This window comes from Azospirillum sp. HJ39 (genome assembly GCF_041507355.1).
GTDB lineage: Bacteria > Pseudomonadota > Alphaproteobacteria > Azospirillales > Azospirillaceae > Azospirillum > Azospirillum thiophilum.
The window spans coordinates 519,045-575,348 of record NZ_CP167905.1 but is presented as its reverse complement, the minus strand read 5'-3'; the positions used below and the strand labels follow the sequence as shown (position 1 = coordinate 575,348).

53 protein-coding genes (1 of these 53 cut by a window edge) are annotated in these 56,304 nt (G+C 69.5%); 30 read left to right on the top strand and 23 right to left on the bottom strand.

Annotated features, from left to right (window positions below):
* Positions 1-24: 24 nt before the first annotated feature.
* Entirely contained in the window at positions 25-162 is a 138-nt protein-coding gene (locus ABMY26_RS03230; RefSeq protein WP_372395028.1) for a hypothetical protein, read from the bottom strand.
* A gap of 550 nt (positions 163-712) precedes the next feature.
* On the opposite strand from ABMY26_RS03230, the gene ABMY26_RS03225 reads away from it, so the two are divergent.
* The 4 genes from ABMY26_RS03225 to ABMY26_RS03210 are packed head-to-tail and all read left to right on the top strand — an operon-like array spanning position 713 to position 4,433.
* Positions 713-1,669 (top strand): siderophore ABC transporter substrate-binding protein, encoded by a 957-nt coding sequence (locus ABMY26_RS03225; protein WP_372395027.1) that lies wholly within the window; start codon positions 713-715, stop codon positions 1,667-1,669.
* Positions 1,670-1,727: 58 nt separating this feature from the next.
* On the top strand, positions 1,728-2,705 hold the full coding sequence (locus tag ABMY26_RS03220; protein ID WP_372395026.1) for an ABC transporter permease: 978 nt from the start codon (positions 1,728-1,730) through the stop codon (positions 2,703-2,705).
* Positions 2,695-3,678, top strand: a complete 984-nt coding sequence (locus tag ABMY26_RS03215) for an iron chelate uptake ABC transporter family permease subunit (protein WP_372395025.1) — start codon at positions 2,695-2,697, stop codon at positions 3,676-3,678. The genes ABMY26_RS03220 and ABMY26_RS03215 overlap by 11 nt, the downstream gene beginning before the upstream one ends.
* The gene (locus ABMY26_RS03210) at positions 3,675-4,433 is read left to right on the top strand and encodes an ABC transporter ATP-binding protein (RefSeq protein ID WP_372395024.1); all 759 of its coding nucleotides are present in this window, start codon (positions 3,675-3,677) and stop codon (positions 4,431-4,433) included. Before ABMY26_RS03215 ends, ABMY26_RS03210 begins: the two co-directional genes overlap by 4 nt.
* A 92-nt stretch (positions 4,434-4,525) precedes the next feature.
* Here the strand turns inward: ABMY26_RS03210 and uxuA are convergent, their stop codons facing one another.
* The 6 genes from uxuA to ABMY26_RS03180 all read right to left on the bottom strand — a co-directional run bounded on the left by uxuA (position 4,526) and on the right by ABMY26_RS03180 (position 12,484).
* Complete coding sequence (uxuA, locus tag ABMY26_RS03205; protein ID WP_372395023.1) at positions 4,526-5,722, bottom strand: mannonate dehydratase; 1,197 nt, start codon at positions 5,720-5,722, stop codon at positions 4,526-4,528.
* Positions 5,723-5,790: 68 nt separating this feature from the next.
* Positions 5,791-7,299, bottom strand: coding sequence for a mannitol dehydrogenase family protein (locus ABMY26_RS03200; protein WP_372395022.1), 1,509 nt, complete (start codon positions 7,297-7,299; stop codon positions 5,791-5,793).
* A gap of 162 nt (positions 7,300-7,461) precedes the next feature.
* Positions 7,462-8,826, bottom strand: coding sequence for an MFS transporter (locus ABMY26_RS03195; RefSeq protein ID WP_082109013.1), 1,365 nt, complete (start codon positions 8,824-8,826; stop codon positions 7,462-7,464).
* 327 nt (positions 8,827-9,153) lie between these two features.
* On the bottom strand, positions 9,154-9,900 hold the full coding sequence (locus ABMY26_RS03190) for a GntR family transcriptional regulator (RefSeq protein ID WP_372395021.1): 747 nt from the start codon (positions 9,898-9,900) through the stop codon (positions 9,154-9,156).
* Complete coding sequence (locus ABMY26_RS03185) at positions 9,897-11,288, bottom strand: amidase (protein WP_372395020.1); 1,392 nt, start codon at positions 11,286-11,288, stop codon at positions 9,897-9,899. The genes ABMY26_RS03190 and ABMY26_RS03185 overlap by 4 nt, the downstream gene beginning before the upstream one ends.
* Positions 11,285-12,484 (bottom strand): MFS transporter, encoded by a 1,200-nt coding sequence (locus ABMY26_RS03180; RefSeq protein ID WP_372395019.1) that lies wholly within the window; start codon positions 12,482-12,484, stop codon positions 11,285-11,287. Before ABMY26_RS03180 ends, ABMY26_RS03185 begins: the two co-directional genes overlap by 4 nt.
* Positions 12,485-12,513: 29 nt before the next feature.
* Here ABMY26_RS03180 and ABMY26_RS03175 point away from each other — a divergent pair, with 29 nt between their 5' ends.
* Entirely contained in the window at positions 12,514-12,867 is a 354-nt protein-coding gene (locus ABMY26_RS03175; protein ID WP_372395018.1) for a hydroxyisourate hydrolase, read from the top strand.
* Positions 12,868-12,873: 6 nt separating this feature from the next.
* On the opposite strand, the gene ABMY26_RS03170 is transcribed toward ABMY26_RS03175, so the two are convergent.
* The 9 genes from ABMY26_RS03170 to ABMY26_RS03130 form a co-directional block, all read right to left on the bottom strand.
* Positions 12,874-13,686 carry an ABC transporter permease gene (locus tag ABMY26_RS03170; protein WP_372395017.1) on the bottom strand — a complete coding sequence of 271 codons (813 nt, stop codon included), beginning with the start codon at positions 13,684-13,686 and terminating at the stop codon, positions 12,874-12,876.
* A gap of 16 nt (positions 13,687-13,702) precedes the next feature.
* On the bottom strand, positions 13,703-14,560 hold the full coding sequence (locus ABMY26_RS03165) for an ABC transporter permease (protein WP_372395016.1): 858 nt from the start codon (positions 14,558-14,560) through the stop codon (positions 13,703-13,705).
* A 56-nt stretch (positions 14,561-14,616) separates the two neighbouring features.
* Entirely contained in the window at positions 14,617-15,663 is a 1,047-nt protein-coding gene (locus ABMY26_RS03160; RefSeq protein ID WP_372395015.1) for an ABC transporter substrate-binding protein, read from the bottom strand.
* 64 nt (positions 15,664-15,727) lie between these two features.
* Positions 15,728-16,846 (bottom strand): ABC transporter ATP-binding protein, encoded by a 1,119-nt coding sequence (locus ABMY26_RS03155; RefSeq protein ID WP_372395014.1) that lies wholly within the window; start codon positions 16,844-16,846, stop codon positions 15,728-15,730.
* A 327-nt stretch (positions 16,847-17,173) separates the two neighbouring features.
* Complete coding sequence (locus ABMY26_RS03150; protein ID WP_372395013.1) at positions 17,174-18,259, bottom strand: biotin-dependent carboxyltransferase family protein; 1,086 nt, start codon at positions 18,257-18,259, stop codon at positions 17,174-17,176.
* Positions 18,256-18,975, bottom strand: coding sequence for a 5-oxoprolinase subunit PxpB (pxpB, locus tag ABMY26_RS03145; protein WP_372395012.1), 720 nt, complete (start codon positions 18,973-18,975; stop codon positions 18,256-18,258). The genes ABMY26_RS03150 and pxpB overlap by 4 nt, the downstream gene beginning before the upstream one ends.
* A gap of 10 nt (positions 18,976-18,985) precedes the next feature.
* Positions 18,986-20,287, bottom strand: coding sequence for a TRAP transporter large permease (locus ABMY26_RS03140; protein ID WP_372395011.1), 1,302 nt, complete (start codon positions 20,285-20,287; stop codon positions 18,986-18,988).
* 3 nt (positions 20,288-20,290) lie between these two features.
* Complete coding sequence (locus ABMY26_RS03135; RefSeq protein WP_372395010.1) at positions 20,291-20,800, bottom strand: TRAP transporter small permease; 510 nt, start codon at positions 20,798-20,800, stop codon at positions 20,291-20,293.
* A 120-nt stretch (positions 20,801-20,920) separates the two neighbouring features.
* Positions 20,921-21,931, bottom strand: a complete 1,011-nt coding sequence (locus ABMY26_RS03130; protein WP_372395009.1) for a TRAP transporter substrate-binding protein — start codon at positions 21,929-21,931, stop codon at positions 20,921-20,923.
* 298 nt (positions 21,932-22,229) lie between these two features.
* On the opposite strand from ABMY26_RS03130, the gene ABMY26_RS03125 reads away from it, so the two are divergent.
* From ABMY26_RS03125 to ABMY26_RS03085, 9 genes are all read left to right on the top strand, one after another.
* Positions 22,230-22,568: a hypothetical protein gene (locus ABMY26_RS03125; protein ID WP_372395008.1), complete on the top strand. Its 339-nt coding sequence runs from the start codon at positions 22,230-22,232 to the stop codon at positions 22,566-22,568.
* A gap of 261 nt (positions 22,569-22,829) precedes the next feature.
* Positions 22,830-23,264, top strand: a complete 435-nt coding sequence (locus ABMY26_RS03120; protein ID WP_372395007.1) for a DUF4399 domain-containing protein — start codon at positions 22,830-22,832, stop codon at positions 23,262-23,264.
* A gap of 115 nt (positions 23,265-23,379) precedes the next feature.
* Positions 23,380-23,925 (top strand): DUF4399 domain-containing protein, encoded by a 546-nt coding sequence (locus ABMY26_RS03115; protein ID WP_372395006.1) that lies wholly within the window; start codon positions 23,380-23,382, stop codon positions 23,923-23,925.
* Between the two features lie 35 nt (positions 23,926-23,960).
* On the top strand, positions 23,961-25,508 hold the full coding sequence (locus ABMY26_RS03110; RefSeq protein ID WP_372395005.1) for a DUF4384 domain-containing protein: 1,548 nt from the start codon (positions 23,961-23,963) through the stop codon (positions 25,506-25,508).
* A gap of 120 nt (positions 25,509-25,628) precedes the next feature.
* Complete coding sequence (locus ABMY26_RS03105) at positions 25,629-26,432, top strand: OmpA family protein (protein WP_372395004.1); 804 nt, start codon at positions 25,629-25,631, stop codon at positions 26,430-26,432.
* Between the two features lie 29 nt (positions 26,433-26,461).
* On the top strand, positions 26,462-26,842 hold the full coding sequence (locus ABMY26_RS03100) for a hypothetical protein (protein ID WP_372395003.1): 381 nt from the start codon (positions 26,462-26,464) through the stop codon (positions 26,840-26,842).
* Between the two features lie 27 nt (positions 26,843-26,869).
* On the top strand, positions 26,870-28,021 hold the full coding sequence (locus tag ABMY26_RS03095) for a DUF4384 domain-containing protein (protein WP_372395002.1): 1,152 nt from the start codon (positions 26,870-26,872) through the stop codon (positions 28,019-28,021).
* Between the two features lie 112 nt (positions 28,022-28,133).
* Positions 28,134-29,954, top strand: a complete 1,821-nt coding sequence (locus tag ABMY26_RS03090; RefSeq protein ID WP_372395001.1) for a CHASE2 domain-containing protein — start codon at positions 28,134-28,136, stop codon at positions 29,952-29,954.
* A 378-nt stretch (positions 29,955-30,332) separates the two neighbouring features.
* Positions 30,333-33,059, top strand: a complete 2,727-nt coding sequence (locus ABMY26_RS03085; protein ID WP_372395000.1) for an SUMF1/EgtB/PvdO family nonheme iron enzyme — start codon at positions 30,333-30,335, stop codon at positions 33,057-33,059.
* 19 nt (positions 33,060-33,078) lie between these two features.
* Here the strand turns inward: ABMY26_RS03085 and ABMY26_RS03080 are convergent, their stop codons facing one another.
* The 7 genes from ABMY26_RS03080 to tcuA all read right to left on the bottom strand — a co-directional run bounded on the left by ABMY26_RS03080 (position 33,079) and on the right by tcuA (position 39,108).
* The gene (locus ABMY26_RS03080; protein WP_372394999.1) at positions 33,079-33,795 is read right to left on the bottom strand and encodes a hypothetical protein; all 717 of its coding nucleotides are present in this window, start codon (positions 33,793-33,795) and stop codon (positions 33,079-33,081) included.
* Between the two features lie 92 nt (positions 33,796-33,887).
* Complete coding sequence (locus ABMY26_RS03075) at positions 33,888-34,598, bottom strand: Crp/Fnr family transcriptional regulator (RefSeq protein WP_372394998.1); 711 nt, start codon at positions 34,596-34,598, stop codon at positions 33,888-33,890.
* Between the two features lie 233 nt (positions 34,599-34,831).
* Positions 34,832-35,176, bottom strand: a complete 345-nt coding sequence (locus ABMY26_RS03070) for a hypothetical protein (RefSeq protein WP_372394997.1) — start codon at positions 35,174-35,176, stop codon at positions 34,832-34,834.
* Between the two features lie 78 nt (positions 35,177-35,254).
* The gene (locus ABMY26_RS03065; RefSeq protein ID WP_372394996.1) at positions 35,255-35,728 is read right to left on the bottom strand and encodes a hypothetical protein; all 474 of its coding nucleotides are present in this window, start codon (positions 35,726-35,728) and stop codon (positions 35,255-35,257) included.
* Between the two features lie 228 nt (positions 35,729-35,956).
* Positions 35,957-36,499 (bottom strand): hypothetical protein, encoded by a 543-nt coding sequence (locus ABMY26_RS03060; RefSeq protein WP_372394995.1) that lies wholly within the window; start codon positions 36,497-36,499, stop codon positions 35,957-35,959.
* Positions 36,500-36,617: 118 nt separating this feature from the next.
* Positions 36,618-37,754, bottom strand: coding sequence for a tricarballylate utilization 4Fe-4S protein TcuB (gene tcuB / locus ABMY26_RS03055; protein WP_372394994.1), 1,137 nt, complete (start codon positions 37,752-37,754; stop codon positions 36,618-36,620).
* Positions 37,741-39,108: an FAD-dependent tricarballylate dehydrogenase TcuA gene (gene tcuA, locus ABMY26_RS03050; protein WP_372394993.1), complete on the bottom strand. Its 1,368-nt coding sequence runs from the start codon at positions 39,106-39,108 to the stop codon at positions 37,741-37,743. Before tcuA ends, tcuB begins: the two co-directional genes overlap by 14 nt.
* Positions 39,109-39,383: 275 nt before the next feature.
* Here tcuA and ABMY26_RS03045 point away from each other — a divergent pair, with 275 nt between their 5' ends.
* From ABMY26_RS03045 to ABMY26_RS02970, 16 genes are all read left to right on the top strand, one after another.
* The gene (locus ABMY26_RS03045; RefSeq protein WP_372394992.1) at positions 39,384-40,277 is read left to right on the top strand and encodes a MurR/RpiR family transcriptional regulator; all 894 of its coding nucleotides are present in this window, start codon (positions 39,384-39,386) and stop codon (positions 40,275-40,277) included.
* Positions 40,278-40,349: 72 nt separating this feature from the next.
* Complete coding sequence (locus ABMY26_RS03040) at positions 40,350-41,195, top strand: D-amino acid aminotransferase (RefSeq protein WP_372394991.1); 846 nt, start codon at positions 40,350-40,352, stop codon at positions 41,193-41,195.
* The gene (locus tag ABMY26_RS03035) at positions 41,192-43,105 is read left to right on the top strand and encodes an ABC transporter ATP-binding protein (protein WP_372394990.1); all 1,914 of its coding nucleotides are present in this window, start codon (positions 41,192-41,194) and stop codon (positions 43,103-43,105) included. Before ABMY26_RS03040 ends, ABMY26_RS03035 begins: the two co-directional genes overlap by 4 nt.
* A gap of 22 nt (positions 43,106-43,127) precedes the next feature.
* Positions 43,128-44,660 (top strand): glutathione ABC transporter substrate-binding protein, encoded by a 1,533-nt coding sequence (locus tag ABMY26_RS03030; protein WP_372394989.1) that lies wholly within the window; start codon positions 43,128-43,130, stop codon positions 44,658-44,660.
* 186 nt (positions 44,661-44,846) lie between these two features.
* The gene (gene gsiC, locus ABMY26_RS03025) at positions 44,847-45,767 is read left to right on the top strand and encodes a glutathione ABC transporter permease GsiC (RefSeq protein WP_045582913.1); all 921 of its coding nucleotides are present in this window, start codon (positions 44,847-44,849) and stop codon (positions 45,765-45,767) included.
* Positions 45,764-46,648, top strand: a complete 885-nt coding sequence (locus ABMY26_RS03020) for an ABC transporter permease subunit (RefSeq protein WP_045582914.1) — start codon at positions 45,764-45,766, stop codon at positions 46,646-46,648. The genes gsiC and ABMY26_RS03020 overlap by 4 nt, the downstream gene beginning before the upstream one ends.
* Positions 46,623-47,702, top strand: coding sequence for a P1 family peptidase (locus tag ABMY26_RS03015; protein ID WP_372394988.1), 1,080 nt, complete (start codon positions 46,623-46,625; stop codon positions 47,700-47,702). The genes ABMY26_RS03020 and ABMY26_RS03015 overlap by 26 nt, the downstream gene beginning before the upstream one ends.
* The gene (locus tag ABMY26_RS03010) at positions 47,699-48,532 is read left to right on the top strand and encodes a M55 family metallopeptidase (RefSeq protein ID WP_372394987.1); all 834 of its coding nucleotides are present in this window, start codon (positions 47,699-47,701) and stop codon (positions 48,530-48,532) included. The genes ABMY26_RS03015 and ABMY26_RS03010 overlap by 4 nt, the downstream gene beginning before the upstream one ends.
* Positions 48,533-48,542: 10 nt before the next feature.
* Positions 48,543-49,514, top strand: coding sequence for an isoaspartyl peptidase/L-asparaginase family protein (locus tag ABMY26_RS03005; RefSeq protein ID WP_372394986.1), 972 nt, complete (start codon positions 48,543-48,545; stop codon positions 49,512-49,514).
* A gap of 211 nt (positions 49,515-49,725) precedes the next feature.
* Complete coding sequence (locus ABMY26_RS03000) at positions 49,726-50,565, top strand: GntR family transcriptional regulator (RefSeq protein WP_372394985.1); 840 nt, start codon at positions 49,726-49,728, stop codon at positions 50,563-50,565.
* Positions 50,565-51,809 carry an ABC transporter substrate-binding protein gene (locus ABMY26_RS02995; protein WP_372394984.1) on the top strand — a complete coding sequence of 415 codons (1,245 nt, stop codon included), beginning with the start codon at positions 50,565-50,567 and terminating at the stop codon, positions 51,807-51,809. The genes ABMY26_RS03000 and ABMY26_RS02995 overlap by 1 nt, the downstream gene beginning before the upstream one ends.
* A 215-nt stretch (positions 51,810-52,024) precedes the next feature.
* On the top strand, positions 52,025-52,897 hold the full coding sequence (locus ABMY26_RS02990) for a branched-chain amino acid ABC transporter permease (RefSeq protein ID WP_372394983.1): 873 nt from the start codon (positions 52,025-52,027) through the stop codon (positions 52,895-52,897).
* Positions 52,894-53,907, top strand: coding sequence for a branched-chain amino acid ABC transporter permease (locus ABMY26_RS02985; RefSeq protein ID WP_372394982.1), 1,014 nt, complete (start codon positions 52,894-52,896; stop codon positions 53,905-53,907). The genes ABMY26_RS02990 and ABMY26_RS02985 overlap by 4 nt, the downstream gene beginning before the upstream one ends.
* Positions 53,894-54,640, top strand: coding sequence for an ABC transporter ATP-binding protein (locus ABMY26_RS02980; protein ID WP_372394981.1), 747 nt, complete (start codon positions 53,894-53,896; stop codon positions 54,638-54,640). Before ABMY26_RS02985 ends, ABMY26_RS02980 begins: the two co-directional genes overlap by 14 nt.
* On the top strand, positions 54,633-55,346 hold the full coding sequence (locus tag ABMY26_RS02975; RefSeq protein ID WP_200909832.1) for an ABC transporter ATP-binding protein: 714 nt from the start codon (positions 54,633-54,635) through the stop codon (positions 55,344-55,346). The genes ABMY26_RS02980 and ABMY26_RS02975 overlap by 8 nt, the downstream gene beginning before the upstream one ends.
* A 112-nt stretch (positions 55,347-55,458) precedes the next feature.
* Positions 55,459-56,304, top strand: the 5' portion of a protein-coding gene (locus tag ABMY26_RS02970; protein WP_045582923.1) for an oxaloacetate decarboxylase. 57 nt of this gene lie beyond the right edge of the window; the window shows 846 of its 903 coding nt (coding positions 1-846); its start codon is at positions 55,459-55,461; its stop codon lies off the right edge, out of view.

Genomic DNA, 56,304 nt, shown 5'->3' with positions numbered 1-56,304 from the left:
ATCCCGGCCGGTTCGGTGTGGATTTCATTTGAAGGCGAGCAGGATCACGCCGGCCGCGATCTGGGCAACGCCCAGCCAATTCGCTCCCGACAGCCTCTCACCCAGGAAGACGACGCCGAACAGGGCGATCGACACCACGCTGAACTTGTCGACGGGGGCCACCTGCGAGGCTGGGCCGAGCTTCAGCGGGCGGAAATAGCACTGTCAGGACGCACCGTTGACCAGCCCGGACAGGATAAGGAACGGCCAGGCCTTGCCGGAAACCTTGGGCGGCGACAGGAATTGGCCCGAGGCGATGACGATGCCGACCAACAGCAGGAGGCAGCACCCACAGCATCCAGGATGGAAGCAGATTATCGGTCATTCGGTCGGTTCCCCTCGCATTTCCCGTACCGTTCGACATGGGTCCAGACCGGCAGGGCCCGGCAGGGCGATCCCGTACAAAAGAAGGTTCCGGAAAGGCCGTTCTTCGCGGCAACACCGACCCTTTCGGCGCTGCGAGCATCGGGCATGACGGTCATGCCGGGGCATCGCTTTGGACATATCCAAAGTTTTTGCAAGTGAGAATGAGTAGCGTTAGCATGTGCCCCGGACCGGCCCCGGGGGGCAGCCGATCCCCCTTTTCCGGCCCGGGCGGCCGGCGCCTCGACGTCCGCGGCATCCTTCGCCGCCCGCCCCTCCGCCGACATCCTGGACATGCTTGGGAGTTGTTATGACCATCGTGACACGCCGGAGAGACCTGTTGACGGCGGGCTTGGCGATCGGCTTTGCCGGCCTGCCCCCCCTCGCGATGCCCCGGCCGGCAGCTGCCCAGACGACGGCCGCCCCCGGCACCGTGCGGCATGCCCGGGGCGAGACCAGGCTGGCGAAGGCGGTGGGCAAGGTGCTGTGTTTCGACATGGCCTCCCTCGATACGCTGGACGTGCTGGGCGTGCCGGTTGCGGGTGCGCCGACCGGGCTGAAGCCTTCCCATCTCGCCAGATATGACGGCCCGGACTATGCCCGGATCGGCACGCTGTTCGAGCCGGACTACGAGGCGGTGAACGCGGCGGAACCCGACCTGATCATCGTCGGCGGGCGGTCCGCCCCCAAATATGCCGAGCTGTCGGCCATCGCGCCGACCATCGACATGACCGTGAAGACCGAGCGTTTCATCGACAGCGCGCTGGACAATGCCGGCACGCTCGGCCGGATCTTCGGCAAGGATGCCGAGGTGAAGGCCCGCGCCGACAGGCTGCGCGCGTCGATCGCGGACCTGCGGACGATCGGCGTCGGGGCGGGCAGGGGCCTGTTGGTGCTGGCCACCGGCGGCAAGCTCAGCGCCTATGGACCGGGGTCGCGCTTCGGGGTGCTCCACACCGAATACGGCATCGTGCCGGCAGTGGACGGGCTGGACACCGCCAATCACGGGCAGGCGATCAATTTCGAGTTCATCCTGCGGACCGACCCGGACTGGCTGTTCGTGATCGACCGGGATTCCGCCATCGGGCGCGAGGGCCAGTCGGCCCGCCAACTGCTGGACAACGACATCGTGCGCCGGACCACGGCCTGGCGGAAGGGACAGGTCGCCTATCTTGACGCGGCGAACTGGTATCTGATCGGGGGAGGACTGAGCGCGCTGCAGAAGGATGTCGACGGCATCAAGGCGGCACTGACGGGGAAGGCGTGACGATGGCCTCCCTCCTGTCCTCTGTCGGAAGCTTCGCTGGCGGCGGCGGAACGCCGGCATGAGGGGACCAGCCCCGGCAGCCGCCCCTGTTGCCGCTGCCGTTGCCGTCATCCTGCTGGCGGCGGCCAGTCTGTTCGTCGGTGTCGGCGACGTATCCATCGGCACCCTGTTCGGCCGTGCGTCGGACGAGGCGGCGCAGATCCTGCTGATCAGCCGCATCCCGCGCACATTGGCTCTTGTCCTGGCCGGAGCGGGGATGGCGGTGTCCGGCCTGATCCTGCAGATGCTGGCCCGCAACAAATTCGTCGAGCCCTCCACCGCGGGCACCGCGGAATCGGCGGTGTTCGGCATGCTGATGGTGACGCTGCTGGCACCGGAAACACCGATCTTCGGCCGGATGCTGGCGGCTGGCGCCTGTGCGCTGGCCGGCACCGCGCTGTTCCTGGGCATCCTGCGGCAGATGCCGTTGCGCTCGCCGCTGGTCGTGCCGCTGGTCGGCATCATGCTGGGGGCGGTCATCACCGCGTCGACCGAGTTCGTCGCCTACCGTTTCGACCTGATGCAGTCGGTGCGCGCCTGGGAAACCGGGGACTTTTCCGGCGTGATGCGCGGGCGGTACGAGCTGCTGTGGATCGGCGCCGTGTTGACCGCGGTCGCCTACGCCGCGGCCGACCGCTTCACCGTCGCCCGGTTGGGGGAGGATTTCACCACGAACCTCGGCCTCGACCACCGGCGCGTCGTTTCGCTCGGGCTGGTCATCGTGTCGCTGGTCACCGCCGCGGTGATCGCCACCTGCGGCATGATCCCCTTTCTCGGCCTGATCGTGCCCAACCTTGTCAGCCTGACGCTGGGTGACAACATGCGCCGGTCGCTGCCCTGGGTGGCGCTGGCGGGTGCCGGGCTGGTGCTGGCCTGCGACATCGCCGGCCGGCTGGTGATCAGCCCCTACGAAATCCCCATCGGCACGACCATGGGCATCGTCGGCAGCGCGATCTTCCTCTATCTTCTTTTGCGAAAGAACGCCCATGCCGGTTGATCGCCGGCCGCTTGATCGCCCTGCGATTCCGCCGGCCATCCTGCTCGCCGGCCTCGGCGGGCTGACGGTCGCGGCCATTCTCCTGTTCCTCACGCTGGGCGCGCGCGGCAGCTGGGGCTTCATCCTGGCCTTCCGCGGGACCAAGGTCGCGGCGATGATGCTGGTCGGCTATGCCATCGCCGTCTCGACCGTCCTGTTCCAGACCATCGCCAACAACCGGATCCTGACCCCGTCGATCATGGGGTTCGATTTCCTCTACCGGCTGATCCAGACGGCGATGGTCTTCCAGCTCGGTGCCGCCACCGTCGCCGCCTTCGATCCGCGGCTGCGCTTCGGGATCGAGGTGGGGGCGATGGTCGCCTTCTCCTGGCTGCTCTATCGCTGGCTGTTTTCCGGCAGCCTGCGCGGTCTGCACCTGCTGATGCTGGCCGGAATCGTCTTCGGCGTGCTGTTCCGCAGCCTTGCCGGCTTCCTGCAGAGGGTGATCGATCCCAACGAGTTCCTGGTGGTGCAGGACCGGCTGTTCGCCAGCTTCAACCGGGTGGACGGCCAATTGCTGGCGGTATCGGCGCTGGCGGTCCTGGCGGTGTCGGTGGAGGTCTGGCGAAACTTGCGGGTGCTGGACGTGCTGGCGCTGGGCCGGGAGACCGCGATCAACCTGGGCGTCGACCACCGGCGGGAGGTCACGCGCGTCCTGGTGCTGGTGTCGGTGCTGGTCGCGGTTTCCACCGCGCTGGTCGGGCCGGTGACCTTCTTCGGGCTGCTGGTCGCCAACCTGGCCTATCTGCTGGCCGACACGCATCGCCACCGGCTGATCCTGCCGGTCGCGGCGCTGGTCGCCGTTCTGACGCTGATGGCTGGCCAGCTGGTGCTGGAACGGCTGCTGGGCTTCAACGGAGCCCTCGGCATCGTCATCGAATTCCTGGGAGGCATCGTCTTCCTGGTCATCCTCGTGCGGAGAGCGGCCCGATGATCGAGGTCCGGAACATCGGCAAATCCTATGGCGATACCCTGGTCGTCGACGACGTGTCGATCAGCCTGCCGGCCGGCGGCGTGATCTCGCTGATCGGGCCGAACGGCGCCGGGAAATCGACGCTGCTGTCGATCATCAGCAGGTTGCTGCCGATGTCCGCCGGCACCGTGACTGTGGAGGGGATGGACGTTACGACGACGCCCGGCGACGTGCTGGCGCGCCGCCTGTCGATCCTGCGACAGGACAATCAGATGACGGCTCGCCTGACCGTGCGGGATCTGATCGCCTTCGGCCGCTATCCCCACAGCAAGGGGCGCCTGACGGTGGAGGACCGCGGCCACATCGAGCGGGTGACCCGTTACCTGGAACTGGAGGCGGTCGCCCACCGCTTTCTCGACGAGCTGTCGGGTGGCCAGCGCCAGCGGGCCTTCATCGCCATGGTGCTGTGCCAGGACACCGAATACATCCTGCTGGACGAGCCGCTGAACAACTTGGACATCAAGCATGCGGTGGCGATGATGAAGCTGTTCCGCCGCACCGCCGACGAGTTCCGCAAGACCGTGATCCTGGTGCTGCACGACATCAACTTCGCGTCCTGCTATTCGGACCGCATCGTGGCGATGCGTGGTGGCCGCATCGCCTACGAAGGGCCGCCGGAGGAAATCGTCACCCCCGACGTCATCCGCGATGTCTACGGCGTGGAGGCGGACATCCAAGAGATCGACGGCCGGCGGATGGCGCTGTATTTCCGCTGATGGATTTGCGCTGAAGAACCGATGGCCGGCGTGGGGAGAGGGTTCCTCCCCCGCGCCGGCCATCGAAGCCCGCCGGTATTGCGCGACCCGTCCTATTCCGCGGCCAGCCGCCCGGCACGGAACGCCTCGATGGTCCGCATCACGCCGCGCAGTTCGGCCAGCCCCTTCAGCCGGCCGACGAAGGAATAGCCGGGGTTCATCGTCTGGCCGATGTCGTCGCCCAGCAGATGGCCGTGGTCGGGCCGCATCGGGATCTGGGCATCGGCGCGGCCGGCCGCCTTGCGGCGCTCCTCCTCGGCGATCATGGCGGCGGCCACGCCGATCAGGTCGGTGTCGCCGCCCAGATGGTCGGCCTCGTAGAAGGAACCGTCCGGCTCGTGCGTGGTGTTGCGCAGATGGACGAAATGGATGCGCGGCGCGAACTCCTTGGCCATCGCCACCAGATCGTTCTTCGGGTTGGAGCCGAAGGAGCCGGTGCACAGGGTCAGCCCGCAGGCCTCCTGCGGCACCGCATCGAACAGCGCCCGCACATCCTCGGCGGTGGACATCACGCGCGGCAGGCCGAAGATCGGGAAGGACGGGTCGTCGGGGTGGATGCACAGCCGCACCCCCTCCTCCTCCGCCACCGGCGCGATCTCGCGCAGGAACTCGATCAGGTTGGCCCGCAGATCCTCGACGCCGATCTCCTGGTAGAGCTCCAGCATCCCGCGGAAGCTGTTGCGGTCATAGGCGAAGTCGCGGGCCGGCAGCCAGTCGATCAGGTTGCGTTCCAGCTCGGCGATCTGGTCGACCGTCATCGCCTCGAAGCGTGTCCTGGCGGCGGCGACATGGGCCGGGTCGTAGCTGGCCTCGGCGTTCTTGCGCTGCAGCACGAACAGGTCGTAGGCGGCGAAGTCGACGCTGTCGTAGCGCAGGGCATAGCCGCCGTTCGGCAGCCGGTGCATCAGGTTGGTGCGGCTCCAGTCGGTGATGACCATGAAGTTGTAGCAGATCACCGGGATGCCGGCGCGGGCGACGTTGCGGATCGATTGCTTGTAATTGTCGATCTTGGTCCGGTAGTCGCCGGTGCGGGTCTTGATCTCCTCGCCGACGCCGATGCTTTCCACCACCGCCCAGGTCAGGCCGGCGGCCTCGATCATGGCGCGGCGCTTCTGGATTTCCTCAGGGGTCCAGACGCTGCCCTGGTTCATGTGATGCAGCGCGGTGACGATGCCGGTGGCACCGGCCTGACGGGCCTTCTCCAGGGTGACGGGATCGTCGGGGCCGAACCAGCGCCAGGTCTCTTGCATGATCATGGTCCTTTCAAAATCGGAAATTGCTGCGGGGAGCGGACCCGCTACGGATTTGGGAGGTGGATTCAAGGGGTGGCGAGAAAGGCCTCGAGCGTCGGGCGGACCCCGGCGGTCATCAGGCTTTCGAGCCATGCGACGACGGCGGTGCGGAACCCGGCCTCGGCGGCCAGTTCCGGAGCGAAGACGTCGCCGATGGCGAACAGGGCGTCGGCCAGGGCGGCGGGATCGTCGCGGTGGGCGCGGGCGATGCCGGTCAGCGCGCCGGCCAACGGGTCGGCGACCGTGTAGGCATTGCCCGCCTCGTCCACCTCCAGCAGGAAGCGCATCCAGGCGGCGACCGCCAGCGGGATGACCGCGGGCGTCCTGCCGGCGGCGAACAGCTCGCGGGCCGGCTCCAGCAGGCGCGGCGGCAGCTTCTGCGAACCGTCGGACGAGATCTGGATGGTGCGATGCCGGATGCCGGGATTGCGGAAGCGCGCCTCCAGCGCCGCGGTGTAGGCGGGAATGTCGGTGCCCGGCACCGGTGGCAGGGTGGGGATCAGGTCCTCTGCCCACAGCCGGCGCATGACGGCGGGCAGATGCGGGTCGGCCATGGCGTCGGCGATGGTCTCGATGCCGGCGATCACCGACAGGTAGGCCAGCAGCGAATGGGCGCCGTTCAGGCAGCGCAGCTTCATCAGCTCGAACGGGTGGACGTCATCGACCAGGATGGCGCCGGCCTTTTCCCAGGCCGGGCGGCCGAGCGGGAAGCGGTCCTCGATGACCCATTGCTTGAAGGGCTCGCTGACCACCGGCCAGGCGTCGCTGCAGCCCAGCGCCGCGTCCACCGTGGCGCGGTCGGCGTCCTGCGTGGCGGGCGTGATGCGGTCGACCATGGTGCAGGGGAAGGAGACATGCTCGGCGATATAGGCGGCGAGGTCCGGATCGCGCAGCTCGGCATAGCGGATGACGATGCCGCGCACCTTGATGCCGTTCTGGGCGAGGTTGTCGCAGACCAGCACGGTGAAGGGCGCCACCCCGGCAGCGCGGCGGCGGCGGATCGCCTCGGCCAGCAGGCCGGGCACGCTGCGCGGTGCGTCGGGGGCGGCGAGGTCGGCGCGGATCAGCGGATGCATCTCGTCCAGCGAGCCGGTGGCGGCGTCCTGGCAATAGCCCTTCTCGGTCACCGTCAGGGTGACGATGCGGATCTCCGGCGTGGCCATCAGGGCCAGCGCCTCGTCCAACTGGTCGGCGGTGGCCATGGCGTCGAGGAAGGAGCCGACGACGCGCAGGCTGTCGCGGCCCTCCTCCCGCACCAGCAGGGTGTAGAGCCCGTCCTGCGGCTTCAGCGCGTCGCGGATCGCCGGCGACAGCGGATCGACGCCGACGATGCCCCAGCCGGTTTCGCCGGTCGCCAGCACGTCGTCGGTGTAGGTGGCGAGATGGGCGCGGCAGAAGGCGCCGAGGCCGATATGGACGATCCCCGGGGTCACCGCGGCGCGGTCGTAGGCGGGGCGTTCGATCGCCGGAGGCAGGGCGTCGAGGGTGGTGCGGGAAAGGCGGTTCGCCAGCAGGGCGGTGTTCGCGTCGGGCATGATGGGCTCCGGTTCGCGGCGGTCGCTGCGGTCTTCCCACTTTGCGGGGGAGGCCGGTGTTCCGTCATTCGGGGATTCGATGGTCGTCGGAACAGGGCTCCGGGGCGGGGTGCCCCGGAGCCTTGGGGCGGTTTCAGGCGTTGGGCAGGGTGTCGCGTCGTCTCAGACCTCGATCCCGGCCGGGGTCATGCCCGACCCGGTCTTCGGCAGGATGAAGTGCATGATCGCCAGCCCGACGAGGTAGAGCACGGAGGCGATGGCGAACAGCACCTGATAGTTGCCGTCGGTCGCATCCAGCAGGCGGCCGACGCCCATCGACACGAACATGCCGACGAAGTAGGCGCAGAAGCCGCCGATGCCGACCACGGACCCCACCGCGTTGCGCGGCATGGTGTCGGAGACGATGGTGTAGACGTTGGCCGAATAGCCCTGGTGGGCGGAGGCGGCGATGCCGATCAGCAGGACGGCGACCCACATGCTGGAAACCGTGGAGGCGAAGAACACCGGCAGCACGCACAGGCCGCAGACCAGGAAGGTCAGCTTGCGGGCGCGGAGCGGCTTAACGCCGCGCTTGATCAGGTGCGAGGAGAACCAGCCGCCGCCGACGCTGCCGAAATCGGCCATGGTGTAGATGATGATCAGCGGCAGCATCGCACCGAACAGGTTCACGCCATACTGCTTGTTCAGGAAGCCCGGGACCCAGTTCAGGTAGAACCACCACACCGGAGCCGAGAAGCAGGTGCCGACGATGTTCGCCCAGGTGCCGCGGTAGGTCAGCAGCTTGATCCAGGGAATGTTCTCCTGCGGCAGCACCGGATCGCTGCGGATATAGGCCAGTTCCTCGGCCGTCAGCTTCGGATGCTCTTCCGGCTTGCGGTAGATCAGCAGCCAGGCGATGACCCAGAAGAAGCCGATGCCGCCGGTGACCAGGAAGGCGGCCTGCCAGCCATAGGCGACCAGCAGGATCGGCACCAGGATCGGCGCCACGACCGCGCCGACGTTGGAACCTGCGTTGAAGATGCCGGTGGCGAGCGCCCGTTCCTTGGCCGGGAACCATTCCGACACCGCCTTGATCGAGGCCGGGAAATTGCCGCCCTCGGTCAGGCCGAGGCCGGCGCGGGCGACCTTGAAGCCGAAGACGCTGCCCATGAAGGCATGGATGCAGGCGAAGAAGCTCCAGCCGGCGACCGCGGCCGGCAGGCCGATGCGGATGCCGACCTTGTCCATCAGGCGGCCGCAGCCGATGTAGCCGAAGGCATAGGCCAGCGAGAAGGCGGCGACGATGTCGCCATAGTCCGACTCCGTCCAGCCCATGTCGCCCATCAGCGTGGATTTCAGCAGGCCCAGAACCTGCCGGTCCATGTAGTTGATGGTGGTCGAGAAGAAGAGCAGGGCGCAGATGGTCCAGCGGTAGCGGCCGATGGCCTTGCTCACCGTGACCGCAGCCTTGCCGATTCCGCCGGCTGTCCGTGCCGGCTCGTCCGTCGCAGCCCCAGGGGCCGCGCCGGCAATGATCTGTTCGCTCATGATTTGGCGTCTCCAGCCAGGACGCGTGTCACCGCCGCCGGTCATCGCACCGGCGTTGCGCGCCGGCGCCGATCCTGCATCGTCTTCGGGCCGACCTCCTGCGGATGCGCGGGCCCCGGTCTCGGGAGCCCATGCGGCGGCAGGCGGCGGTCACGCGCTTCAGAACTGTTTCCTGGAGCAGTCCGGCCATCGTCGGGAGCGGTGCCGCTTCGGTACCGTTCGTGGCGTTGCATACTACCATTCCAGTTGCTGGTATGGTAGTTGCGCTCCCTGCCGGCGGTCAACGGCGCCGGCTGCGGCATTTCGTCAATGCCCGCCCGGTTGCGGTCATCCCGCCTTTTGCGCGCGGGGCGAGGCGCAGGCGGCGGCGACCACCTCGCCGGTGCGGCCGACATGATGGACGAACAGATGTTCCGCTCTGCCGCCGTCGCGGGCATCCAGTGCGGCCAGGATCTCGCGGTGCTCCAGCACCGATTCCTTCCAGCGGCCCTGGGCGCCCAGCGCGAAATAGCGTGCCCTCGCCAGCCGGCCGAGCAGCCGGTCATGCGCCTCGACCAGCGCCGGGTTCTTGGCGCTGGAGACGATCAGCCGATGGATCTTCTGGTTGATCGCGAAATACTCCTCCAGCGCGCCGGCCCCTTCCAGCGCCTCGATCCTGTCCTGGAAACCGCGCAGCCGGCGCAGGTCGGCGGCCGTCATCCGCTCGGCGGCGAGCCGGGCGGCGAAGCTCTCGATGCAGCCCTCGGCCTCGAACAGATGCGTCAGTTCGGCGGCGTTCAGCGGGGCGACGATGGCGTTGCGGTTGGGGCGGAGCATCACCAGCCCATCGGCGGCCAGCAGCTTCAGCGCCTCGCGCAGCGGCGTGCGGGAGATGCCGAACCTCTCGCTCAGCTCCGGCTCGATCAGCCGGGCGGACGGGGCGAGCTCGCCGTAGATGATCATGTCGCGCAACCGGTCGACCGCCATGTCGGCCAGCGGCGGCGGCGGCACCGCGCGGCGGCGGCGGGGCGATACGGCCTCCGGAGTGCCGGTTTCGGCCATGCCAGTTTCGGGAACATCGTCGTCGACGATCATGGATGGGATCCTTGCCCGCCTGCGGCGAGCGTTTCCTCGGCGAAGGCGGCGAAGCGCAAAACCCGCCGGTCCATGCCGCGGGGGGCCACGATCTGCAAACCCACCGGCAGCCGGTCGCGCCCGGTGCCGCAGGGCAGGCTGAGCGCCGGGGCCTTGGCGTGGTTGATCAGCGGGGTGAAGACCGCGTGCGCCCGTGGCGGCACCGGCCGCCCGCCGATGGTCTCCGGCCCCAGCCGGTCGAGCGGCCAGGCGACGCAGGGGGTGGTGGGGCCGACGATCAGGTCGATGCCGTCGAAGGTGGCGGCCAGCGCGCGGGCGACCTCGGTGCCGAGCAACTGCGCCGCAGCGACCTCCGCCCCCGACAAGGACAGGCCGCGCTCGATCTGCGCGGCGATGTCTGGATCGAACAGGGTCGGATCGTGGCGGAAGGCGTCGCCATAGAGCACGGCGAGGCCGGCATGCTGCAGGGGCATCAGCGCGGTTTCGGTGACGCCGGCCGGCCAGACCGGATCGCGCCGGACGATGCGGACACCCGCGCGGGCCAGGGCCTCGACCGCGCTGTCGACCGCCTCGCGCACGTCATCGTCGACCGGGGCGTCCAGGCCGAAGCGCGGGCTGTGGGCGACGGTCAGCGAAGCGGCGGGGCGATCCTCAGGCGGGGCGACCATGGCGGAATCCGGGTCGCGCGGGTCGGGACCGGCCAGCGCCTCGAACATCAGGGCGGCATCGGCGACGTCGGCGGCGATGGGGGCCATCACCGCGATGCCGGTGAAGGGCTCTGCGAAGCCGGGACCGTAGGGGATGGCGCCGAAGCTCGGCTTGAAGCCGACCGCGCCGACATGGGCGGGCGGACGGCGGCTCGACCCGCCGGCATCGGTGCCGAGCGCCAGCGGCACCAGCCCGCCGGCCACCGCCGCCGCCGGACCGCCGCTGGAGCCGCCGGGGGTCAGGGCCGGGTCCATCGGGTGCCGGGTCGGGCCGAACAGCGGGTTGGTGGTGACGCCCTTGCAGGCGAATTCCGACGTGTTGGCCATGCCGACGACGACGGCGCCGGCATGGCGCAGCCGCTCCACCGCGATGGCGTCGGCGGGGGCATGGAAATCGGCGAACAGGCGCGATCCCTGGGTGACGCGCCGGCCGGCGACCCAGATGGTGTCCTTGATTGCCACCGGCACGCCGGCCAGCGGCAGATGCTCCCCGGCGGCGATCCGGCGATCCACGGCATCGGCATCGGCCAGCGCCTCGTCGGAATGGACGGCGATGAAGGCGTTCAGGGCCGGGTTGCCGACGGCGATGCGGGCAAGCGCCGCTTCGGTCTCGGCGCGGGCGCTGGACCGGCCTCCGCGCACGGCCCCGGCCAGCGTGACGGCGCGCGGGGGTGTGGTCATCGCTTGTCTCCGAGAAGGCTGAGGCCGGCCAGCGCCGCCAGCAGGCCGACGACGACATAGCCGGTTGCGAGGTTGCTGACCGCGGCGATGGCGACCAGCAGGATGGGGCCGGCGATCAGTCCGGCGAAGCCGCCGACCATCACCGCACCGGTCGCTTCGCCGATGCGGCCGACGGGCGCCAGCCGCGCCACCTCCGCCAGGAAAATGCCGTTCCAGCCGCTTGCGGTCAGCCCGAACAGAAAGGTCACCGCCGTCAGGGCGGGGAAGGGCAGGGAGGCGCCGGCCAGCCCAAGCAGCGCCGAGGCCGCGGCCATGCCGAATCCCAGCAGGGCGACCAGCCGGCGCGTCGCCACCCAGCGCGAGGCGACCACGCCCCAGCCGAGCCGCCCGACCAGCCCGCCGGCCTGTCCGGCTGCCAGCGCGATGCCGGCGGCGACATGTTCCATCCCCAGATCGGTGACGGCGTAGACGACGAAGAAGCCGTTCAGCGTCAGCTGGCTCGCCGAATAGGGGAAAACAGCCAGCGCCAGCCGCCGGAGCGCCGGGTCGCCGCGCAGGAGCCGCCAGGCCGCCCCCAGCCCGAAGGCGGTGCCGGCGGAGCGGGTCAGCGGGTCGTAGACCGGGTGCAGCCGCTCGAACAGCAATACGCCGGCCAGGGCCAGCGCGGCGATGACGGCATAGCCGGCGCGCGGATCGATCAGGGCGGCCAGGGTCGGCAGGGCCAGCGATCCGGCCATCGCGCCGATCTGGTTGCCGGTCTGCCGGACCGAGAATACCATCGGCCGGTCTGCGGGACGCGCCAGCCGGCCGAGAATTGTGGCGCTGGCCGGCGTCTCCGGCCCGCAGGCCAGCCCGATTGCGATCCCGGCTGCCAGCAGCGCCGCGCCGCCGCTGCCCATCATCGCGCACAGCATGGCGGCGGCGACCGCCAGCGCGCAGAAGCTGGCAACGCGGAAGGCGCCCAACCGTCCGGCCAGCACCCCGCCGTACAGCGATGCCGCCATCCCGACCGCGAAACCGGTGGTGGTGAACAGGCCGAGCCCCGCCGGGTCGATCCCCATGCGGGGAGCCAATACGCCCGGCGCGAAAAGGCCGAGCGCCACCAGCGCCTGCAGGCCGGTCATTCCGGCCAGTGCCGGCAGCAGCGGCGGCAGCTGGTTGGGGGCTGGCGTTGCCGCCGCCGTCTCGGCTACCATCGCGGCCATCCCAGGATGGAGGCGGCGGCATGGCGGGCGGCATTTCGATTCACGGCGTGGACGTGGCACGCGGCGTCGCCGCCGAGGGGCTGCGGGTCGAGCTGTACGCGCTGACGCCGGACCGCCGGCTGCTGGCGGCGGGACGGCTCGGCGCCAACGGTCAGCTCGACCATCCCACGGTGCGCGGCGAGGGCATCGCCGCCGGCCCGCACGAGGTGCTGTTCCATGTCGGGGACTGGCTGCGCGCGGCAGGCTATCCGGAGGAGCAGGCCCGCTTCCTCGACATCATGCCCTTCCGTTTCGTCGTGACCGACCTGGACCGCCATCTGCATCTTCCGTTCAAGTTCACGCCCTTCGGCGTTTCTCTCTTTCTGGGAGTGTAGGCGGGGTCAGGTCAACCGCTTGGACAGGCCGGCGGCCCGTTCCATCACCAGCATCAGCGCGATGGTGGCGACGATCAGCACGCCCGACAGCGCGGCGACCGTCACGTCCAGCTTGCCTTCCAGGTCCTGCCACATGCGGATCGGCAGCATGTCGGTCGCGGCATCCCGCAGGAACAGCGACACCGGGACGTTGTCGAAGGACGCCATGAAGGCGATGAAGCCGCCGGCCATGATGCCGGGGCGGATCAGCGGCAGGGTGATGCGGCGGAAGGTGAACAGGCGGGTGGCGCCCAGGCTGGCCGAGGCCTCCAGCAGGGTCGGATTCATCTGCGCCAGCGAGGCGACGGTGTTGCGCACCACGAAGGGCACCGACACCACGGTGTGGCCGATGATCAGCGTCAGCGGCGACACCGGAACGCCGATCAGCGAGAAGAACATCAGCGACGACAGCCCGAAGGCCAGCGCCGGCAGCACCAGCGGCGACAGGAACAGGCTGTCCAGAACCCGCGCCGTCAGGCTGGCCGACCGCGCGATGCCGAGCGAGGCGGCGACGCCCAGCAGGACCGACAGCGCGGTCGCCCAGGCCGCCACCTTCAGGCTGTTCATCAGCGCGAACTGGAGCTGCCAGGCATTCCACAGCTCGACATACCAGCGCAGCGAATAGCCGGGCGGCGGGAATTTCAGCGAATAGCCGCTGGTGAAGGATACCCAGATCACCACGACGGTCGGGGCCGCCAGCAGCGCCAGCGCCAGCAGCGCGACCCCGGTCATGACGATTCGGAAGCTGAGCGCGTCGAGGTCGATGCGGCGGTTTGCCATGGCTGCCTCCCCGGGGTCAGGCGTTGGTGTAGCCGCGCGACAGGCGGCCCAGCACGTTGAAGATCGACACCACCACCAGCACCGCGACCAGGAAGATGACGGAGATCGCGGCGGCGAACGGCCAGTTCTGCAGCGTCGATGCCTGCTGGTAGATGTACATCGGCATGAACAGCATCTGCCCGCCGCCGATCAGGCTCTGCGTGATGAAGGCGGTGATGGCGGCGGCGTAGGTCAGCAGGCAGCCGGCGATGATGCCGGGCAGCGACAGCGGCAGGATCACCTTGCGGAAGGTCCGCCAATGCCCCGCCCCCAGCACCGAGGAGGCGTCGGCAAGGTTGGGGTCGATGCGGCCGAGCGCGGTGATCAGCGGCAGCACCATCAGCGGCATCTGCACCTGGGCCAGCGCCACCACCACGCCGCCTTCGGTGTAGAGCAGCTTCAGCGGCGTGTCGATCAGCCCGAGCCCGAGCAGCGAGGCGTTGACGATGCCCTGCCGCCCGAGGATGACCACCCAGGCGAAGGTCCGCACCACCACGCTGGTCAGCAGCGGCAGCAGCACCAGCAGCATGATGACGCCCTTGGCCCAGCCGGGGGAGCGCTGGTGCAGCCATGCCACCGGATAGCCCAGCAGCAGGGTCAGCGCCGTGACCTTTACCCCGAGCCACAAGGTGGATCCCAGCACGCCGAGGCTGAAGCGGTCGCCGAGGAAATTGACATATTGCGTCAGCCCGAAGCTCCCGCCCTGCGGATCGGTCTGGAAGCTCAGCGCCAGCAGGATGACCAGCGGCGTGACGAAGAAGACGGCGAACCCCGCCGCCAGCGGCGCCGCCAGTTTCAGGTCGTAGGTGGTGACGTTGCGCAGCGTCGCGGCCATGGGGGTGTCTCCTCTTGAGATGCCCTCTCCCGCTCAGGGAGAGGGCAGCCAATGCCTCACACCCGGATTTCGCGGTTGAAGCGTTCGATCCAGGCGCTGCGCTGCTCGTTGATCTTGGCCCAGTCCTGGAACACGAACTTCTTCGCGATCTCGGCATGGTCCTTGGCCAGCGTCTTGGCGAGTTCGCCCTTGATCGCGACCTTGGTGTTGGTCGGAACGATCAGGAACGGTTCGTCCATCAACTGGGCCTGGACCTCCGGCGACAGGGCTGCCTCGATCAGCTTGAAGGCCAGCTCCTTGTTGGGGGAGTTCTTGACGATGTGGATGGTCGTCTTGAAGGCGATGGCGCCTTCCTTCGGGATGACGAACTCGACCGGGACGCCGCGCGCCTTCAGGATCTGGATGGCGTTGAAGTTGCCGGGGGAAATGTCGATCTGGCCCTGCTGGAACAAGGTGGCGAGCTGGCCCGGATTGGCGGCGACGGCGGCGAGGCTGGGGCGCAGCGCCTCCAGCGCCTTGAAGGCCGGGTCGATGTTGGTCTCCGACCCGCCATGCATCTTGGCGAGTTCGACCATGAAGCCGGTGCCGAGCGTCGAGTTCAGGTTGGTGATGCCGACGCGGCCCTTGAATTCCGGCTTCCACAGGTCGGCCCAGGAGGTCGGCGGCGTCTTGACCGTTTCCGGGTTGTAGGTGATGCCGACCACCTGGAAGAAGGGCGCCGGCCCCATCGGCACCTGCGCCGCCGGGATCAGGTCCTTGTAGTGGGCGCTCTTCTCCACCGGATAGGGCTCGACCAGATCCTGGGCGATGGCCTGCAGCGCGGGCCCCGGATCATGCAGCATGACGTCGATCGGCGGGTTGTTCTTCGCCGCGTTCACCTTGGCGATCTGGTCGACCGACAGCATCGGGTCGAGCACCATGTCGGCGTTGCCGGTCGCCTTGCGGAAGGCGGGGACGAGCACGGCCTTGTGGGCCTCCTCCCAGCTGCCGGTGAAGGTCGCGAAGACCAGCGGCCGGGCCTGCGCCCAGGTCAGGCCGGGAAAGGCGTGCATGGCGCCAAGCGTCAGGGCCGTCTGCATCAGCGTGCGGCGGGTCAGCAGCATCGATCACTCCTGTCGGGTGGGGAAGGAGAAAGGCGGAGGGGAGGAAAGGGCAGGTGAAGGGAGGTCAGGCCGCGGCGAAGACCGAGGCGAGGCGGGGGGCGACCGGGGCGAGCCGCACCGGCGTGCCGGGGGCGAACAGGGCGGCGCGGTCGATGCGCGGCTCGGACACCTTCACGGCGGACCCGTCGGCGATGCGCACCTCATGGACGACCGTGGCGCCCAGCGGCAGCCCCATCTCGACCACGCCGTTCAGGGCGTCGGCACCGACCGCCGCGGGATCGACGCGCAGATGCTCCGGCCGCAGGCACACGGTGACGCGGCCGCCGGGACGGACGTCGCCCTTGGGCGCGCGGGTCTCGATGGTGCCGCCGGCATCCAGCCGGACCGTGCCGCCGTCGCGGCCGGCCTCGACCAGCACGCCGCCCAGCAGGTTGGCGGAACCGACGAAGGTGTTGACGAACAGGCTGTCGGGCGCGTCGTAGATCTCTGTCGGCGGCGAGAACTGCTCCAGCCGGCCCTGGCTCAGCACCGCGACGCGGTCGGCCATCGACAGCGCCTCCTCCTGGTCGTGGGTGACCAGGATGGTGGTGATGCCGGACAGGCGCTGGATGCGCTTCACCTCGATCTGCATGTCCAGCCGCAGGTTCTTGTCCAGCGCGGCGAAGGGTTCGTCCAGCAGCAGGATCGACGGGTTGACCGCCAGCGCGCGGGCCAGCGCCACGCGCTGCTGCTGCCCGCCTGACAGCTGGCGCGGCATGCGGTCGCCGAGATGGCCGAGCTTCACCAGATCCAGCATGCGCTGCGCCTCGCTGCGCTGGGTGGTGCGGTCGACGCCGCGGGCGTCCAGCCCGTAGGCGACGTTCTCGGCCACCGTCATGTGCGGAAACAGCGCGTAGTTCTGGAAGACGATGCCGACGGCGCGTCGGTTGGGCGGCAGCCCGTCGATGGCCTCGCCGCCGACGATGACGTTGCCCTTGGTCTGGGCCATGAAGCCGGCGATGATCCGCAGCAGCGTCGTCTTCCCGCAGCCCGACGGCCCGAGCAAGGCGACCAGTTCGCCGCCCTTGATGTCGAGCGTCACGTCGTTCACGGCCAGCGTGTTGCCATAGCGCTGGGTGATCCCGTCGAGGAGGAGGGTCTGCCCGCGCTGGGCCGACTGACTGCTTGGCGAGGCTCCGACCATGGCTGCACCGTCCGTTCCGCGTTGCCGTTTTACGGATGGTTAGATAGCAAAGCGCATGCCGTTTTCTAACTTATGAATATATTTCAAATAGTTATTATTGTTTTTGCTTGTTGGGGTGGCTGATCCCGGGATGCTGTTGCTGCTGCTTTAGGCGGCATCCGCAGGCACATGCCGTTTTTTTAAGCCATGCCTTGTCCAAGCCTAGTGCCCCCTCCCCGCCCCTCCCCCGCGTTCCGCGGGAGAGGGGGCTTGTGCGGAGCGGCGGCAGCCCCCTCCACCGCCAAAGGCGGGGGAGGGTTGGGGAGGGGGCAGGCCGCAAACGACACCTTACAAAAGTTCGAGGTCGCTGCCGCCATTCACGATGTCGACGGTGCCGGAGATCAGGTTTTCGGCATAGAGCGCGTCCAGGTCGATGCCACCGGCCGGGCGGACCGGGCGGATGGCACCGATCCAGCCGGCGATGGCCTGCTCCTGGTGGCGGCGGATCGCCTCCGCCTCCTCCACCGTCACCGCCTGGAAGGACAGGCTGTCGCCGGGGCGCAGCCTGCCGGCGCGGGGCAGGTCGGCGGAGATCACCGTGGCGATCTTGGCATAGCCGCCGATGGTCTGATGATCGTTCAGCAGCAGGATCGGCTGACCGTTGCCCGGAACCTGGATGGCGCCGGTGACCAGCCCGTCCGACGGGATGTCGGCCGACCCGCGATGCGTCAGCGCCGGCCCCTCCAGCCGCAGGCCCATCCGGTCGGCCTGCTTGCCGACGCGGTAGACTGCGGACAGGAAGGTCGCCAGCGCCGCTTCGGTGAAGCGGCCGTCCTGCGGTCCCAGGACGACGCGCAATGGCCCTGAGCCATAGTCGGGCAATTGCGGCAGCCCGGTTTCGGGCCCGCCGGGAGCAGCGTCCCAGGCAAGCGGCAGCCGGTCGTTCTGGGCGAGCGGCCGGCCGCCGAGCGGGCCGATGCCCGCCCGCACATAGGTCGACAGGCTGCCCATCACCGGTTCCAGCGCGAATCCGCCCGCAGCCGCCAGATAGGCGACAGACGCGCCGTCGACCGCCCCCAGCCGCAGGATGTCGCCCTGTACCAGCGTGTGGCTGCGATGGGGTTCCAGCGGTCGCGATGCCTGTCCTTCGCGCTCCACGGCCATCGCCAGCGGGCCGACGGCGGCGATGCGGACGGACATGGCCTCGACCTGCAGGGTTGGGCCGAGCAGGGCGATCTCCAGCCCGGCGGTGCAATCCTTGTTGCCGGCGGGGTTTCCCACCAGCGCATTGGCGAGCCGCAGCGCCAGCGGATCCAGCGCGCCGGCCACCGGCATTCCCAGTTCCTGGAAGCCGAAGCGGCCCAAATCCTGGACGGTCGCGAACAGGCCGGGCCGGACCACCGTCAGGAAAGCTGTCGGAATGGCCGCCATCATGCGGTCCTCAGGCGGCCGGGGTCGAATTGGCCGCTATCCACCGCCGCCGCAATGGTGTCGAAGCCGGCGCGGTCCACCGGGTCGAAGCGCACACGGTCGCCGGCCGCCAGCAGGATCGGGTCCGGCCGGCCGGCATCGTAGAGCAGCACCGGGCAGCGGCCGATCAGGTGCCAGCCGCCGGGGCTCTCCCAGGGATAGACGGTGGTCAGCCGCCCGGCAATGGCGACGGAACCGGCAGGAACCCGAAGCCTCGGCTCGCTCCGCCGTGGACGCTCCAGTTCCGGCACGAGGTCGCCCATGTAGCCGAAGCCGGGCATGAAGCCCAGCATATAGACGAAATACTCGGATGAGCCGTGCAGAGCCGCAACCCGCTCCGCCGTCAGGCCGAGGGCGTCGGCCACCTCCACGAGGTCGGGGCCGAGGTCGGGAGCGTAGCAGACCGGCAGGCGCCACAGCCGTCCCGGTGCCATGGCGGCCGTGGCGGCGGCCAGCGCCGTTTCCACCGCGGCCTGCATGTCCCGCCGGCCGCTGGCGAGCGGGTCGTAGACCACCAGCAGCGAGCGGAAGGTCGGCACCGTCTCCACCAGCCCAGGCGGGGGCGCCGCCTTCAGCCTGGCGTGCAGGGCCATGACGCGGGCGTTGGTCGCCCGGTCGACGGTCTCGCCGAACTCGACGTTGAAGGCGGTGTCGCCGGCGGAGGTGAAGCGGACATCCACGGTCTTCCCCTTATCCGATCATCATCGACGGCAGCCAGGACACCATGCCGGGGAAGATCCACAGCAGCGCCACCATCACCATCATCAGCACGAAGAAGGGCAGGCTGGCCTTGCCGATGGTGAAGATGCTTTTGCCGGTCATGGATTGCAGCACGAACAGGTTGAAGCCGACCGGTGGCGTGATCTGCGCCATCTCCACCACGATGATGATGTAGATGCCGAACCACAGCAGGTCGATCCCCGCCCGCTGCACCATCGGCAGGATGACCGATGTGGTCAGCACCACCATCGAGATGCCGTCGAGGAAACAGCCCATCACGATGAAGAAGACGGTCAGCGCGACCAGCAGCGCCGCGGCCGACAGCTGCATCGAGGTGATCCATTCCGCCAGCAGCCGCGGAATGCCGGTGTAGCCCATCGCCACCGTCAGGAAGGCGGCACCCGCCAGGATGAAGCCGATCATGCACGAGGTATGGGCGGCACCGAACAGGCTGTCGCGGAAGGTCGCCCAGTTCAGAGTCCCCGTCGCCAGCGCCAGCACCAGCGAGCCCAGCACGCCGATGCCGGCGGCCTCGGTCGGGGTGGCGATGCCGACATAGATGGAGCCCAGCACCGCGGCGATCAGCAGCACCACCGGGATCAGCGCCCCGGTGTCGCGGATCTTTTCGGCCAGGCTCTGGGACGGTTCGGGTGGCGGCACCCGGCCGGGATTCAGCAGCGACCAGCCGCCGACATAGAGCATGAACAGGCCGGTCAGCACGATGCCGGGAATGACGCCGGCGATGAACAGCCGGGCGATGGAGACGTCGGCGGCCACGCCGTAGACGATCATGATGATCGAGGGCGGGATCAGCAACCCCAGCGTGCCGGCGCCGGCCAGCGATCCGATGGTCATCATCGGGTCGTAGCCGCGCCGGTTCAGCTCCGGGATGGTCATGCGGCCGATGGTGGCGGCGGTGGCGGCCGACGAGCCGGACACCGCGGCGAAGATCGAGCAGCCGATGATGTTCACATGCATCAGCCGGCCGGGCAGCCAGCCGGTCCAGGGCGCCAGCCCCTTGAACATGTCGGACGAGATGCGGGTGCGGAACAGGATCTCGCCCATCCAGATGAACAGCGGCAATGCCGTCAGCGTCCAGGAGGTGCTGGCACCCCAGATGTTGGTCGCCATCACCATGCCGACCGGCCGCGTGGTGAACAGCGCCATGGCGACGAAGCCGACACCGGCCAGCGCCAGGGCCACCCACACGCCGGCGCCCAGCATCAGGAACATGGTCACGACGACGACGATGGATGCGGTTGTCTGGTCCATCGCTCAGCCCTCGCTCTGCATGCCGGCATGCTGGTAGGAGGCCTCGCGCCCCTGCAGCACCGCCACGAGGTCGTCGACCAGGGCGATCACCAGCACGATCAGCCCGACCGCCATCAGCGCCTGCGGCATCCACAGCGGGATTGGCAGGACGCCCTGGCTGAGGTCGCCGAAATCATAGGAATCGTAGGTCATGCGCGCCCAGTACCAGGCGAAATAGCCGCTGAGCGCGGTGGCGAAGCCCAGGCAGAGCAGTTCCATGACGCGCTGCGGGGCGCCGCGCAGCCGCTCCACCAGCACGCCGACGCGGATATGCGCGCCGCGGCGCAGCGCCGGCCCCAGCATCATGAAGAAGGACGCCGCCATGCAGTAGCCGGCCAACTCGTCGGCTCCCGGCACCATGCGGTCGAACAGGCGGCTCGCCACCTGGGTCACGATCAGAACGGCGATGGCGGCGAGCAGGACCGCGCCCAGGATCTCGGCGGTGCGGTAAAGGATGGACAGTGCGGTGCGCATGGCGCAACCACCTCCTGCGGTCGGTCGGGGCTAAGAGGGCTCGACGGGCAGGCGCCCGGCACTCGGACCGTCCCCTTGAGAGATGACGGCGAGTGCCGGCCGCTGCCGGTGGTCCGGGGGCTACTTGCGGTAGGCCGCGACGATGGCCTCACCGTCGGCGCCGGCGGCCTTGGTCCATTCCTCGGTCATGGTCTTGCCGATGGCGGACAATCCTTCCTTGAGCTTGTCCGACGGAGCCAGCACCTTCATGCCGTTGCCGGCCATGGTCTTGTTCAGGTCGGAGGTCTTCTTCTCCCAGTCGGCCCAGCCGGCGGCCTCGGCCTTGGCTGCAGCGTCCTGGACAGCCTTCTGGGTGGCGGCGTCCAGCCCCTTCCACACGTCGGCGTTGATGAAGACCATGTTGCGCGGCAACCAGGCCTGGACGTCGTAATAGACCTTCACGAAGTCCCACGCCTTGGTGTCGACGCCGGTGGCGGCCGAAGTGATCATGGCGGTGACGATGCCGGTGCCGAAGGCCTGCGCGACCTCGGCCGCCTCGATCTTCACCGGGATGGCGCCGCTCAACTCGGCGATCCGGGTGGTGGCCGGGTTGTAGGCGCGGAACTTCTGCCCCTTCAGGCCGTCGACCGTCTGGATCTCGTCCTTCACATACAGGCCCTGCGGCGGCCACGGGATCGAGTAGAGCAGCTTCAGGCGCTGGCGCTCCAGCTTCTTCTCCAGATAGGGCTTGGAGATGTCATAGAGCTTGCGCGACGCCTGGAAGTCGGTGGCGAGGAAGGGAACGGAATCGAGGCCGTAGAGCGGGTCCTCGTTGGCCCAGGAGCTGATCAGCACCTCGCCCACCTGGGCCTGTCCGGACTGCACCGCCCGCTTGATCTCGGGATGGCGGACCAGCGAGCCGTTGGAATGGACGGTGATCTGGATCTTGCCGCCGGTTGCCGCCTTCACGTCGTCGGCGAACTGCTTCACCACGATGGTGTGCAGGTTCGTGTCCGGGTAGGGGGTCGGCATGTCCCAGGTCTCGGCGGCGGCGGCCAGCGGGCCGGCCGCGACGCCAAGGCCCAGCAGGCTGGCGACGACCGGGCCTGCCATCCGGGCGACGAGACGGCAGCGCAGCGTTTCAGCGGTCATGATGTTCGGAAGCTCCCTGTTGTTGGCCGATCACGGCGCCCGTCGGCTTTCGGCCGATCGGGTGAAGGGCAGAGGCCATGACGCCCGCCCGTTCGATGTCCAAAGGTTCACCGTATCCGTGCGATCCGTCAAACTTCCTGTGTGGAATGCGGAAAAATTCAGGCTTGTCCGACCGTTACCGGCGGCGGCCGCCCGGCATTCCGGTTCCGGAATGTGGCCTGCGCCACAGCGGCGGGCGGGCGGCGATGCCATGATGGCGTCCTGATCCGCCCCGTGACCCGACCGAAGGAGACGCCCGATGCGCCGACTCGTCCTGCGCACCCTGTGCGCCGTCCCCCTCGCGGCGCTGCTGGTGGCTGCCCGACCCGCCGGGGCGTTCGAGGTGCAGTCGGGTGGCATCCCCCTGTCCGCCGCGACGATGTCGATGCTGGCCAACCGCGTCGGCGGTCCGCCGCCGGCCACCGGTGGGGGAGGCGGTCCCTTTCCTCCCTGGATGGGCGGCGGACGGATTGGCGGCGATGTCACGGGCGGCTTCGCCGGGATGCGGGGCAGCCTCCAGCCGCCGGTCCGGCCGGCCGGTGTGGCCACGGGGGACCGCGCGGTCATGAACGAACAGCTGTTCGGGATCAGGCGTTGACCGAAGCCGGCATTCCGGCACGCGCGAATCCGACGCCCTCGGCCATCCGGCGGGGTTTCGGGATTATCAGAAGGCGGAGTGCCCGAAAGGAAGGTTAAAGCAGCTGTTGCGGACTCCCGTCCGGGGTGGAAGGCGATTGAAAGGAACCGTCTTCCAACGTGATGGGATTACCCAGGAATTCGGGGGGACCGCGCTTCACGGTCGAAGCCTAAGATGAAGGCCATCGGACGAAGGGCAATGAAGAAAACCAGGGGGGGGATCATGCTGCGGACTGCCGTGATCGCGGTCGGCGCCCTGCTGCTTCTGCCGTTGTTTCTGGCTGGGCAGGGAATGGCCGACCGGGCGAAGGCGCCGGAGGGCGCGCGTGCCTACATCCTGTGGCCGGCCAACGGCGCGGTCATCGACGGCGGAAAATTCTGGGTGCGCATGGGGCTTCAGAACATGGGGGTGGCGCCTGCCGGCATCGGCCATGCCGAGACCGGACACCATCACCTGCTGATCGACACCGACCTGTCGGACCCGGACGGGCCGATCCCCAGCGACAAGCAGCACCTTCATTTCGGCGGCGGCCAGACCGAGGCGCGGCTGGAGCTGCCGCCCGGCACCCACACGCTGCAGATGGTGCTGGGGGATGCCGACCACATCCCACACGACCCGCCGGTGATGTCGGAGAAGATCACCGTCACGGTCCGCTGACCGGTTGGCTTGCGGGACATGTCTGCCAGCTCACAGTCCGCCCGGCCGGCGCCCGGCTTGACTGCGGCTGGCCAACTGGGTCCGCGCCGGTCGCGGGTCCGCCAGGGAGGGCACCATGAAGACAGGATTCCTCGGGCCGCTGGGCATCTCGGCTTGCGCCGCGCTTGCGCTCGCGGCGGCCGGCGCGATGGCGGCCGATGCGACCGCCCATTCCCATGCCGAAGCCACCGGATCGGGGGCCGGATCGCCACCGATCGCCGCGCAGCCGCAGTCGCCGCGCACGCCCGGACGCAAGGATGCGTGGCTCTACATCGGCTGGCCCAACAACGGACAGGTGGTCGGCACGCGGTTCAAGGTGTGGTTCGGGCTGCGCAATTTCGGCGTCGCCCCGGCCGGCGTGCGCAAGGACGGCACCGGGCACCACCATCTGCTGATCGACACCGACCTGAAGGAGTTCGACGGGCCGATCCCGAGCAACAAGCAGCACCTGCATTTCGGCAAGGGCCAGACCGAGACGGTCCTGGAGCTTCCCCCCGGCCGCCACACCCTGCAGCTGGTGCTGGCCGACGCCGACCATGTGCCGCACGACCCGCCGATCCTGTCTAAGAAGATCGCCATCACCGTCCGGGCCGACCGCAACCCGCAACTGTCGGCGCGGTGACGGGCCCGGACGGAACAACCCAGGGAGACAGCGTCATGAGCATGGTCCGGATCCTCGCTTCCGTCGGCCTGACGTTGGCGCTCGGCGGGTGCTTCACCTCCGGTGAGATGGCCCGCGTGGTGCAGCAGCCGAAGACCCCGGCGGTGCGCACCATCAGCAGCTTCAGCGAGGCGCTGCGCTGCATGGACACGCTGCTGTGGACCCACGGCAAGCGCGACATCTACGTCACCGCCAACGGCCTGCCCGACGCCACCGGGCGGGTGGCCGGCGGAACCAAGGAGATGCTGATCACCGCCGTCTCCCGCATGTCGGAGACCTCCAACGCCTTCCGCTTCGTCGATTTCGAACCGGCGCTGGACGACGTCAACGCGCTCTACTGGATGATCGGTGTGCAGCCGAACTTCCGGGCGCCGTCCTACTATATCCGTGGCGCCATCACCCAGCTCGACGACAATGTGGTCAGCGAAACGGCGGGGGCGGGGCTGTCGCTGCCCAAGCTCGACCTCGGCGTGTCGGCCGATCAGGTGGTGTCGATGGTCTCGGTCGACCTCAATGTCGGGGAGCTGGTAACGCGCCAGATCATCCCCGGCATGTCGGCATCCAACACGCTGGCCGTTGTGTCGTCCGGGCGCGGCGCCGATGCCGGCGGGGTGATCGGCAAGGCTGGCCTGTCCTTCAACGTCTCCCTCAACCGCGCGGAAGGGCTGCACCAGGGCGTGCGCACCCTGGTCGAGCTCAGCACCATCGAGGTGCTGGGCAAGCTGACCCGCGTGCCCTACTGGCAATGCCTGGGCATCGACCAGACCAACCCGGCCTTCATGGCGGAGGCGCGCGGCTGGTTCGACGGCATGGCGCCGGCCGAACGGGTCAGCTTCACCCAGCGTGCCCTGTCGGCGCAGGGCTATTACGACGGGCCGATCAACGGGCAGCTGGACGAGCGCACCGCCGAGGCCGCCGGCCGCTTCCAGGCCGACCATGACCTGATCGCCACCGGCCGCATCGACTTCGACCTCTACCAGCGCCTGCTGGCCAAGCCGCCCGGCCAGGGCGGGGCGTCGCCGGCCCGGTTGCAGAGCGTCAGCAACGCCGGGGGCGAGGGGCTGCCGCGCGCCCAGCCGTCGCCGGCCCGGCTCGACCTGCTGCTGTCGTCCGACCGCGGTCCGGCGCCGCGCTACCGCGCCGGGGAGGCGCTGGTGGTGCGGGTGCAGCCGACGGCGGACGGCTTCGTCTATTGCTATTACCGCGACGCCGCCGGCTCGGTCGCCCGCATCTTCCCCAACCGCTTCCAGCCCGACGCCTATGTCGAGGCCAACCGCCAGGTGGAAATCCCGCCCGGCGTGCAGAAACCCTTCAACCTGCGCATGGACCGGCCGGGTGCGGAGGAGACGGTGGCCTGCATCCTGTCGCACGACGAGATCGGCGTGCGCATACCGGAGCAGTTCAAGCGCGAGGATCTGCAACCCATCCCCGGCACGGCGCTGGACGACGTGATCAACGCCTTCGCGGCGGCGAAGGGCAGCGATTCGCGCGCCAAGCGGCTGACGGTGAAGGTGCTGCCGGGGACGCTGGCGCAAGGCGAGTGAGGCGCTGCGGCTGCCCTTGCGGAAAACGCCGTCCGACTGTTGGCCGGCTCACAGCGCGGGGGGAGGGGGACGCGATAGAACCGGTGCAACGCCGTCCTTCTCCTGTCGATGGAGCTTCAGATGACCAAATCCGCCCTGTTGTCCCACGCCCTGCTCTGCGCCGCCGCCCTGCCGATGCTGGCCGCTGTCTGTGCCGGCCCGGCGCCGGCCCAGACCGTCGAGGGTTCCGGTCCGTCCAAGGTGATGATGTTCGACCGGCCGCCCAGCCTGGACGAGCTGCGCGAGGTGGTGGCGCCCGAGCCGAAGATCCGCACGCGCAGCATCGAGATCATCGGCGGTGCGGCCGGGGCCGCGGCCAAGCGCCCCCGGCCGGTGGACGAGATCAACTACGCGGTGCCGGCCGCCGCTCCCGCCGCCGCTCCGCCGTCCGTGCAGCCGGAAGTCCAACCGGATGTCCAGCCCATCGCCCAGCCCGCGCCGAGCCGTCCGGCTCCCAGGCGGCACCGGCAGGAGGCAAAGCAGGAGGTCAGGCAGGAAGCCCGGGCGGAACAGCCGGCGGCCGAGCCTGCCGCCGGCACCCCGGACCCTGCGCCGCAGGCCTTCGGCTTCCGCATCAATTTCGCCCTCAACTCGACCGAGATCCCCGCGGAGTCCGCCTCCTACATCGACTCGGTCGGCTCGCTGATGACGGAGGATCCGAGCCTCGCCCTGACGGTGGAGGGCCACACCGACGCCAGCGGCAGCCTTGCCTACAACATGCTGCTGTCGCAGCGCCGCGCGGTGTCGGTGGGCGAGTATCTGGTCCGTGTCCACCGGATCGACCCGAAGCGCATCACCGTGGACGGCAAGGGCCCGGTCACGCCGATCGCCGCCGATCCCTATGACGGTCGCAACCGGCGCGTCGAATTCAAGCCCACCCATTGAGCGGCCATCCGAACCGGGAGGGGATTGTCATGAAACGCGCCTTGCTCCTTGCCGCCGCGCTTGGCCTGCTGGTCAGCGGAGCGGCCGACGCCACGCTGGTCCGCAAGAAGAACGGCCAGTCACCGGGCGCCGCCGGCGGTGCGGCGGCTGGGGATGCGATGGCGGGCGGCGTCGACATCGCCCCCTCCGGCAACCGGGTCCGGGTCCAGTGCTGGCAGGATGGACACAAGATCATCGACGAATCCGACCTCGCCGTCGTCTCGCTCAGCATCGCCAGCCAGATCAACGGCTTGCGCTTCCGCCGCAGCGGCGGGGCGGACGGGATGGTTTCGGTGACGACCCAGTCCCGCACCACCTGCCTGCTCGCCCCGCTCGAAACCAAGGGTCACGACCGGCGCAGCCCCGATTGACCCTCCGACACCATGAAAGGTGACACCATGTCGACATTCCCCCTTTCCCGCCTTCTGGGCGCCGCCGCCGTGGTGCTGGGATGCGGCCATGCCGCCGCCTTGCGGGCGGAGGCCGTGGTCGTGGCCTCCAGCGCGCCCGGCTATGCCCAGGGCCAACTGGTTCCCGACGGGCAGGCCGTCCGGCTTCCCGATGGGGCGAACGCGACCCTGCTGTTCGCCAACGGCCGTCTGTTGCGCTTGCGCGGTCCCTTTGACGGGGTGCCCGGCGACAGGCCGGACAGCGCGTCCGCAGGCCATGCCACCGCGGCCCGCGCCGGTCCCGGCGACGACCGCTTCATGCAGAGCGACCTCGGCGCCGCACGGGCGCTGGGCAATCCGCTGGATGCGGCGCTGGACCGCGCCCTGGCGCTCGATCCGGCGCTATCCGGCACCCAGTGCGTCAAGGCCGGCACCACGCCGCTGCTGCGCCGCCCGGCCGAGCCCGGGCTCGACCGGCTCGTGCTTCAGGATGCCGGCGGCAATTCCGGTGCGCCGGTGAGTTGGAGCGGCGGCGCGACCGTTCCCTGGCCGCAGGCACTGCCGCTGGCCGACGGCGCCGACATCCGCGCCCTGCGGCCGGACGGCTCGACGCTCGGCACGCTGCATGTGCGCATGGTGGAGGCGGCGGGTGGCGCCGCGCTCGCGGTGCGCATGGCGTCGGCCGGCTGCACCGGGCAGATCGGCGCGGCGATGGCCGCGTTGCGCGACGCGACGCTGCCGCTTGACCTTTCCGTATCGGCCGACCGCGGGCCAGCCGCCGCATACCGGCCGGGCGAGGACATCCGCCTGCGGATCAGGACCGACCGCGACGCCCATCTCTATTGCTATCTGCGCAATGCGCGCGCCCAGCTGATCCCGATTTTTCCGGCCGGCGCCATGCGGAGCGCCCAGGTCGCGGGCAATGCACCGCTCGACCTGCCCGGCGACCGCATGCCGCTGCCCCTTCGCGCCGGAGACGGTCCCGGCGACCTGGAGGTGCGCTGCATCGCCGCCCGCCGCAACCTGGACGACGAGATGCCGGGCCGCGCCGACGCCTTCCGTCCGCTGGCCGAGGATGCCGCCGTCCAGCTCGACCGCGCGGTGGCCCGCCTGCGCGACACCGAGGTGGCGTCCGCCCAGCTCATCCTGAAGATCCGCTGAGGGGGGCCGCATGGACGGCGCACCCGCAAGGCAGGGAGCGGAACCGCCGGCCACCCCAGTTCCGGAGCCTGCGGATCGGGACCGGAACAGGGCCGCGTGGCACGGGCGGGGCATGCGGCTGCTCGTGACGATCGTGCTGGGCAGCGCCGTGCTGGCGCTGGCCGCCGCAAGGCTGGTGCCGCCGCTGCGCGCCGCCGACGAGACGCTGGCCGACCGGCTGATCGCCGGCGCCGCCCCGGCCCGGCCGCAGCATCCCGGCATCGCGCTGGTGCTGTTCGGGGAGGACAGCTTCGCCGGGTTGGCCTGCCGGTCTCCGGTGGACCGCGGCATGCTGGCCGAGGTGATCGGCACGCTGGAGGCCGCGGGGGTCCGCGCCATCGGCATCGACGTGCTGTTCGACCAGCCGACCCTGCCGGCGCTGGACGAGCGGCTGCGCCGTGCCATGCTCGGCGCGTCGGTCCCGGTGGTGGCGATCACCGCGCTCGACCAGACCCCGCTGACCGAGCGGCAGCGCCGCTTCCTGGACGGTTTCACCGAGGGACTGCCGCGCGGCCATGCCAATCTGGCGAAGGACCGGCTGGATGCGGCGGTGCGCTGGCATGTCCCCTTCGGCGGCGACGGCACGCCCAGCCTTCCCGTGCAACTGGCCCGTACCGGCGGCAATGGCGGGAACCTGCCGGTGGAGCCCTTCCGCATCGACTGGCATGGTCGGCCGGATGCCGCGGCCACGCCCTTCCCGGTCTATCCGGCCGAAGCGGTGGCGCTGCTGCCGAAGGAGTGGCTGGCCGGGCGGACGGTGCTGGTGGGTACGGCGCTGGCCGGTATCGACCAGCACCGCACGCCGCTGTCGCCGGCGGGTTCCTCCACCCCCGGCGTCGAGATCGAGGCCCATGTGCTGGCCCAACTGCTCGACGGGCGGAGCAGCCCGCGCCTGCCGCTGGCGGGGGAGGCGGCGCTGGCCGTCCTGATGGCAGCCGCCGGGGCGGCGGTGGCGATGGCCGGGCTGCCGCCGTGGCTACTGGCGACGGCGGGGCTGATGCTGCTGGCCGGGGCCTGGGCCGGCGGAGCGGCGCTGTTCGGTGCCGGCGGGCCGTTGGTGCCGTTGGTGTCGCCGTCGCTGGCCTGGGCCGGCGGCATTGCCGCGATGACCGCGCAGATGTCGCTGCGCGAGCGCGCCGACCGCCGGACGCTGATGCGGCTGTTCGCCAACCATGTCTCCCAGCCCGTGGCCGATGAGATCTGGCGGGAGCGCGCGACCTTCATGGCCGGCAGCCGACCGCGCCCGCAGCAGCTCACCGCGACCGTCCTGTTTTCCGACATCGAAGGCTTCACCACCATCTGCGAGGCACTGGAGCCGGAGCCGCTGATCCGCTGGTTGGAAGGCTATCTGGATGCGATGGTGCGCATCGTCGGCACCCATGACGGGGTGGTGCTGCGCTTTGTCGGCGACGCGATCCTGGCGGTCTTCGGGGCACCGGTCGCCCGCACCAGCCAGGATCAGATCGACGCCGATGCGGCGCGCGCCGTCGCCTGCGCCCTGCAGATGGGTCGGGAGCTGGAGGCGCTGAACCGGCAATGGCAGGCGGAGGGGCTGCCGCCGGTCGGCATCCGCGTCGGGCTGCACACCGGCCCGCTGGTCGCCGGCAGCCTGGGCGGGCTGCGGCACAGCGAATATTCCCTGCTGGGCGACACCGCGAACACCGCCGCCCGGCTGGAGGCCTACGGCAAGACGGTCGATGCCCGGTCCTCCCGCCATTGCCGGATCATCGTCGGCGATCCGACCTGGCAGGCGGTGCGGCAGGCGGCGGGCGACCGCCATGCCGCCCTGCCGGTCGGGGAAGTGTCCCTGAAGGGCAAGACCAGGACCGTGCGCGTCTGGCTGCTGGTCGATCATGACGGCACGGACGTCGGCGGCACGGACATCGGCGGCTGACCCGCTGTCGATGAGCTTTGCCGATAATCGGGGCGGCCGGACTGATGGAAAGTAGTCTGCGAGTATTCGTGACGGACGAAAAGACGTAATCCATCTGAGATGTTCCGACCTCTCTTGCCGGATGTAGGCGGATGGGGCGGCTTGGCACATGCCATATTTGCGGGTATCCTTCTTTCTTCCATGGCGGCTTGCCGGAAATTTTCAATAAAATCTTTGGATGTGATCCGTTGCGCGCCGCGGAACCGGGCCGGCCAATCCCGTCATCGGAAGCGATGCAACAGGATGCGCTGCTCTTATCCCCGGGTATGGAGGCGGGTTCGGGGGGCGGGGACGGAGGCGGGGATGGTCGGACCGGTCGGATGTCGCCGGATGGTTTGCGTGGTGGTCGTCTTCCTGCTGGCGGTGGCGGGGCCATGGGGCCTCGCGGGTGCCGCCGGCCCGCCATCGGCCGGATCTTCGCCGGGAACGTCGACGTCCGAGAGCCGCATCGCCTTGGTGATCGGCGTCAGCAACTACCGCAATGCGCCCGAGCTTGTGAACCCGCGCAACGACGCCCGTGCCATCGGCGAGGCGCTGCGGGCGCTGAACTTCACGGTCGACGAACAATACGACCTCGATGCCCGCGGCTTCGCCACGACGCTGCGCCAGTTCGGCCTGAAGGCATCGCAGGCGGATGTCGCGGTGATCTTCTATGCCGGGCACGGCATCCAGGTCGGCGGTATCAACTATCTGCTACCCGCCGACGCCCAACTGGAGCGGGAGCGCGATCTGGTCTATCAGGCAATTCCGCTGAACCTGCCGATGGGCGAGCTGGCAGGCGCACGCAAGCTCGGCATCCTCATCCTCGATGCCTGCCGCAACAACCCCTTCGTCGACCGGCTGACCCGCAGCGGGTCGAACCGCAACCAGGCGCATCCCGGCTTCGGCAGCGTGGACGACACGCCCAGCGACACGCTGGTGGCGATGGCGACCCGCGCCGACCAGCTGGCGGAGGACGGCACCGGTGACCACAGCCCGTTCAGCGCGGCGCTGCTCCAGCACCTCCAGAGCCCCGGTCTGGAGCTGAGCCTGTTCTTCCGCAACGTGCGGGACACGGTGAAGCAGGCGACCAATGGCCGGCAGGAGCCGTTCGTCTACGGCTCGCTGGGCGCCACCCCCTTCTACTTCAACCCGCGCCCGCCGAACCGGCCGCCGGTGCTGGGCGAATTGCGGGCGCTGACCCTGGTGGACCGCGCAGGCGCCGAGCCGCTGAACCCCGGCAAGCCGACCGACCCCGACGACGACCAGATGTATGTCCGCGTCACCGGCCTGCCGCGCGGCGGTGCCGTACAGGTCGGCGAACGCAGCGTGCTGATCGGCGATTACCTGACGGTCGACCAGCTCGCCGCCGTCAGCTTCAAGCCGGATGGCAGCTTCCGCGGCGAGGCCGGATCCTTCGAGTTCCTGGTGGCCGACGGACGCGGTGGCACCGTCACCGGTGCCGTCCCGGTCACGGTGAAGCCGAGCAACCGGCCGCCGGCCGTGGTGGCGGAGCGCAGGCTGAGCGCTGTCGGCAACCCGATGGGAATCGACGCCCCGACCGATCCCGACGGCGATCCTCTGACTGTCACCGTCACCGCCGTGCCCGAGCGCGGCAGCGTGCGCAACGGCAGCGCCGCCGTGAAGGCCGGCGACCGGCTGACCGTGCAGGCGCTGACCGCGCTGACCTTCGACCCGGAAGCGGCCCGGTCCGGTCCGGCCGGCGCCCTGCGCTACAGCGTCGAGGACGGCCGCGGCGGCTCCGCCGTGGCAAGCGTGACGGTCGAGATCGGCGAGCCCGGCTCCACGCCGCTGGCCGATCTGGAGGAGGGCGTCTGGAAGCGCATCCAGGCCAGCAAGGAACCCGGCGACTATCAGGCCTTCCTGCAGCTGTTCGGCGGCAGCGGCTACGCCCCGGTGGCGCGCAGCCAGCTTGAGACGCTGAAAACTCCGAGGAAGGGCGTGGACGCGGCGCCCGAGGTCAAGCCGGAGCAGGCTCCGGTGCTGGGGCCGGGTCTGGAACCGGCCGCCCCCGGCCGCTACACCGCCGGCGCGGACGGAATCCTGCGGGCGACGCCGGCCAGCAACGGCGCGCGTGTCGGCCGGGTGGCGCGCGGCGCCACGGTGCAGGTGCTCGGCCGGATGACGGAGGGGGGCTGGTTCCGCATCGCGCTGGACGACGGCACCCAGGGCTTCGTCGCTCCCACCCTGCTCAAGCATGAACCGCCGCCCGCTCCCCAGGCCCCCGTTCCCCCGCCGGCCGCTCCACAGACAGCCGAACCGAAGCCGGCCTCTCCACAAGCCGCCGAACCGCAGGTGGCCGCAGCCGCACCGCCCGTACCGCTCAACGGCACGGCGCGCAACCATGGCGCCGGCAACAGTTTCCAGGATTGTCCGACCTGCCCGGTGATGCTGCGGCTGCCGGCCGGCAGTTTCATGATGGGCAGTGACAAGGGCGACCCGTCGGAACGGCCGGTCCACCGCGTCGCCATCGCCAAGCCCTTCGCGCTCGGCGTCTATGAGGTCACCGTCGGCGAATGGCGCGCCTGTATGCAGGAAGGCGGCTGCACCGACCTGCCGCGCATGACCAACCCGACCGACGCCACGCCGGTCCACAACCTCCATTGGCAGGATGCGCAATCCTATGTCGGCTGGCTCAGCCGCAAGACCGGACAGCGCTACCGCCTGCTCAGCGAGGCGGAATGGGAGTATGCCGCGCGTGCCGGGACCGGCACGCCCTATTGGTGGGGGACGGAGGCGGGAATCCACGCCGATTGCGACGATTGCGGCGGCCCGCACGAGCATCTGACCCCGGCGGCGGCCGGCAGCTACAAGCCCAATCCCTTCGGCCTGCACGACATGAACGGCGGCGTGGCGGAATGGGTGGCCGACTGCTGGAACAAGAACTACCAGGGCGCGCCGGCCGACGGCAGCGCCTGGACCCAGGGCGCCTGCCGCAAGCGGGTTCTGCGCGGCGGCTCCTGGCGTGACAGCTTGACCGTGATCAACGGTACGGTGCGGAACTCCTACGACATCGACGTGCGCTATCTCGCCAATGGCTTCCGCGTCGCGCGGGATTTGAACTGAAGGCCTTCGGTTCAGCCCCTCACTTCTGGACCGTCACCACCTTCTGGGTGGCTCGGTTCTGCGTGCCGACCGCGCTGTTGATGGAGGTGTTCACGTTGTTGAACCGCACCCCGCCATTGGCCAGCGCGGCGGGAAGATGCGGCAGCGGCCCCGCGGCACTCAACAGCTGATCGAGCGTGGAGGGCCCGGCGGATTTCGGCGCCGGCTTGGGCGCGGCGGCCTGCACCGGTTCCGGCGTGGGTGCCGGTGCCGGCGCGGCCGACTCCTCCACTGGAACGCCGGTGCCGTCGCTCAGCTGCTGTTGGCTGATGTTGCCGTCGCCGAAGGCGAAATTCAGCGCGCTGTTGACGTTGTTCACGATGAAGGGCGCATCGATGAAGGTGAAGCTTGGGTCGACCGGCTGGACCGGCGGCTGCCGGCTGGCGGCCAACGGCTGGCCCTTGTTGAAGCCGGCGAGGAAGCCGGCGTCGCCGCGGATGCGGGTGATCGACTGCTGATGAACGGAAGACCGGCTGAGCGAGTGGTTTGTGACCATGGCGCCGGGAGGGGCGCCGCGGCGGTTCGGGTCGACCGAGACCGGCAGGCGCGGCGATTGGGCGAAGGCCTGTGCCATCGCCGCGCCGGGGATCGGGCCGGACGGGAAGGCGATGCCGCCGCTGACCTGGGCCGCGGCCGTCCCGGCGGTCAGCAGCAGGATGGCGGCGGCGGGCAAAAGGACGGTGCGGGGCTGGAACATCGCTGGCTCCCTCGGTTCCGGACTGTAGGGAGCAGGGTAGGGTATCCGGGTGATCCGCGGCTGTGGCCCGGACCACAGGCGGCGGGCGAAACTCAGGCGCAGGAGTCGGCGATCTCGTCCAATGCGCGGGCGTCGAGGATGACGATGTGGCCGGACTCCATCCGGATCACCCCGGCACGCTGCCATTCGTTCAGCAGCTTGTTGATGCTTTCGCGCGAGACGCCGACGAGGCAGCCCAACTGCTGCTGCGACAGCTTGATGTCCAGCCGCAACCCGTCCGGCCCGGCGCGGCCGAAGGCGTCGCCCAGCCGCTTCAGGGCGCGGGCGAAGCGGGACGACGCTTCGAGGAACAGCGTGTCCTCCAGATGCTCGCTGGTCTGGCGCAGCCGCTTGCACAGCACGCCGATGATCCGGAAGGCGATGTCCGGCCGCGCGGTGAGCAGCGGCATCAGCTGCGAACGGTCGAGGACCAGCAGGTCGCTTTCCTCCAGGGCGACGGCGTCGGCGGTGCGCGGTTCGCCGTCCAGCAGGGCGATCTCGCCGAACAGGCCGCCCTTGTTGATGATGCTCAGCACCAGTTCCTTGCCGTCGAGGGAGTGGGAGCAGATCTTCACCCGGCCGCGGATGACCGCCATCATGCTGTCGCCGGGATCGCCTTTCTGGAAGATCACCGCTCCGCGCGCATGGTGCGACAGCCGCGCCGCGGCCGCGAGGCGTTGACGTTCCTCGCGTTCCAGATGCTTCAGCAGGAAATGCCCGGCGAGAACGAGGTCCTTGTCGAAATTGATCCGTATCGCGGTCATGGCTGCCCCCTGATCCTGGTCTGCGTCGCGGGATCGCGGTCGTGGTCGCCGGTTGCGGTCTTTCCGGCGCATGGTACCCCGGCAATCGACGTGCCCCGCCCCGCCAAAGGCGGTACTTCGCCCTTGGCTCCCCTCCGCCCATCGTGTAGCGCCGCTGACGGAAAGGGCGGCCGGCGCTGGCCGGTCGCCCATCGCTTGCCCTGCTCGCGTCCATGGACCGGCTGCGCCAGCCATCAGTCCGGGTCTGGCTCGTCGTCGTCCAGGCGCTGCGGATGGGTCCAGTGGTTTGGAAAGACGCCCGGGCGCTCCAGGAAGCCACGCAGGTCGGGCGCGATGGGCCGCGGCAGCGGATAGGCCTCCGCATCGGGAACCATCGCGGACTGCATGTCCGCCGATGTTGCCGAACAGCGGGTCTCGCCGTCGACCGTCACGCAGTTCAGCGTCCCCGAACCGCGCAGGCAGACGGTCTTGCCGTTGACCGTCTGGCAGGCCAGGGAGTCGGCACGCGCCGGTTCGGCCAGGAACGGCAGGGTGGGCGCGGCGAGGAAAAGCGCCAGGACAAGCATGGTCTTCGGCATGGAGCACTCCCGGGGTTTGGGCGATCCCGACCGGTCGATCCGGATCGGGATCGCCCCGATGGGCGTGGAAAGCTGCGGTCAGCGCCGCAGGCCGGTCAGCGATTGGGCCGCACTGTTGCCGAGGCCGGCGGTGACGTTGGTGCCGATCCCGACATTGGTGCTGACCAGCGGTCCGCGACCGCTGAAGTTCAGCCCGACCTGGACACCACTGCCCTGGACGCCGACCAGCCTCTGGCCGGCCGTGTTGCCGATGCCCGCCGCGACGTTGGTGGCGGTGCCGACATTGGTGCTGACCAGCGGGCCGCCGCCGCGGATGGGGACGCCTCCGCTATGGCCTCCGCCTTGGACGAAGGTGCCCTGCTGCTGCGCGGTGTTGCCGATGCCGGCGCCGACATTGGTGGCGTTGCCGACATTGGTGCTGACCAGTCCGGGCACGGCCATCATGGATGGAAGGCCCATTCCGGTGCCTGTGCCGGCTTTGGGCTGGGCCAGGGCGGGCGAGGCGAGCAGTGCGACGGCGGCCAAGCCGGCGAGAAGGGTCTTGAGGGTCATCCGTGGTCTCCTTGACAATGGGTTCATCAGATCGGGCTTCCAAGCCCCGCCTGTACAGATGAGGAAGCCTAGCCTTGCGGCCTGCTCGCCGCTGTGAGCCGCCCCACAGGCGCCGGCGGTTTTCAGGGCTTCCTCCTTGCCGGGCAAAGGAACCCGGACAAAAGAAAGCTCCGGCCGGGATGCCGGCCGGAGCGAGGTCAGGGGAGGAAGCCGAGGAGGAGAAAAGGATCAGCGCTGTTTGACGAAGGCGCTCTGGCCGGCGAAGTTGCCGGTGCCGGCGGAGAGGTTCTGCATGTTGCTGCGGTTGAAGGGGCCGAGCATGCCGCCGGACCGCTGCATCACAATGCCGCTCTGCAGGGCGGTGTTGCCGATGCCGGCCGCGGTGTTGCCGATGGTGGCGGACGAGCCGCCGCTCAGCAGGCCGCCGCTCCGCTGCATCACCGTGGCCCGCTGGCCGGCCTCGTTGCCGATGCCCGCGGCGGTGTTGCCGATGGTGGCCGTCGAGCCGCCGTTGAACAGGCCGCCGCTCTTCTGCTTGACGAAGGCGCCCTGGCTGGCGGTGTTGCCGATGCCGGCTGCGAGGTTGGAGACGGTGGCGACGTTCGGACCGGCGAACCCGCCCTTGGACTTCTGCAGGACGGTGGCGCTCTGGTTGGCGGTGTTGCCGATGCCGGCCGCGGTGTTGGAGATGTCGGAGATGTTCTGGGCCATCGCCGGGGCGGCGAGCAGGGCGAGCGAGGCGAAGCCGGTCAGCAGGGCGGTGCGGATCATGGTGTGGTCTCCGGTCTGGGGCGCCGCGGTGTGTGGCGCGTTGTCGATGGACAGACCCTACCCAAGACCGCCAATCCCCGATGTGAGCCGCCCCACACTCACCGTTACTTTGCCGGCCTCACGGTGGCGGCGGTTCCTTTCGTCGTTGCTCCCGCCGCTCCAGGGCCCACCGCAGCAGGGCGGCGGCGCGGAACGGTGCGTGGAGGAACTTGCCGCAGGGCAGCGTCGCGAAGAATCCCAGCACGATTCCCAGATGGATCAGCAGCAACGGCCCCATCGCCGCCGTTTCCCGCAGCGCAAGCAGGGCGAACCCGCTGGCAGCGATCAGGAACAGCTGGGCCAGCAGCGCAAGGTCGGCGCCCTGCAGCTCCGCCGCCACCGGTCCCGGATCGGCGCGGCGCTTCAGCCATGCCAGCCCGGCCGTTCCGGCCATCATGCCGGCTCCCCCCAGGCTGCCGAGCAGGACGGGCAGGCTGAAGACCGGATAGGGCGCCTGCCAGCCAAGCACATGGTCGTAGATCGTGGCGACGGCGGTGGCGGCGAAGCAGAGCGCGAAGCCATAGGACAGCGCATGGTGGAAGCGGCGCCGGGCTTGCGAGAAGCGGTCGTCCCGGTCGTTGCAACCGGCCCCGCCGCCCCCCAGGTTGCGCAAGCTCGCGATGTCCCACAGGGCGTCGCGCAGGGCCGGACCCGTTGCCGCCCCGGCCGGCGCCGGACCCATGCTGCGCCAGAAGGCCGCGACGCTGAACCCGATGGCCAGCAGCGACCAGAGGAGCGTCAGCCCGGCAAGCCCGGCGATCAGACCCCAGGGCAGCACCCGGTAGAAGGCCCCCGCACCCGAATGCCGCCCCAGCACTTGCTCCGGCGGCAGCCACAGGAGCGCCGGAACCGACAGGACGGCCACCATCGACAGGGTGACGGCCATCGCGAAGCGGGCGGTGTGGCGGACCCGGCCGCCCGGCAGAGCCGGCCAGGCATGGTCACTGTAGGTTCGCTGCCTGACGAGGCTGAGGCTTTTCGGAATGTTGACGTCGAACGGGTGGGGCGGGGCGTACTGGCAGGCATGGTAGCAGGCCCGGCAGTTGTGGCAGAGGTTGGACAGGAAACTCAGATCGGCAGCCGACAGCTCCCGCCGCGACCTCAGAGCCCTGAACACGGCGCAATAGCCGTCGCAATACCGGCAGGCGTTGCAGATATCCAGCGCCCGCCGTGCGTCCTGCGCGATCCGCGCCGCGTCGCCGTCATCGCCGGGCATGGGCCGCGGCCTCCCGTCCGGCGATTCGGCCGAACACTGCGCCGATGGTCATGGCGCTTCCCGCCAGATAGCCATGGCCGAGGATATTCGGCGCCATGATGACGCCCGCCGCAAAGATGCCGCCGAGCGGACTCCCATTGCTCCGCAGTACCCGCGCCTTGCAGTCAACCCGCACCCCCAGGCAGGTCGAGGTAACGCCGGCCCGCATCGGATAGGCACCGAAGGGAGGAACCGCGACCGGCGCGGCCAGCCGCGTCTTCGCCGGCAGGATGCCTTCGGTATGGCCGCCGGCGCGGACCGCGGCGTTGAAGGCGGCCACGGTGGACTCCAGCACTGCCGGCGCGATGTCCAGCTTGGCCGCCAGCTCGCCGATGCTCGCCGCCCGGACAGCCGGGAAGATGGAGGGGCGGAAATTTCTTTCGATTGTCGAGTCGAAGATCGAGAAGGCGACGGTGCCGGGACAGCGGGCGACGCGATCGCCCCACACGGAAAAGCGCGTCGGTCCCACATGCTCCCCCTCGTCGGCGAAGCGCCGGCCATCTCGGTCGACGACGATGCCATGGGCCACGCCGTCGAGCCGGGTGACGATGCCGCCGTCGAATCCCGGAGAGCGGCCATCCACCGCGACGATGTGGCAATGGCCGGGCGCTCCGACGGGATCGGCGCCGCCGTCCAGCAACACCCTCAGCAGGCGGCCGGTCGCATGGGGGGTGCCGCGGATGATGAAACCGTCGGCCGCCTCGCCCCATCGGTCGCGCAACCAGTCTCCATCCGCCTGGAATCCGCCGGTCGCGACGACGACCGCACCCGCCCGGATGGTTTCCTTGCGCCCATCACGGAGCACGGTGACGGCGGTCGAACCGTCGGCGGGATGAAACGCGCACACCTCGCTGTCGTGGCGGACATCGACGCCCAGCCCATCGGCGGTGGCGTAGAGCGCGTTGATCAGCGCTTTTCCACCGCCTAGGAAGAAGGCGGTCTTCCGGGAATAGGGCAGGACGCCGTCGGTGGCGCTCTGGAATCGAACCCCATTGCCGGCCATCCAGTCGAGGATGCCTGCGGATTCGCCGATCAGCAGATGCGCCAGCGTCTCGTCGACCGCACTCCCGGCGACCGCTTGCAGGTCGGACCGGTAATCGCCGGCAGGATAGCGGCCCTGAACCCAGGGGGTCGGTTCGTCATGCGCGATCCGGAAGTTGCGGGAGTGCCGGGCGTTGCCGCCGCGCAGCGCCTTCGGCGCGCTGTCCAGCATCATGACGTCGGCACCCGACCGGCGGGCCGATATCGCGGCGCACAGCGCCGCATTGCCGCCGCCCGCCACCAGCACGTCGCACTCATGCAGGGCATCGGTCATTGGCAGGCGGTCATGGAAAGGATGGCGCGCTCGGGTTGGCAGGGGGGCTTCTTGCAGGGGAAGGCTTTAGTCCCGATGGGCGGTGCTTGGGAAGGGCGGTCGCCTGCGACACAGGGCAGCGGCCGGCACCGGGATGGGTCGATCCACGGCCCGGCCGCATGGCGTGCGCCACGAGCGATGCATACGCGCCTATGAAAATGCTTTTACAGAATTATGCATATCCTGTAACTCTAAAGACACCTAGCTGCGGCTGAGCTTTCGAAGAGGCGTCAGGGATGGTGCAGCCCATACAGACGGGATCGCTGCTGATCCGGATGCAGAACTGCCAGCAGCAGCTTCCGGCGGCGCTGGCCAAGGTCGGGGCTTGGGCGCTGGCCTATCCCTTCCGTACCGCGACGTTGAAGATCGGCGAACTGGCCGCGGCGGCTGAGGTGTCGGTGGCGTCGGTCAACCGCTATGCCCGCTTCCTCGGTTACGAAGGCTTTCCGGAGTTCCGCGAGGATCTGCTGCGCGCCTTCGAATCCACCTTCGCGCCGGTGGAGAAGCTGCGCGTCGCCGTGCAGCGGGACACCTCGAACGCCGAGATCATGCGGGAATCGCTGGCCAGCGACGCCGGCAATGTGGCCCGCACCATGGAACTGCTCCAGCCCGAGCAGTGCGAGGCGGCGATCCGCCTGATCCGCGAGGCCGGCCGCGTCATCGCGCTCGGCCTGGGCGACAGCGCCTATCTCGCCCTGTTCCTCGCCGACATGCTGGAACCCTATGTCGAGAATGTCCGCGAGGCCGTCGAGTTTGCGGGCACCGAGCGCACCATCCGCCGGCTGATGACGGTCAAGCCTGGCGATCTGGTGGTTGCCATCACCTCGCCGCGCTATTCGCGCCGGACCATCGAGCATCTCCAGCTGTGCCGCGAGCGCGGGGCGAAGGCCATCGCGCTGACCGACGCGCCGGACAGTCCCATCGTGCCGCTGGCCGACGTCACCCTGTTGGCCGGGGCCGACCATGGCGTGCGCCACAGCTCGCCGACGGGTCTGATGGCGCTGATCGTGGCGCTCGGCACCGCACTGTCGCGTTCCGGTCCCGACAGCGTCGGACAGGCCGCCGACGTCGCCGAACGCATCCTGCCCTATCTCCACGTCGTACCGAAATCGAACCGGCCGCCAGAGTGACCTGCTGCCCAAGTGACCTGCTGCCCAAGTGACCGGACTATTCCCATCCACGCGCCAACGAAGCTGAATCCGATGACGATCTCCTATTGGAACGGGCGTTACCTGCCGCTGGACGAGGTCCAGGTATCGCCGCTGGACCGCGGTTTCCTGTTCGCCGACGGCCTCTATGAAGTGACCGCCGCCTACAACGGCCACCTGTTCGAGCCGGAGGCCCATGTCGCCCGCCTGCAACGCGGCATGGCGGCCCTGCGCATCGACTGCGCGCTGTCGGCCGCCGACTGGATGGGCATCATGGAGCGGCTGTCGGCCGACTCCGGCATCGACGGCGACCTGACCGTCTACCTGCAAGTCACCCGCGGTGCCGCCGCCAGCCGTGGCCATGCCTTCCCGGCCGGGGTGACGCCGTCGGTGTTCGGCATGGTCAGCCCGCTGAAGCGTCCGCCCGCCGCATGGCGCGACCAGGGCGTTTCCGCCATCACCATCCCCGACATCCGCTGGGGCCGCTGCGACCTGAAGACCATCGCGCTGCTGGGCAGCGTGCTGGCCCAGCAGGCAGCGACCGATGCCGGCGTGGTCGATGCGCTCCAACTGCGCGACGGGCTGGTGACCGAAGGCGCCGCCACGAACATCTTCGTGGTCAAGGACGGCGTCATCGCCACCCCGCTCAACGACCCCCGCATCCTCGAGGGCATCACCCGCACCGTCATCCTGCGGCTGGCGGCCGGGAACGGTCTGCGGCTTGAGGAGCGCGACATTCCAGCGGCAGAACTCGACGCGGCCGACGAGATCTGGATCGCCAGCACCACCAAGGAGATCACCCCGGTGACCCGCCTGAACGGCAAGCCGGTCGGCACCGGTGCACCGGGGATGGTGTGGCGCCGCATGTTCGCGCTGTTCGCCGAAAGGCTGGGCCGATGAGCGCTGCCGCTGCCGAGAAGGCTGCCGACACCGCGCCGGCCCTGCTTTCGGTGGAGGGGCTGAGCGTCGCCTTCGACGGCGAGCATGGCCCCCTGCGCGTCGTCGAGGATGTCAGCTTCAGCGTCGCGCCGGGCGAGACGGTGGCGATCGTCGGCGAGTCCGGCAGCGGCAAGTCGGTGACCTCGCTGTCGCTGATGCGGCTGGTCGATTATGCCGGGGGCCGCATCGTCGGCGGGCGCATCCGCTTCAAGGGGCGCGACGGGCGCGAGCGCGATCTCGCTTCCCCGCCGGCGGAGGCGCTGACCGACATGCGCGGCAATGACATCGCCATGGTGTTCCAGGAGCCGATGACGTCGCTGAACCCGGTCTTCACCATCGGCGACCAGATCGCCGAGGCGGTGATGCTGCACCAGGGGCTCGACCGCAAGGCGGCGCGGGCCGAGGCGCTGCGCATGCTGGAGAAGGTGCGCATTCCCGAACCGGCCCGGCTGCTCGACCGCCACCCGCACCAGCTCTCCGGCGGCATGCGCCAGCGCGTGATGATCGCCATGGCGCTGTCCTGCAAGCCGTCGCTGCTGATCGCCGACGAGCCGACCACGGCGCTCGACGTCACCATCCAGGCGCAGATCCTGCGGCTGATCCGCCTGTTGCAGGACGAGATGGGGATGGGCGTCATCTTCATCACCCACGACATGGGCGTGGTGGCGGAGGTGGCCGACCGCGTCGTCGTGATGTGGCGCGGCCGCAAGGTGGAGGAAGGCCCGGTCGAGCGCATCTTCCAGGCGCCGCAGCACCCCTACACCAAGGCGCTGCTGTCGGCGGTGCCGAAGCTGGGCGCGCTGCGCGGGCAGGATCTGCCGGTGCGTTTTCCCCTGCTGGTGGTCGACGATGCCAAGGCCGATGCCGCGCTGCCGGCCCCGCCGCCGGTGCAGGACACCGTCCGCGCCGCCGACGCGCCGCTGCTGGAGGTGCGCGACCTCACCACCCGCTTCGACGTGCGCAAGGGCATCTTCGGTTCGCTCAAGGCCCGTGTGCATGCGGTTGAGAAGGTCAGCTTCGCCGTCCGCCCCGGCGAGACGCTGGCGCTGGTCGGTGAATCCGGCTGCGGCAAGTCGACCACCGGCCGCACCATCATGGGGCTGCAATCCGCCACCTCCGGAACCATCCGCTTCGACGGCCTCGACACCGCGACGCTGGATTCCAACGGGCAGGCGAAGCTGAAGGAGAAGATCCAGTACATCTTCCAGGATCCCTTCGCCTCGCTGAACCCGCGGATGACCGTCGGCTTCAGCGTCGCCGAACCGATGCTGGTCCACGACTACGTGCCGACATCCAAGCCGGGCGTGTCGCGCCGCCGCGCCATCGAGGAGCGGGTGGCCGAACTGCTGACCCAGGTCGGGCTGAAGCCGGAGCATGCGCGGCGCTATCCGCACGAATTCTCCGGCGGCCAGCGCCAGCGCATCTGCATTGCCCGCGCGCTCGCCTGCGATCCCAAGCTGATCATCGCCGACGAGGCGGTGGCGGCGCTCGACGTGTCGATCCAGGCGCAGATCGTCAACCTGCTGATGGAGCTCCAGGCTCGGCGCGGGCTGTCCTACCTGTTCATCAGCCATGACATGGCGGTGGTGGAGCGGGTCAGCCACCGCGTCGCCGTCATGTATCTCGGCCAGATCGTCGAGCTCGGACCGCGCCGCGCCGTGTTCGAGAATCCGCAGCACCCCTACACCCGCCGCCTGATGGCGGCGGTGCCGATCGCCGATCCCAGCCGCCGCACCCGCGACCTGCGGCTGTTGACCGGCGAGATTCCCAGTCCGATCCGCAACGTCGGCGACGAGCCGGCGGTGCAACCGCTGGTGCCGGTCGGCGACGATCATTTCGTCGCCCGCCATGCCGTCGGCGGCGATTTCTGAATCAAGAAAAGGGAGACATCACGTGACGCGTTTCGCCCTTCCTCTGCTGGCCGGCCTGCTGGCCGGCACCGCTCTCGCCGGTCCGGCCTTCGCCGCCAAGGATCTGGTGGTCGGCCTGCCCGACAACATCACCACGCTGGACCCGGCCGACATCAACGACACCCTGTCGCAGTCGGCCAGCCGCACGATGATGCAGGGCCTGTTCGGCTTCGACAAGGACATGAAGCTGGTGCCGCTGCTGGCCGAGAGCTTCACGGTCAACGACACCGCCACCGAATACACCTACCGCCTGCGCAAGGGCGTCACCTTCCATGACGGCTCGCCCTTCAACGCCCAGGCGGTGAAGACCAACTTCGACCGTCTGTCCAACCCGGCCAACCGGCTGAAGCGCCAGAGCCTGCTGGCGATGCTGGCCGAGACGGTGGTGGTCGACGACGCCACCGTCACGCTGAAGCTGTCTCAGCCCTTCGGCGCGCTGAACAACAACCTCGCCCATCCCGGCGCCATGATCCACAGCCCGAAGGCGCTGGAGACCTATGGCAAGGAGATCGGCCGCCACCCGGTCGGCACCGGTCCCTACAAGTTCGTCAGCTGGGCAGCCGACACGCTGAAGGTCGAGAAGAACGCCAACTACTGGAAGCCGGGCCTGCCGAAGGTCGATACGGTGACGCTGAAGAGCGTGCCGGAGAACGGCAGCCGCATCGCCATGCTGCAGACCAACGAGGCGCAGTTCATCTATCCGCTGCCGCCGGAGATGGTGAAGATGGTGGAGGCCAACAGCGCGCTGGAACTGATCGACGCACCGTCGATCATCGCCCGCTACGTGGCGATGAACACCATGAAGAAGCCGTTCAACGACCCGCGCGTGCGCCAGGCGCTGAACTACGCCATCGATAAGAACGCCTACGCCAAGGTGGTCTATCGCGGCTATGCCGGGCCGCTGGATTCTGCGATCCCGTCCAAGCTGGGCTTCCACGTCACCCAGCCGAACCAGTACACCTACGACCTTGCCAAGGCGAAGGCTCTGCTGGCCGAAGCCGGATATCCGAACGGCTTCGAGGCCGAGATGTTCGGCCGCAACAGCACCAATTTCATCCGCGGCATGCAGTTCGTGCAGCAGCAGCTGTCGCAGATCGGCGTCAAGCTGACCGTCACCCCGCTGGAATCCGGTGTCGAGACCGCCCGCGTCTGGGGCGTCGAGAAGCCGGAGGATGCGACGGTGCAGATGCAGTATGGCGGCTGGTCGGCCTCGACCGGCGATGCCGACTGGGGCCTGCGCCCGCTGCTGTGGGGCAAGGGCTTCCCGCCGAAGTTCTTCAACGTCGCCTACTACAAGAACGACACGGTCGACGCTGCGATCGAGACCGGCATCGGCACCGCCGACACCGCCAAGCGCGCCGAGGCCTACCGCGTCGCCCAGGAGCAGATCTGGAAGGATGCGCCCTGGATCTTCCTCGGCGTCGAGAACCTGCTGGCCGGCAAGTCGAAGAAGCTGACCGGCTTCTACTATGTCGCCGACGGCGGGCTGCAGATGGAAGAAGCCGACCTGCAGTGATGTGGGGGTGGGGGCTCCTTATTGCCCCCACCCTGACCCTCCCCCGCTGGGCGGGGGAGGAGACAAGTGCTTAAGGCGGGTGAGTGGCGGCAGTCCCTCCCCCGCCCAGCGGGGGAGTTTATGTGGGGGCTAACGTCCCCGAGAATCCCCCCGCACATCCAGGCCCTCCACCAGGACCTCCGCCCCATGTTGAAATATCTCGTCGGCCGTCTTGCCGGCATCCTGCCGGTTCTGCTGGTGATTTCCGTCTTCGTCTTCGGCTTCGTCCATCTGCTGCCGGGCGATCCGGCGCGGCTGGTCGCCGGCCCGGATGCGACCCAGCGCGACGTCGAGCTGGTGCGCCAGGATCTCGGCCTCGACCAGCCGCTGTGGGTGCAGTACGGCCGCTTCCTCGGCAATGCGGTGCAGGGCGAGTTCGGCCGGTCGATGAAGTCCAAGCGGCCGGTGTCGCAGGAGATCGGCGAACGCTTCCTGCCCACGCTCTACCTCACCATCGTCGCCATGGTCTGGGCGACGCTGGCGGGATTGCTGATCGGCGTGGCGTCGGCGACGAAGCGCGGGCGCTGGCAGGACCATGTCGGCATGATCGTCGCGGTGTCTGGCATCGCCTTTCCCTCATTCTGGCTCGGGCTGCTGATGATCGACCTGTTCTCGGTCAAGCTCGGCTGGCTGCCGACCAGCGGTTACGGGACGTGGCAGCATTACGTGATGCCGTCGCTGACGCTGGGGCTCGGCGTCGCCGCGGTGATGGCGCGCTTCACCCGGTCGGCCTTCATCGAAATCGCGCGCGAGGATTACGTCCGCACCGCAAGGGCCAAGGGCGTGCCGGCCCGGCTGGTGGTGTGGAAGCACACGCTGCGCAACGCGATGATCCCGATCATCACCATGGTCGGATTGCAGTTCGGCTTCCTGCTGGGCGGGTCGATCGTGGTCGAGACGGTGTTCTCCTGGCCGGGGCTGGGCCGGTTGCTGGTGGATAGCGTCAACTACCGTGACTACACCGTCATCCAGGCGGAGATCCTGCTGTTCTCGCTGGAATTCATCATCATCAACCTGCTGGTCGATGTGCTGTACGCCTTCGCCAACCCCGAGATCCGCTACTCATGACCACGACAGACGCAACCAGCGTGGCCGTGAGCCACGACGCCATCCGGTCTCCGCTGCGCGAATTCTGGCGCAAGTTCCGGCGCAACCGCACCGCCATGGCCGCCGGCATCTGTCTGCTGGCGCTGACCCTGGCCGCCGCCGCCGCACCCTGGATCGCGCCGTTCGACCCGGCGGCCTTCGATTATGACCGCATCCTGGAAGGGCCGTCGGCCGACCATTGGGCCGGTACCGACGCCTATGGCCGCGACATCCTGAGCCGCATCCTGTGGGGTGCGCGCATCTCGCTGTCGGTCGGACTGCTGTCGGTGCTGCTGGGCGGGGTGGCCGGCGTGGCGCTCGGTCTGGTCGCCGGCTTCCGCGGCGGCTGGATCGATTCGCTGATCATGCGCGTCTGCGACGTGCTGCTGGCCTTTCCCGGCATCCTGCTGGCCATCGGCATCGTCGCCGTCCTCGGGCCGGGCATCGACAACGTCATCTACGCGGTGGCGATCTTCAGCGTGCCGGTCTTCGCCCGCCTCGTGCGCGGCAGCACGCTGGGGCTGAAGCGCGCGGTCTATGTCGACGCCGCCCGCGCCATCGGCGTGCGCGACCGGCTGCTGATGGTCCGCCACATCCTGCCCGGCACGCTGCCCAGCGTGATCGTCTATGTCTCCATGCGCATCGGCACCTCGATCCTGACGGCGGCCAGCCTCAGCTTCATCGGCCTCGGCGCCCAGCCGCCCAGCCCGGAATGGGGCGCCATGCTGGCCGATGGGCGCAGCTACATCGGCGTCGCCAGCCACGTCACCTTCTATCCCGGCCTCGCCATCTTCCTGACGGTGCTGGCCTTCAACCTGCTCGGCGACGGACTGCGCGATGCCCTCGACCCGAAACTCCGCTGACGGCAAGGGCAGGGCGCGGGCCTTCGGGCTCGCCTGCGGGCGGCTGACGCCGGGGCCGCGCAACGCCATCACCGATGTGCCCGGCGTCCGCGTCGGCCATGTCACGCTGGACGACGGCGCCCTCCAGACCGGCGTCACCGCCATCCTGCCCCATGCCGGCAACCTCTACCGCGACAAGCCGGTGGCGGCGGCCGAGGTGCTGAACGGCTTCGGCAAGAGCGTCGGGCTGATGCAGGTGGAGGAGCTGGGGGCGCTGGAAACCCCGATCCTGCTGACCAACACCCTGTCGGTCGGCACCGCCGCCACCGCGCTGGTCCGCCACGCCATCGCCGCCAACCCGGACATCGGCAGGACGACCGCCACCGTCAACCCGGTGGTGATGGAATGCAACGACGGTCCGCTGAACGACATCCAGGCGCTGGCGGTGACCGAGGCGCATGCCACCATGGCGCTCGCCGCCGCTCTGGAGCAGCCGGACGGAGCCGAGGTGGCGGTTGGTTCGGTCGGTGCCGGGCGCGGCATGTCCTGCTTCGGCTTCAAGGGCGGCATCGGCACTGCCTCGCGCCGCCTGAAGCTGGACGGCAGGCGCCATCACCTGGGCGTGCTGGTCCTGGCCAATTTCGGCCGGCCGGGGGAACTGCGCCTGCCCGACGGCCGCCGCGTGGCCCCGCCGGTGCCGGATGACGCGCCCGAGAAGGGCTCCGTCATCGTCGTCGCCGCTACCGATGCGCCGCTCGACCACCGCCAGCTGCGCCGGGTCATCCGCCGGGCCGGGGTGGGGCTGGCGCGGGTCGGGTCCTTCTGGGGCCACGGCAGCGGCGACATCGCGCTCGGCTTCACCACCGCCAACCGCATCGACCATGACGAGCGCGCGGACATCGTGCCGCTGCGCATGCTGAACGAGCGCCGCATCGACAGCCTGTTCGAGGCGATGGCCGATGCGACGCAGGAAGCGGTGCTCGACGCGCTGGCCGCCGCCACGCCGGTTGTGGGCCGCGATGGCGCCACCCGACCCTGCCTGTCCGCTATCCTGACCTCCGGGAGCACAGAGTGAAGATCTACATCTCCGCCGACATCGAAGGGGTGGCCGGCGTGGTCTCCCAACAGCAGGTGACGCCGGGCAACACCGAATACGAGCGTGCCCGCCGCCTGATGACCGCGGAGGTGAATGCCGCCATCGAAGGCGCGCTGGAGGGCGGGGCGAGCGAAATCCTGGTCAACGACAGCCACGGCCCGATGGTCAACCTGCTGCCGGACGAGTTGCACCCGGCAGCCGAGCTGATCCTCGGCCGCCCCAAGCCCAACGGCATGTTCGCTGGGCTGGAACCGGGGACGGCCGGGGTGATGTGCGTCGGCTTCCACACGTCGGCCCGCCAGTACGGCATCCTCGCCCACACCACCAACAGCTTCGCCTTCGGCCGCGTCGTCGTGAACGGCTTGGAACTGGGAGAGGCCGGCAATTACGGCGCCTATGCCGGCGAGATCGGCGTGCCGGTGATCCTGCTGACCGGCGACGACCGCTTCGCCGCGGAGATGGCGCCGCTGTTCCCGGACGCCGAACAGGTGGTGGTCAAGCAGGCGCTCGGCCAGCGCGCCGCCCGCGCGGTGGCTCCGTCGGTCGCCCGCGACCGCATCCGCCAGGCGGCGGCCCGCGCCGTCCGCCGGGCCTCGAGCATCGCGCCCTTCCGCGTGCCCCCGCGCGGCGACGGAGCGCCCTACCGCTTGGAGATCGAGATGAACAGCCCGGCGCTGGCCGACTTGGCATCGCTGATCCCGGTGTCCGAGCGCCTCGACCCCGTCACCATCCGCCTGCCGGCCGCCAGCATGGCCGCCGCGCTGGGCTGGATCAACACCCTGTCGGCCATGTCGGCCTCCCTGCGCTGAGACCCTGCCCATGACCTTCTCCGTACCGCAGCCCTTCGCGCTCGCCATCCATGGCGGCGCCGGCACCATCAAGCGCAGCGCCCTGACGTCCGCGTTGACCGAGGGCTATCATGCCGGACTGCGCCGGGCGCTGGCCGCGGGGCATGATGTGCTGGCCGACGGCGGCAGCGCGCTCGACGCCGTCACCGCCGCGGTGATGGCGCTGGAGGACGAGCCGCTGTTCAACGCCGGGCGCGGCGCCGTCTTCACCGCCGAGGGCGTGCAGGAGATGGACGCCGCCATCATGGACGGCCGCGACCGCGCCGCCGGGGCGGTGGCCGGCCTGTTCGGCCCGCGCAACCCGATCCTCGCCGCCCGCGCGGTGATGGAGCACAGCGAGCATGTCCTGCTGATCGGCGAGGGCGCGCTCGACCTCTGCCGCCGCCAGGGACTGCCGATGGAGGAGGCGCCCTATTTCTTCACCCAGCCGCGCTGGGATGCCCTTCAGGCCGAGCTGGAACGCCGCCGCTCCGGCGCCCCGGAAGACAACTCCGATGGCGGCGCCGATCAGCGCCGCCATGGCACCGTCGGCGCCGTCGCCCGCGACCGCGACGGCAACCTTGCCGCGGCGACCTCCACCGGCGGCATGACCGCGAAGGCCAAGGGCCGTGTCGGCGACAGCCCGGTGATCGGCGCCGGCACCTTCGCCGACAACATGACCTGTGCGGTTTCCGCCACCGGCCATGGCGAGCATTTCATCCGCCGCTGCGCCGCCCACGAGATCGACGCCCGCATGCGCTGGGGCGGCCAGACGCTGGACCGCGCCGCGACCGGCGTGGTGGATGAACTGGGGGTGATCGGCGGCTCGGGCGGCCTTGTCGCCATCGACCGTGACGGCCGGGTGGCGCTGCCCTTCAACTGCTCCGGCATGTACCGCGGCGTCATCGGGCCGGAGGGGCTGCCGATGACCGCGATCCATCGCGAAGAGTTCCGCATCGGCTGATACCGGCGTCCGTCTGCATCGTCTTCCGACGCCCCGGCCTCCCGCAGGCCGGGGCGTTTTTTTGCCTTTTTGCCGCAGACCGTCCGCCGGTCCAACATCCCCGTTGACTGAACCTGTCTTATCCATCATACAGGTTCCTGTCTTATCAAGAGACAGGCTCGTGGCTCGGTGAAGCGGAGGACGGCACGCTGTGAAGTCGGCGGTTGAACCCTTGAAGGCACGCAGGATCTATCTGCTGCTGCGCGACCGCATCGTCGCCGGAGAACTGCCGCCGGGCAGCCGGCTGCCGGGAGAGCCGGCGCTGGCGGCCGAGCATGCGGTGTCGCGGGTCACCGTGCGGCGCGCGCTCGACCTGCTCGACAAGGAGGGGCTGGTGCAGCGCAAGGCGGGGTCCGGCACCTTCGTCCATGACACGCGCGCCGTCCGTCCCATCGTCGCCGACCTGTCCAACGTGCTGTCGCACCTGATCGACATGGGGCGCAGCACCGACGTCAAGCTGCTGTCCTTCGGCTATGGCCCGCCCAGCGAGGCGGTGGCCGCAAGCCTGGGGCTGGCGGCGGGGGAGCGGGTCCAGCGCTCCGTCCGGGTGCGCATGATCGACGGCGTCCCCTTCTCCTACCTGACCACCCATGTGCCGGAATGGATCGGCCTGACCTGGTCGGAAGCGGAGCTGGCGGCGCGTCCGCTGCTGGAACTGATCGAACGGTCGGGCGTGCAGGCCGAACGGGCGACCCAGGCGATCAGTGCGACGCTGGCCGGTCCCGAAGCGGCGGCGGCGCTGGATCTGGAGATCGGCTCGCCGCTGCTGTCGCTGACCCGTGTCGTCTACGAACCGTCGGGCCGCGGCGTCGAGCATCTTCACGCGCTGTACCGGCCCGACCGCTACAGCTTCCACATGGATCTGGTGCGCACCGGCAGCGACGGCGAACGGCGCTGGAGCCCGGCGCTCGGCTGGCCGCGCGCATCGGATAAGAGCAAGGCCGAAAAGGCCGCCAAAGGCGAAAAGCCGCCCCGTGCCAAGCGGGCAACCAGACAGAGGAGTTCAGCGTAATGAGACGTTCGGATCGGGACTCCGCGCTTCCCGGCATCACCCGCCGCTCGGTCCTGAAGGCCGGCGCCGCGGCGGCCGCCTTCACCGCCGTGCCGCTGGCCGCGCCGTCGATCCTGCGGGCGCAGACCGCCGCGGTGAAGGTCGGCGTGCTCCAGCCGGTGACCGGCGCGCTCGCCAACGACGGCGACCTCGGCCGTCTGGGCGCCGAGCTGGCGATCAACGAGATCAACGCGGCCGGCGGCATCAGGTCGCTGGGCGGCGCCAAGCTGGAGATGCTGTTCGGCGATGCCCGCTCCACCCCGGAGGCCGGCACGCAGGAGGTCGAGCGGATGCAGGCGGAGGGCGCCTGCGCCATCGTCGGCGGCTTCGCCAGCCCGATCTGCCTTGCGGCGTCGCAGGCGGCGGCGCGCTACGACCTGCCGTACCTCGTCGATGTCGGCGTGTCTGACCAGATCATGGCGCGCGGGCTGAAGAACACCTTCCGTTTCGGCCCCGGCTTCGGCAAGGTCACCAGCGTCGCGCTCGACAATCTGACCCGCATGAACGAATTGGCGGGCAAGCCGGCCAGGACCGTGGTGCTGGTGCATGAGGACGGGCTGTTCGGGTCCGGCCTCGCCAAGCTGCTGCAGGCCGAACTGCCCAAGCGCGGCTTCGAGGTGCTGGAGACCATCGCCCATCCGACCCCGGCGCGCGACATGTCCAACGTGGCGTTGCGCATCCGCTCGCTGAACCCCGATCTGGTGATCCCGTCCAACTATTACGGCGAGTTCGTGCTGCTCGCCCGCACCATGCAGCAGCAGCGCATCAAGCCTAAGGGCATCTACGCCGTGCTGGGCGGGGCGGCGTCGAACGGCCGCTTCCTCAAGGAATTCCCGCAGGCGGCCCAGAACGTCATAGATTGCAACCACTGGCACGACCCGCGCAACCCGCAGGCGCTGGCCCTGCGCAAGGCGGTGCAGGACCAGGGCAAGTCCTTCGCCTACAATGTCTCGCTGAACTATTCCAACGTGAAGCTGCTGGCCGACGCCATCGAGCGCGCCGGCTCGACCGACCGTGCCAGGATCATCGAGGCGTTGAACGGCTCCAGCTTCGCCGGCCACATCATGCCCTACGGCCCGACGAAGTTCGTGAACGGCCAGAACGAGGGCGCCACCCCGATCAACACCCAGATCCAGGGCGACGACATCAAGGTGATCTTCCCGGAGGCCTACGCGGAAGTGAAGGCGAACTTCCCGGCGGTCTGAAGTCCCTTCTGTCTGCCCCCTCCCTAACCCTCCCCCGCTGGGCGGGAGAGGGAACTGCCGCCGCTCTTCCGAACACGCGTCTGTTCTCGCACAAAGCTCCGCTTTGTGCTGACGCGGCGGGCGGACCATAGGTCCGCTGAGAGCGGTGGAGGGTCGGGGAGGGGGCAAGCCGGCGCAAGCGCGCCGTCGCCGTTCCACTCACGCTCGGGCCTGCCATGTATTCACCTCAGATCATCCTGGAAGCGGCGCTGAACGGGCTGATGACCGGTGCGGTCTATGCGCTGATCGCGCTGGGCCTGACGCTGATCTACGGCGTGCTGCACATCATCAACTTCGCCCACGGGGCGCTGCTGACATGCGCCATGTTCGCGGTCTGGGTCGCCTGGGCCTGGCTCGGCATGGACCCCTATCTGGTGATCCTGCCGCTGGTGCCGCTGATGTTCGCGCTCGGCTACGGCCTGCAGCGCTTCGTGATCGGGCCGGCCAGCCATGGCGACGACGGCAACATCCTGCTGGTCACGCTGGGCCTGTCCATCGTGCTGGAGAATGTGCTGCTCGCCACCTTCCAGTCCGACACCCGCACGCTCGACACCGACTATTCCTTCCAGGTGGTGGCTCTGGGTCCGCTGCTGCTGTCCTTTCCGCGGCTGATCGGGCTTGGCGTGGCGGTGGTCGTCACCGGCCTGCTGTGGCTGCTGCTGAACCGCACCGACACCGGCAAGGCGATCCGCGCGGTCGCCAAGGAGAAGCTGGGCGCCAACCTGGTCGGCATCGACGTGCCGCACATCTACGCCGTCACCTTCGGGCTCGGCTGCGCCTGTCTGGCGGTGGCGGCCTGCCTGCTGATGCCGACCTTCTACGTCAACCCGCGCATCGGCGGCGCCTTCGTGCTGGTCGCCTTCACGGTGGTGGTGCTGGGCGGCATGGGCTCCATCCCCGGCGCCCTGCTCGGCGGCCTGTTCATCGGGGTGGTGGAAAGCCTGTGCGGCCTGCTGCTGGGCGACAGCCTGGGCCAGATCGGCATCTTCCTGATCTTCATCGCCGTGCTGCTGGTGCGGCCGACCGGCCTGTTCGGAGCCAGGGCATGACCGCGCGCGATCTTCTTCCCATCCTCGTCCTGCTGGTGCTGGCGGCGTTGCTGCCGCTGGTGGTGACCTCCAGCCCGGTGCTGAATTTCCTGGTCTTCATGCTGATCGTGGCGCTGGGCGCGCAGGGCTGGAACATCCTGGGCGGCTTCGGCGGCCAGTTCAGCTTCGGCCACGCCGCCTTCTTCGGCACCGGCGCCTACGTCACCGCGATCCTGCAACTGCGCTGGGGCGTCAATGCCTGGGCCGGGCTGGCGCTGGCGACCGCCGCCGGGGCCGCGGTCGGCTGGGCCATCGGCTTCCTCAGCTTCCGCTCGGGCCTGCGCGGCTCCTATTTCGCGCTGGTGACGCTGGCCTTTGCCGAGGTGTTCCGCATCCTCGCCAACGCCGCCTCCTTCACCGGCGGGGCCGCCGGGCTGCTGATCAAGCTGGACGTCCATCCCGGCAACCTGCAATTCGCCGACCGCGCCGTCTTCTATTGGCTGGTGCTGGCCCTGGTCGGGGCGGTGCTGGTGCTGACCCGCTGGATCCAGCGCTCCCGTTTCGGGGCGCAGCTGGTGGCGGTGCGCGAGAACGAGGACGCGGCCAAGGCGCTGGGCGTCGACAGCCTGCGGGTGAAGCTGCGCGCCATCGCGCTGTCCGGCGGCGTCACCGCGCTGGCCGGCTGCCTCTACGCCCAGTATTTCCTCTACATCGACGCCACCATCGCCTATGGCAGCTGGATTTCGGTCGAGCTGCTGCTGGCCCCGATCATCGGCGGCGTCGGCACCGTCTTCGGCCCGGTGGTCGGCGCCCTGACCCTGCATGGGCTGGGCGAGGTCGCCAAGCAGTTCGCCGGCCGCATCCCCGGCATCGACCTGATCGTCTTCGGCGCCGTGCTGGTGCTGGCGGTCGCCTTCGCCCGCGGCGGCATCCTCGGCCTGTTGGAGCGGCTGCGCGACCGCGGCGCCGGGCTGCTGCGGCCTTCCTCACGATCCGATGCCGCCAAGGAGCCTTCCAATGTTGGCCGTTGAGACCGTCTCCAAGCGCTTCGGCGGGCTGATGGCGGTGGACCGCGCGTCGCTGACGGTGGCGCCCGGCGGCATCATCGGGCTGATCGGCCCGAACGGCGCCGGCAAGACCACGCTGTTCTCGATGATCTCCGGCTTCATCGAGCCGACCGACGGCCGCATCCGGTTCGAGGGCGCGGACATCACCGCCGAGGAGCCGCACCGCCGGGCCGGGCGCGGCATCGGCCGCACCTTCCAGATCGTGCAGCCCTTCGCCGGGCTGACGGTGTGCGAGAACATAGCGGTCGGCGCCTATCTGCGCCATGCCAAACGCGCCGACGCCATCGCCAAGGCGCGCGACGTGGCCCAGCGGGTCGGGCTGGCCGCCGAGCTGGACCGTCCGGCCGGCGGGCTGACGGTGGCCGGGCGCAAGCGGCTGGAGTTGGCCCGCGCGCTCGCCACCGAACCGAAACTGCTGCTGTTGGACGAGGTGCTGGCCGGGCTGAACCCGTCGGAGATCCGCGACATCATCCCGGTGATCCGCGACATCCGCGACAAGGGGGTGACGATCCTGATGATCGAGCATGTCATGCAGGCGGTGATGAACCTGTGCGAGCGCGTCTATGTGCTGGCACAGGGCCGCATGATCGCCGAGGGACCGCCCGCCGCGGTCTGCGCCGACGCCCAGGTGATCGAGGCCTATCTCGGCCACGGCGCCGCCGCCCGGCTGAAGGCGGAGGGTGCGGTCCATGGTTGAGGCGCTGCTGGACATCCGCGGCCTAAGGGCCGGCTACGGCGCAACCGAGGTGCTGCGCGGCATCGACATGGCGGTCGAGACGGTGGAGATCGTCACCGTGCTCGGTTCCAACGGCGTCGGCAAGACCACGCTGAACAAGGTGCTGTCGGGTGTGCTGCCGGCCTGGGCCGGCGAGATCCGCTTTGCCGGCGAGCGCATCGACGGCCGGTCGGCCGCCCGCATCGTGGAGGAGGGACTGATCCAGGTGCCGGAGGGCCGCAAGATCTTCCCCAACCTGTCGATCCGCGAAAACCTGGAACTGGGCAGCTACCGTCGGGGCAAGCCGCACCGCGCCCGGAACCTGGAACACATCTTCGCCACCTTCCCCCGCCTGAAGGAGCGCGAGCGGCAGTTGGCCGGCACCCTGTCGGGCGGCGAGCAGCAGATGCTCGCCATCGGCCGCGGCATGATGGCCGAACCGCTGCTGCTGATCCTCGACGAGCCGTCGCTCGGGCTGTCGCCACTGGTGGTTGAAGAGATGTTCGGCCTGATCCGCAAGCTGAACACCGACGGGCTGGCGATCCTGCTGGTCGAGCAGAACGTCGTCCAGTCGCTGGAGGTCGCCCGCCGAGCCTACATCCTGGAGAACGGCGTCTTCGCGATGTCCGGCGAGGCCGAGGCCATCGCCCGCGATCCCGAACTGAAACGCACCTATCTCGGGCTGTGAGCGATGCGTGCTCCGGCCCAATCCCAACCTCTTCCAACCACCCAAGATCTTCCAACCCTGACCCGGCGGAGCGCGACACCATCGCGAACCGGCACCGGGGGGAGCGCCTGACATGATCGTCCCCACCACGAGTTTCCGGGACCGGCTGGCCCAGGACCGCGTCGTCCTGGCCCCCGGCGTCTATGACGCCTTCACCGCCTCGCTGGCAACCGCCGCCGGGTTCGAGGCGCTGTACCTGTCGGGTGCCGCCATCGCCTACACCCGGCTCGGCCGGCCCGACATCGGGCTGGTGTCGGTCAGCGAGGTGGCTGACACCATCGCCCTGGTGCGCGACCGCGTGGCCACGCCGCTGGTGGTGGACGGCGACACCGGCTACGGCAACGCGCTGAACGTGCAGCGCACCGTGCGCATGTTCGAGCGGGCCGGCGCCACCGCGATCCAGCTGGAGGACCAGAGCTTTCCCAAGCGCTGCGGCCACCTGACCGACAAGGCGGTGATCCCGGCGGCGGAAATGGCCGGCAAGATCAAGGCGGCGGTCGATGCCCGCGCCAGCGACGCCACGCTGATCGTCGCCCGCACCGACGCGGTGGCGGTGGAAGGGGTGTCGGCGGCGCTCGACCGCGCCCGGCTCTATGTCGAGGCCGGTGCCGACGTGCTGTTCGTCGAGGCGCCGAAGACCCGCGACCAGCTGGCCGCCATCGCCACCGACCTGGGCGGCATCCGCCCGCTGCTCGCCAACATGGTCGAGGGCGGCCAGACGCCGATCAGCTCGGCCGCGGAGCTGGGGGCGCTGGGCTACCGGCTGGTGATCTTCCCCGGCGGCATCGTGCGGGCGCTGGCCCGGCAGGCGCAGGACTATTACGGCTCGCTGGCGCAGCACGGCACCACCCAGCCGTTCCGTGACCGCATGTTCGACTTCAACGCGCTGAACGAGCTGATCGGCACGCCCGGGATGCTG

Excerpts from the sequence above, each read along its gene's own strand:
- ABMY26_RS03035 (WP_372394990.1), top strand. The coding sequence starts at position 41,192 with ATGAGCGCTGCCGCTGCCGAGAAGGCTGCCGACACCGCGCCGGCCCTG.
- ABMY26_RS03115 (WP_372395006.1), top strand. The coding sequence starts at position 23,380 with ATGAAGACAGGATTCCTCGGGCCGCTGGGCATCTCGGCTTGCGCCGCG.
- ABMY26_RS03020 (WP_045582914.1), top strand. The coding sequence starts at position 45,764 with ATGACCACGACAGACGCAACCAGCGTGGCCGTGAGCCACGACGCCATC.
- ABMY26_RS03130 (WP_372395009.1), bottom strand. The coding sequence starts at position 21,931 with ATGACCGCTGAAACGCTGCGCTGCCGTCTCGTCGCCCGGATGGCAGGC.
- ABMY26_RS03180 (WP_372395019.1), bottom strand. The coding sequence starts at position 12,484 with ATGGTAGCCGAGACGGCGGCGGCAACGCCAGCCCCCAACCAGCTGCCG.
- ABMY26_RS02990 (WP_372394983.1), top strand. The coding sequence starts at position 52,025 with ATGTATTCACCTCAGATCATCCTGGAAGCGGCGCTGAACGGGCTGATG.
- ABMY26_RS03075 (WP_372394998.1), bottom strand. The coding sequence starts at position 34,598 with ATGACCGCGATACGGATCAATTTCGACAAGGACCTCGTTCTCGCCGGG.
- ABMY26_RS03090 (WP_372395001.1), top strand. The coding sequence starts at position 28,134 with ATGCGGCTGCTCGTGACGATCGTGCTGGGCAGCGCCGTGCTGGCGCTG.
- ABMY26_RS03100 (WP_372395003.1), top strand. The coding sequence starts at position 26,462 with ATGAAACGCGCCTTGCTCCTTGCCGCCGCGCTTGGCCTGCTGGTCAGC.
- ABMY26_RS03105 (WP_372395004.1), top strand. The coding sequence starts at position 25,629 with ATGACCAAATCCGCCCTGTTGTCCCACGCCCTGCTCTGCGCCGCCGCC.
- ABMY26_RS03060 (WP_372394995.1), bottom strand. The coding sequence starts at position 36,499 with ATGATCCGCACCGCCCTGCTGACCGGCTTCGCCTCGCTCGCCCTGCTC.
- ABMY26_RS03120 (WP_372395007.1), top strand. The coding sequence starts at position 22,830 with ATGCTGCGGACTGCCGTGATCGCGGTCGGCGCCCTGCTGCTTCTGCCG.
- ABMY26_RS02975 (WP_200909832.1), top strand. The coding sequence starts at position 54,633 with ATGGTTGAGGCGCTGCTGGACATCCGCGGCCTAAGGGCCGGCTACGGC.
- ABMY26_RS03045 (WP_372394992.1), top strand. The coding sequence starts at position 39,384 with ATGGTGCAGCCCATACAGACGGGATCGCTGCTGATCCGGATGCAGAAC.
- ABMY26_RS03210 (WP_372395024.1), top strand. The coding sequence starts at position 3,675 with ATGATCGAGGTCCGGAACATCGGCAAATCCTATGGCGATACCCTGGTC.
- ABMY26_RS03110 (WP_372395005.1), top strand. The coding sequence starts at position 23,961 with ATGAGCATGGTCCGGATCCTCGCTTCCGTCGGCCTGACGTTGGCGCTC.
- ABMY26_RS03170 (WP_372395017.1), bottom strand. The coding sequence starts at position 13,686 with ATGGCAAACCGCCGCATCGACCTCGACGCGCTCAGCTTCCGAATCGTC.
- ABMY26_RS03195 (WP_082109013.1), bottom strand. The coding sequence starts at position 8,826 with ATGAGCGAACAGATCATTGCCGGCGCGGCCCCTGGGGCTGCGACGGAC.
- tcuB (WP_372394994.1), bottom strand. The coding sequence starts at position 37,754 with ATGCCCGGCGATGACGGCGACGCGGCGCGGATCGCGCAGGACGCACGG.
- ABMY26_RS03150 (WP_372395013.1), bottom strand. The coding sequence starts at position 18,259 with ATGATGGCGGCCATTCCGACAGCTTTCCTGACGGTGGTCCGGCCCGGC.
- ABMY26_RS03220 (WP_372395026.1), top strand. The coding sequence starts at position 1,728 with ATGAGGGGACCAGCCCCGGCAGCCGCCCCTGTTGCCGCTGCCGTTGCC.
- ABMY26_RS03160 (WP_372395015.1), bottom strand. The coding sequence starts at position 15,663 with ATGCTGCTGACCCGCCGCACGCTGATGCAGACGGCCCTGACGCTTGGC.
- ABMY26_RS03225 (WP_372395027.1), top strand. The coding sequence starts at position 713 with ATGACCATCGTGACACGCCGGAGAGACCTGTTGACGGCGGGCTTGGCG.
- ABMY26_RS03185 (WP_372395020.1), bottom strand. The coding sequence starts at position 11,288 with ATGACCACACCCCCGCGCGCCGTCACGCTGGCCGGGGCCGTGCGCGGA.
- ABMY26_RS03095 (WP_372395002.1), top strand. The coding sequence starts at position 26,870 with ATGTCGACATTCCCCCTTTCCCGCCTTCTGGGCGCCGCCGCCGTGGTG.
- ABMY26_RS02985 (WP_372394982.1), top strand. The coding sequence starts at position 52,894 with ATGACCGCGCGCGATCTTCTTCCCATCCTCGTCCTGCTGGTGCTGGCG.
- ABMY26_RS03080 (WP_372394999.1), bottom strand. The coding sequence starts at position 33,795 with ATGTTCCAGCCCCGCACCGTCCTTTTGCCCGCCGCCGCCATCCTGCTG.
- ABMY26_RS03005 (WP_372394986.1), top strand. The coding sequence starts at position 48,543 with ATGACCTTCTCCGTACCGCAGCCCTTCGCGCTCGCCATCCATGGCGGC.
- ABMY26_RS03015 (WP_372394988.1), top strand. The coding sequence starts at position 46,623 with ATGCCCTCGACCCGAAACTCCGCTGACGGCAAGGGCAGGGCGCGGGCC.
- ABMY26_RS03065 (WP_372394996.1), bottom strand. The coding sequence starts at position 35,728 with ATGACCCTCAAGACCCTTCTCGCCGGCTTGGCCGCCGTCGCACTGCTC.
- ABMY26_RS02980 (WP_372394981.1), top strand. The coding sequence starts at position 53,894 with ATGTTGGCCGTTGAGACCGTCTCCAAGCGCTTCGGCGGGCTGATGGCG.
- ABMY26_RS03215 (WP_372395025.1), top strand. The coding sequence starts at position 2,695 with ATGCCGGTTGATCGCCGGCCGCTTGATCGCCCTGCGATTCCGCCGGCC.
- ABMY26_RS02995 (WP_372394984.1), top strand. The coding sequence starts at position 50,565 with ATGAGACGTTCGGATCGGGACTCCGCGCTTCCCGGCATCACCCGCCGC.
- tcuA (WP_372394993.1), bottom strand. The coding sequence starts at position 39,108 with ATGACCGATGCCCTGCATGAGTGCGACGTGCTGGTGGCGGGCGGCGGC.
- ABMY26_RS03135 (WP_372395010.1), bottom strand. The coding sequence starts at position 20,800 with ATGCGCACCGCACTGTCCATCCTTTACCGCACCGCCGAGATCCTGGGC.
- ABMY26_RS03175 (WP_372395018.1), top strand. The coding sequence starts at position 12,514 with ATGGCGGGCGGCATTTCGATTCACGGCGTGGACGTGGCACGCGGCGTC.
- ABMY26_RS03190 (WP_372395021.1), bottom strand. The coding sequence starts at position 9,900 with ATGATCGTCGACGACGATGTTCCCGAAACTGGCATGGCCGAAACCGGC.
- ABMY26_RS03165 (WP_372395016.1), bottom strand. The coding sequence starts at position 14,560 with ATGGCCGCGACGCTGCGCAACGTCACCACCTACGACCTGAAACTGGCG.
- ABMY26_RS03140 (WP_372395011.1), bottom strand. The coding sequence starts at position 20,287 with ATGGACCAGACAACCGCATCCATCGTCGTCGTCGTGACCATGTTCCTG.
- ABMY26_RS03040 (WP_372394991.1), top strand. The coding sequence starts at position 40,350 with ATGACGATCTCCTATTGGAACGGGCGTTACCTGCCGCTGGACGAGGTC.
- ABMY26_RS03070 (WP_372394997.1), bottom strand. The coding sequence starts at position 35,176 with ATGCCGAAGACCATGCTTGTCCTGGCGCTTTTCCTCGCCGCGCCCACC.
- ABMY26_RS03125 (WP_372395008.1), top strand. The coding sequence starts at position 22,230 with ATGCGCCGACTCGTCCTGCGCACCCTGTGCGCCGTCCCCCTCGCGGCG.
- ABMY26_RS03155 (WP_372395014.1), bottom strand. The coding sequence starts at position 16,846 with ATGGTCGGAGCCTCGCCAAGCAGTCAGTCGGCCCAGCGCGGGCAGACC.
- gsiC (WP_045582913.1), top strand. The coding sequence starts at position 44,847 with ATGTTGAAATATCTCGTCGGCCGTCTTGCCGGCATCCTGCCGGTTCTG.
- uxuA (WP_372395023.1), bottom strand. The coding sequence starts at position 5,722 with ATGCAAGAGACCTGGCGCTGGTTCGGCCCCGACGATCCCGTCACCCTG.
- ABMY26_RS03200 (WP_372395022.1), bottom strand. The coding sequence starts at position 7,299 with ATGCCCGACGCGAACACCGCCCTGCTGGCGAACCGCCTTTCCCGCACC.